Source organism: Frigoribacterium sp. 2355 (assembly GCF_054060695.1).
In genome coordinates this window covers 1-56,333 of the sequence record NZ_JBSSDL010000016.1, presented here as the reverse complement: position 1 = coordinate 56,333, position 56,333 = coordinate 1, and the positions used below count along the sequence as shown (strand labels likewise).

Annotated in this window: 51 protein-coding genes (1 of these 51 running past the window's edge); 30 read left to right on the top strand and 21 right to left on the bottom strand. The window is 72.3% G+C overall.

What is annotated here, in order from left to right; all coding sequences use genetic code 11:
- The 3 genes in view from ACVJ1F_RS14640 to ACVJ1F_RS14630 are tightly spaced (at most 56 nt apart) and all read left to right on the top strand, a layout consistent with a single transcriptional unit that may run on beyond the window.
- A protein-coding gene (locus ACVJ1F_RS14640; RefSeq protein WP_456887113.1) for a M4 family metallopeptidase crosses the window boundary here: on the top strand, positions 1–695 show its 3' portion. It extends 343 nt beyond the left edge of the window; the window shows 695 of its 1,038 coding nt (coding positions 344–1,038); its start codon lies off the left edge, out of view; its stop codon occupies positions 693–695.
- 56 nt (positions 696–751) lie between these two features.
- Positions 752–1,051 carry a protealysin inhibitor emfourin gene (locus ACVJ1F_RS14635; protein ID WP_056048144.1) on the top strand — a complete coding sequence of 100 codons (300 nt, stop codon included), beginning with the start codon at positions 752–754 and terminating at the stop codon, positions 1,049–1,051.
- A complete protein-coding gene (locus ACVJ1F_RS14630; protein WP_159826836.1) occupies positions 1,048–1,677 on the top strand; it encodes a hypothetical protein in 630 nt (209 codons plus the stop codon). Before ACVJ1F_RS14635 ends, ACVJ1F_RS14630 begins: the two co-directional genes overlap by 4 nt.
- Positions 1,678–1,811: 134 nt before the next feature.
- Here ACVJ1F_RS14630 and ACVJ1F_RS14625 read toward each other — a convergent pair whose 3' ends face one another.
- Entirely contained in the window at positions 1,812–2,780 is a 969-nt protein-coding gene (locus ACVJ1F_RS14625; protein WP_456887111.1) for a LacI family DNA-binding transcriptional regulator, read from the bottom strand.
- 178 nt (positions 2,781–2,958) lie between these two features.
- On the opposite strand from ACVJ1F_RS14625, the gene ACVJ1F_RS14620 reads away from it, so the two are divergent.
- The 5 genes from ACVJ1F_RS14620 to ACVJ1F_RS14600 all read left to right on the top strand — a co-directional run bounded on the left by ACVJ1F_RS14620 (position 2,959) and on the right by ACVJ1F_RS14600 (position 7,886).
- Positions 2,959–3,783: an ABC transporter permease gene (locus ACVJ1F_RS14620; RefSeq protein ID WP_456887109.1), complete on the top strand. Its 825-nt coding sequence runs from the start codon at positions 2,959–2,961 to the stop codon at positions 3,781–3,783.
- Positions 3,780–4,577: an ABC transporter permease gene (locus ACVJ1F_RS14615; RefSeq protein WP_233568518.1), complete on the top strand. Its 798-nt coding sequence runs from the start codon at positions 3,780–3,782 to the stop codon at positions 4,575–4,577. The genes ACVJ1F_RS14620 and ACVJ1F_RS14615 overlap by 4 nt, the downstream gene beginning before the upstream one ends.
- Positions 4,574–5,584, top strand: coding sequence for an ABC transporter ATP-binding protein (locus tag ACVJ1F_RS14610; RefSeq protein WP_456887107.1), 1,011 nt, complete (start codon positions 4,574–4,576; stop codon positions 5,582–5,584). Before ACVJ1F_RS14615 ends, ACVJ1F_RS14610 begins: the two co-directional genes overlap by 4 nt.
- 113 nt (positions 5,585–5,697) lie before the next feature.
- On the top strand, positions 5,698–6,768 hold the full coding sequence (locus ACVJ1F_RS14605; protein ID WP_456887105.1) for an extracellular solute-binding protein: 1,071 nt from the start codon (positions 5,698–5,700) through the stop codon (positions 6,766–6,768).
- Positions 6,765–7,886, top strand: coding sequence for an adenosine deaminase family protein (locus ACVJ1F_RS14600; protein WP_456887103.1), 1,122 nt, complete (start codon positions 6,765–6,767; stop codon positions 7,884–7,886). The genes ACVJ1F_RS14605 and ACVJ1F_RS14600 overlap by 4 nt, the downstream gene beginning before the upstream one ends.
- Positions 7,887–7,982: 96 nt before the next feature.
- Here ACVJ1F_RS14600 and ACVJ1F_RS14595 read toward each other — a convergent pair whose 3' ends face one another.
- The 3 genes from ACVJ1F_RS14595 to ACVJ1F_RS14585 all read right to left on the bottom strand — a co-directional run bounded on the left by ACVJ1F_RS14595 (position 7,983) and on the right by ACVJ1F_RS14585 (position 11,630).
- Positions 7,983–10,274, bottom strand: a complete 2,292-nt coding sequence (locus ACVJ1F_RS14595) for a HelD family protein (protein ID WP_456887118.1) — start codon at positions 10,272–10,274, stop codon at positions 7,983–7,985.
- A 148-nt stretch (positions 10,275–10,422) separates the two neighbouring features.
- Complete coding sequence (locus ACVJ1F_RS14590) at positions 10,423–11,256, bottom strand: aldo/keto reductase (protein WP_456887102.1); 834 nt, start codon at positions 11,254–11,256, stop codon at positions 10,423–10,425.
- Positions 11,256–11,630: an FKBP-type peptidyl-prolyl cis-trans isomerase gene (locus ACVJ1F_RS14585; protein WP_043596717.1), complete on the bottom strand. Its 375-nt coding sequence runs from the start codon at positions 11,628–11,630 to the stop codon at positions 11,256–11,258. The genes ACVJ1F_RS14590 and ACVJ1F_RS14585 overlap by 1 nt, the downstream gene beginning before the upstream one ends.
- A gap of 257 nt (positions 11,631–11,887) precedes the next feature.
- On the opposite strand from ACVJ1F_RS14585, the gene ACVJ1F_RS14580 reads away from it, so the two are divergent.
- A complete protein-coding gene (locus ACVJ1F_RS14580; protein ID WP_456887100.1) occupies positions 11,888–13,228 on the top strand; it encodes an MFS transporter in 1,341 nt (446 codons plus the stop codon).
- Between the two features lie 72 nt (positions 13,229–13,300).
- On the opposite strand, the gene ACVJ1F_RS14575 is transcribed toward ACVJ1F_RS14580, so the two are convergent.
- Complete coding sequence (locus ACVJ1F_RS14575; protein WP_456887099.1) at positions 13,301–14,668, bottom strand: PrsW family intramembrane metalloprotease; 1,368 nt, start codon at positions 14,666–14,668, stop codon at positions 13,301–13,303.
- Positions 14,669–14,752: 84 nt separating this feature from the next.
- Between ACVJ1F_RS14575 and ACVJ1F_RS14570 the strand changes: the two genes are divergently transcribed.
- Positions 14,753–15,886 (top strand): YihY/virulence factor BrkB family protein, encoded by a 1,134-nt coding sequence (locus tag ACVJ1F_RS14570; RefSeq protein WP_123571803.1) that lies wholly within the window; start codon positions 14,753–14,755, stop codon positions 15,884–15,886.
- A 64-nt stretch (positions 15,887–15,950) separates the two neighbouring features.
- On the opposite strand, the gene ACVJ1F_RS14565 is transcribed toward ACVJ1F_RS14570, so the two are convergent.
- The 4 genes from ACVJ1F_RS14565 to ACVJ1F_RS14550 form a co-directional block, all read right to left on the bottom strand.
- Positions 15,951–17,468 carry an aspartate ammonia-lyase gene (locus ACVJ1F_RS14565; protein WP_456887096.1) on the bottom strand — a complete coding sequence of 506 codons (1,518 nt, stop codon included), beginning with the start codon at positions 17,466–17,468 and terminating at the stop codon, positions 15,951–15,953.
- A gap of 163 nt (positions 17,469–17,631) precedes the next feature.
- Positions 17,632–17,841 (bottom strand): hypothetical protein, encoded by a 210-nt coding sequence (locus ACVJ1F_RS14560; RefSeq protein ID WP_056048161.1) that lies wholly within the window; start codon positions 17,839–17,841, stop codon positions 17,632–17,634.
- The gene (locus ACVJ1F_RS14555) at positions 17,841–19,121 is read right to left on the bottom strand and encodes an inorganic phosphate transporter (protein WP_082460534.1); all 1,281 of its coding nucleotides are present in this window, start codon (positions 19,119–19,121) and stop codon (positions 17,841–17,843) included. The genes ACVJ1F_RS14560 and ACVJ1F_RS14555 overlap by 1 nt, the downstream gene beginning before the upstream one ends.
- 109 nt (positions 19,122–19,230) lie before the next feature.
- Entirely contained in the window at positions 19,231–20,790 is a 1,560-nt protein-coding gene (locus tag ACVJ1F_RS14550; RefSeq protein WP_456887094.1) for a carboxylesterase/lipase family protein, read from the bottom strand.
- A 143-nt stretch (positions 20,791–20,933) separates the two neighbouring features.
- On the opposite strand from ACVJ1F_RS14550, the gene ACVJ1F_RS14545 reads away from it, so the two are divergent.
- The 3 genes from ACVJ1F_RS14545 to ACVJ1F_RS14535 all read left to right on the top strand — a co-directional run bounded on the left by ACVJ1F_RS14545 (position 20,934) and on the right by ACVJ1F_RS14535 (position 24,359).
- Complete coding sequence (locus tag ACVJ1F_RS14545; RefSeq protein ID WP_456887092.1) at positions 20,934–22,682, top strand: cation:proton antiporter; 1,749 nt, start codon at positions 20,934–20,936, stop codon at positions 22,680–22,682.
- 74 nt (positions 22,683–22,756) lie between these two features.
- Positions 22,757–24,106 carry an ABC transporter permease gene (locus tag ACVJ1F_RS14540; RefSeq protein ID WP_456887090.1) on the top strand — a complete coding sequence of 450 codons (1,350 nt, stop codon included), beginning with the start codon at positions 22,757–22,759 and terminating at the stop codon, positions 24,104–24,106.
- A 19-nt stretch (positions 24,107–24,125) separates the two neighbouring features.
- The gene (locus tag ACVJ1F_RS14535) at positions 24,126–24,359 is read left to right on the top strand and encodes a hypothetical protein (protein ID WP_056048171.1); all 234 of its coding nucleotides are present in this window, start codon (positions 24,126–24,128) and stop codon (positions 24,357–24,359) included.
- Between the two features lie 24 nt (positions 24,360–24,383).
- Here the strand turns inward: ACVJ1F_RS14535 and ACVJ1F_RS14530 are convergent, their stop codons facing one another.
- Positions 24,384–24,683, bottom strand: coding sequence for a hypothetical protein (locus ACVJ1F_RS14530; protein WP_456887088.1), 300 nt, complete (start codon positions 24,681–24,683; stop codon positions 24,384–24,386).
- A gap of 128 nt (positions 24,684–24,811) precedes the next feature.
- The gene (locus ACVJ1F_RS14525) at positions 24,812–25,309 is read right to left on the bottom strand and encodes an 8-oxo-dGTP diphosphatase (RefSeq protein ID WP_456887087.1); all 498 of its coding nucleotides are present in this window, start codon (positions 25,307–25,309) and stop codon (positions 24,812–24,814) included.
- A gap of 118 nt (positions 25,310–25,427) precedes the next feature.
- On the opposite strand from ACVJ1F_RS14525, the gene ACVJ1F_RS14520 reads away from it, so the two are divergent.
- The 5 genes from ACVJ1F_RS14520 to ACVJ1F_RS14500 all read left to right on the top strand — a co-directional run bounded on the left by ACVJ1F_RS14520 (position 25,428) and on the right by ACVJ1F_RS14500 (position 29,415).
- Complete coding sequence (locus tag ACVJ1F_RS14520) at positions 25,428–25,781, top strand: hypothetical protein (protein WP_456887085.1); 354 nt, start codon at positions 25,428–25,430, stop codon at positions 25,779–25,781.
- A gap of 49 nt (positions 25,782–25,830) precedes the next feature.
- The gene (locus ACVJ1F_RS14515; RefSeq protein WP_456887084.1) at positions 25,831–26,361 is read left to right on the top strand and encodes a hypothetical protein; all 531 of its coding nucleotides are present in this window, start codon (positions 25,831–25,833) and stop codon (positions 26,359–26,361) included.
- 95 nt (positions 26,362–26,456) lie between these two features.
- On the top strand, positions 26,457–26,741 hold the full coding sequence (locus ACVJ1F_RS14510; RefSeq protein ID WP_159826851.1) for a hypothetical protein: 285 nt from the start codon (positions 26,457–26,459) through the stop codon (positions 26,739–26,741).
- Between the two features lie 20 nt (positions 26,742–26,761).
- On the top strand, positions 26,762–28,870 hold the full coding sequence (locus ACVJ1F_RS14505; protein WP_456887082.1) for a S9 family peptidase: 2,109 nt from the start codon (positions 26,762–26,764) through the stop codon (positions 28,868–28,870).
- A gap of 5 nt (positions 28,871–28,875) precedes the next feature.
- Complete coding sequence (locus tag ACVJ1F_RS14500; RefSeq protein ID WP_456887081.1) at positions 28,876–29,415, top strand: DUF1697 domain-containing protein; 540 nt, start codon at positions 28,876–28,878, stop codon at positions 29,413–29,415.
- A 46-nt stretch (positions 29,416–29,461) separates the two neighbouring features.
- Here the strand turns inward: ACVJ1F_RS14500 and ACVJ1F_RS14495 are convergent, their stop codons facing one another.
- On the bottom strand, positions 29,462–31,072 hold the full coding sequence (locus tag ACVJ1F_RS14495) for a CYTH and CHAD domain-containing protein (RefSeq protein ID WP_456887080.1): 1,611 nt from the start codon (positions 31,070–31,072) through the stop codon (positions 29,462–29,464).
- A 74-nt stretch (positions 31,073–31,146) separates the two neighbouring features.
- Between ACVJ1F_RS14495 and ACVJ1F_RS14490 the strand changes: the two genes are divergently transcribed.
- On the top strand, positions 31,147–32,502 hold the full coding sequence (locus ACVJ1F_RS14490; RefSeq protein WP_456887078.1) for a maltokinase N-terminal cap-like domain-containing protein: 1,356 nt from the start codon (positions 31,147–31,149) through the stop codon (positions 32,500–32,502).
- Positions 32,503–32,595: 93 nt separating this feature from the next.
- Here the strand turns inward: ACVJ1F_RS14490 and ACVJ1F_RS14485 are convergent, their stop codons facing one another.
- A complete protein-coding gene (locus tag ACVJ1F_RS14485) occupies positions 32,596–34,353 on the bottom strand; it encodes a pyruvate dehydrogenase (protein ID WP_456887076.1) in 1,758 nt (585 codons plus the stop codon).
- A gap of 83 nt (positions 34,354–34,436) precedes the next feature.
- On the opposite strand from ACVJ1F_RS14485, the gene ACVJ1F_RS14480 reads away from it, so the two are divergent.
- Positions 34,437–34,709: a mycoredoxin gene (locus ACVJ1F_RS14480; RefSeq protein ID WP_056048200.1), complete on the top strand. Its 273-nt coding sequence runs from the start codon at positions 34,437–34,439 to the stop codon at positions 34,707–34,709.
- Positions 34,710–34,716: 7 nt separating this feature from the next.
- Complete coding sequence (locus ACVJ1F_RS14475; protein WP_456887073.1) at positions 34,717–35,754, top strand: NAD-dependent epimerase/dehydratase family protein; 1,038 nt, start codon at positions 34,717–34,719, stop codon at positions 35,752–35,754.
- 307 nt (positions 35,755–36,061) lie between these two features.
- Here ACVJ1F_RS14475 and ACVJ1F_RS14470 read toward each other — a convergent pair whose 3' ends face one another.
- The gene (locus ACVJ1F_RS14470) at positions 36,062–36,457 is read right to left on the bottom strand and encodes a VOC family protein (protein WP_056048202.1); all 396 of its coding nucleotides are present in this window, start codon (positions 36,455–36,457) and stop codon (positions 36,062–36,064) included.
- Between the two features lie 154 nt (positions 36,458–36,611).
- Here ACVJ1F_RS14470 and ACVJ1F_RS14465 point away from each other — a divergent pair, with 154 nt between their 5' ends.
- Complete coding sequence (locus tag ACVJ1F_RS14465) at positions 36,612–37,565, top strand: hypothetical protein (RefSeq protein WP_456887072.1); 954 nt, start codon at positions 36,612–36,614, stop codon at positions 37,563–37,565.
- A gap of 72 nt (positions 37,566–37,637) precedes the next feature.
- On the opposite strand, the gene ACVJ1F_RS14460 is transcribed toward ACVJ1F_RS14465, so the two are convergent.
- The 3 genes from ACVJ1F_RS14460 to ACVJ1F_RS14450 form a co-directional block, all read right to left on the bottom strand.
- On the bottom strand, positions 37,638–39,770 hold the full coding sequence (locus ACVJ1F_RS14460) for a DEAD/DEAH box helicase (protein ID WP_056048208.1): 2,133 nt from the start codon (positions 39,768–39,770) through the stop codon (positions 37,638–37,640).
- Between the two features lie 380 nt (positions 39,771–40,150).
- On the bottom strand, positions 40,151–41,623 hold the full coding sequence (locus ACVJ1F_RS14455; RefSeq protein WP_456887070.1) for an FAD-dependent oxidoreductase: 1,473 nt from the start codon (positions 41,621–41,623) through the stop codon (positions 40,151–40,153).
- Positions 41,624–41,749: 126 nt separating this feature from the next.
- Positions 41,750–42,946 carry a phosphotransferase family protein gene (locus tag ACVJ1F_RS14450; protein ID WP_456887068.1) on the bottom strand — a complete coding sequence of 399 codons (1,197 nt, stop codon included), beginning with the start codon at positions 42,944–42,946 and terminating at the stop codon, positions 41,750–41,752.
- A gap of 119 nt (positions 42,947–43,065) precedes the next feature.
- Between ACVJ1F_RS14450 and ACVJ1F_RS14445 the strand changes: the two genes are divergently transcribed.
- A complete protein-coding gene (locus ACVJ1F_RS14445) occupies positions 43,066–44,142 on the top strand; it encodes an FUSC family protein (protein ID WP_456887066.1) in 1,077 nt (358 codons plus the stop codon).
- Between the two features lie 9 nt (positions 44,143–44,151).
- Positions 44,152–45,108 carry an alpha/beta fold hydrolase gene (locus ACVJ1F_RS14440; protein WP_456887064.1) on the top strand — a complete coding sequence of 319 codons (957 nt, stop codon included), beginning with the start codon at positions 44,152–44,154 and terminating at the stop codon, positions 45,106–45,108.
- On the opposite strand, the gene ACVJ1F_RS14435 is transcribed toward ACVJ1F_RS14440, so the two are convergent.
- On the bottom strand, positions 45,105–45,845 hold the full coding sequence (locus ACVJ1F_RS14435) for an esterase/lipase family protein (RefSeq protein WP_159826866.1): 741 nt from the start codon (positions 45,843–45,845) through the stop codon (positions 45,105–45,107). The two genes, ACVJ1F_RS14440 and ACVJ1F_RS14435, sit on opposite strands and share 4 nt — an antisense overlap.
- Before the next feature lie 19 nt (positions 45,846–45,864).
- Complete coding sequence (locus ACVJ1F_RS14430) at positions 45,865–46,239, bottom strand: hypothetical protein (protein WP_056048233.1); 375 nt, start codon at positions 46,237–46,239, stop codon at positions 45,865–45,867.
- A gap of 330 nt (positions 46,240–46,569) precedes the next feature.
- Here ACVJ1F_RS14430 and ACVJ1F_RS14425 point away from each other — a divergent pair, with 330 nt between their 5' ends.
- Positions 46,570–47,109: a Dps family protein gene (locus tag ACVJ1F_RS14425; RefSeq protein WP_082460542.1), complete on the top strand. Its 540-nt coding sequence runs from the start codon at positions 46,570–46,572 to the stop codon at positions 47,107–47,109.
- A gap of 85 nt (positions 47,110–47,194) precedes the next feature.
- The gene (locus ACVJ1F_RS14420) at positions 47,195–48,376 is read left to right on the top strand and encodes an NAD(P)/FAD-dependent oxidoreductase (RefSeq protein WP_456887061.1); all 1,182 of its coding nucleotides are present in this window, start codon (positions 47,195–47,197) and stop codon (positions 48,374–48,376) included.
- Between the two features lie 126 nt (positions 48,377–48,502).
- On the opposite strand, the gene ACVJ1F_RS14415 is transcribed toward ACVJ1F_RS14420, so the two are convergent.
- The gene (locus tag ACVJ1F_RS14415; protein ID WP_456887059.1) at positions 48,503–49,375 is read right to left on the bottom strand and encodes an SMP-30/gluconolactonase/LRE family protein; all 873 of its coding nucleotides are present in this window, start codon (positions 49,373–49,375) and stop codon (positions 48,503–48,505) included.
- A gap of 231 nt (positions 49,376–49,606) precedes the next feature.
- On the opposite strand from ACVJ1F_RS14415, the gene ACVJ1F_RS14410 reads away from it, so the two are divergent.
- Genes ACVJ1F_RS14410 through ACVJ1F_RS14400 form a run of 3 tightly spaced genes read left to right on the top strand, consistent with a single transcriptional unit; the run spans position 49,607 to position 54,142 of the window.
- Positions 49,607–51,427, top strand: coding sequence for a glycoside hydrolase family 15 protein (locus ACVJ1F_RS14410; protein ID WP_456887117.1), 1,821 nt, complete (start codon positions 49,607–49,609; stop codon positions 51,425–51,427).
- Entirely contained in the window at positions 51,427–53,823 is a 2,397-nt protein-coding gene (locus tag ACVJ1F_RS14405; RefSeq protein WP_456887057.1) for a phosphoketolase family protein, read from the top strand. Before ACVJ1F_RS14410 ends, ACVJ1F_RS14405 begins: the two co-directional genes overlap by 1 nt.
- A 40-nt stretch (positions 53,824–53,863) precedes the next feature.
- Positions 53,864–54,142 (top strand): DUF7218 family protein, encoded by a 279-nt coding sequence (locus ACVJ1F_RS14400; RefSeq protein WP_456887055.1) that lies wholly within the window; start codon positions 53,864–53,866, stop codon positions 54,140–54,142.
- Positions 54,143–54,151: 9 nt separating this feature from the next.
- On the opposite strand, the gene ku is transcribed toward ACVJ1F_RS14400, so the two are convergent.
- Positions 54,152–55,141, bottom strand: a complete 990-nt coding sequence (gene ku / locus ACVJ1F_RS14395) for a non-homologous end joining protein Ku (protein WP_456887053.1) — start codon at positions 55,139–55,141, stop codon at positions 54,152–54,154.
- 93 nt (positions 55,142–55,234) lie between these two features.
- On the opposite strand from ku, the gene ACVJ1F_RS14390 reads away from it, so the two are divergent.
- Positions 55,235–56,122 carry an SDR family oxidoreductase gene (locus tag ACVJ1F_RS14390; protein ID WP_456887051.1) on the top strand — a complete coding sequence of 296 codons (888 nt, stop codon included), beginning with the start codon at positions 55,235–55,237 and terminating at the stop codon, positions 56,120–56,122.
- Positions 56,123–56,333 lie beyond the last annotated feature (211 nt).

The following is a 56,333-nucleotide window of genomic DNA, read 5'->3' as shown; positions in this document are numbered from 1 at the left end:
CCGGGCTGCCGCTCGACGCGACCGTCCACTACGGCCAGGACTACGACAACGCCTTCTGGAACGGCGAGCGGATGGTGTTCGGCGACGGCGACGGCGAAGTCTTCGGGCGCTTCACGGCCTCGGTCAGCGTCATCGGGCACGAGCTCACCCACGGCGTCACGCAGTACACCGCGAACCTCACCTACCAGGGGCAGTCGGGTGCGCTCAACGAGTCGGTCAGCGACGTGTTCGGGGCGCTCGTCGAGCAGCACCTGTTCGGGCAGACCGCCGACGACGCGACCTGGCTCATCGGCGAAGGGCTCTTCACCGCCGAGGTGCAGGGGCGGGCGCTGCGGTCGATGAAGGCCCCGGGCACCGCGTACGACGACGACGTCCTCGGGAAGGACCCCCAACCCGCCCACCTGGACGACTACGTCGAGACCACCGACGACAACGGCGGGGTGCACCTCAACTCGGGCATCCCCAACCGGGCCTTCTACCTCGTCGCCGAGGCACTCGGTGGCGAGGCCTGGTTGCGGGCGGGGCAGATCTGGTACGACACGCTGACCGGCGGCACGCTGTCGACCGAGGCGACCTTCGCGCAGTTCGCGGCGGCCACCGTCGAGGCGGCGACCACACGGTACGGAGCGGACTCCGACGAGACCCGCGCGACGTCGGCCGGGTGGGAGGGCGTCGGGGTCACCCCGGCCAGCTGACGCCGGCCGGCACGAGACCCTGCTGCCCCGGACACGGCCGGGGTAGCATCGCGCCCATGAAGGTCACCGTGTCGCGCTCCGGTGGCTTCGCCGGTCTCACCCGCAGTTGGACGGTCGACGTCGACTCCGAGCCCGACACCGAGTCGTGGCTCGTCCTCATCGACCAGGTGCCCTGGTCGCAGGCCCCGGCCGCCGCGCAGGCCGTGCAGCCCGATCGCTTCGTCTGGGTCATCACGGCCGAGACCCGGCCCACCCGCAAGGCCAAACTGCCCGAGCAGCAGGTCACGGGGCCGTGGCGCGAGCTCGTGGACCGCGTCCGCAGCACCTCCGAGGCCGAGGCCGGTCCGACCCGATGAGCGACCGCACGCGCCGACCTCGTCGGCGTCTCTCGGGCGAGGTGCTCGCGGGGCTGCTCGCCCTCGTCGTCCTCGTGGCGGGCGGGGTCGGGGTGGCCGTGGTGCAGAGCGGCAACCCGCTGAACGTCCGAGGGGCCGTCACCGCGCCTCCGTGGGGTCGACCCGCCACCGACCGGCTCGAGACCCGGGCCGCCGCCGCCGGTCTCGAGAACGTCTGGGGCCAGGACCTCGCCATGCACGTGCACACGCACCTCTCGATCACCGTCGACGGGCAGGCGGTGACCGTGCCCGGCGACATCGGGCACGACTCGGACGCTAAGTTCGCCGCCGAGATCCACACGCACGACACGAGCGGCATCGTGCACGTCGAGTCCCCCACCCGCGAGACCTTCGTGCTGGGCCAACTGTTCAGCGAGTGGGACGTCGCCCTCGACGGACGCGGGGTCGGGTCGCTCGGGCACGACGACGGGCTCGAACTGCACACCTTCGTCGGCGGCAGCCCCTACACGTCCGACCCGGCCGGCATCCCGCTGCGGGACTTCGAACGCATCGACCTCGTGCTCGCGCCGATCGGCGAGACCGTCACCGCGCCTCCGGCCTTCGCCTGGCCCGCCGACTACCGCTGAGGCGCCTCCCGCTGAGGCGCCCGACACCCGACGCCCGACGCCTGACGCCCGACGCCCGGCGCCCACCGCCGAGCCTCCCCCGGCCCGGCCGCCTCCCGCCGAGCCGCGTCGGGCTTCGCAGCCCGTCGTCGAGGTCAGGGCCAGCGGACCGGCACCGGGAGGCGCGTGGAGGTCGGCTCGGACGGCCCACCCGGTGCCAGCAGCTCGAGCAGGCGCCCGGCCGCGACCCGCCCCAGGTGCTCGCCGTCGACGTCGATCGCCGGGACGCCGACCAGACCGAGGGCGTCGACGACCATGCGTTCCGAGCTGACCGTCACGGAGCGGTCGCGGTGCTCGTCGGCCCGGAGGACGAACATCAGGCCGAGCCCGATGGCCGTCGCGTAGGGCACGACGGCCGTCGCCCCGGAGGCGAGGACGTGGTCGCTCGCCCGGACGCCGGCTTCGAAGGTCGACGGGTAGGGACCCAGCACCGTCAGCTCGGCCCGGCCGGCCGCCGCGTCGACCACCGCGGCCGTGCGCTGGGTGTTCTGCCACGAGCCGTCGGGCCCGCCGAGGTAGACGACACGCTCGTGCCCCTCGACGACGAAGCGCGACACGAGCGAGCCGAAGGCGGCCGCCGTGTCGGCGACGACCGACGACACCCCGGCCACCTCGCGGTCGACGAGCACGGTCGGCTTGTGGCCGGTCGCGGCCCGCACGACGTCGTCGGCCCCGCGAGGGGCGACGACGATGAACCCGTCGACCTGGTGCGACAGCCGCTCGAACGCCGCCAGCTCGCCCGCCTCGGCCAGCGGGTGGACGGCGACCGTCAGCTGGAGGTCGGCCTCGCCCGCCGCGGCCTGGGCCCCGGCGATGATCGGCGTGAAGAACGCGTTGTCGAGGGTCGGCACGACGAGCGCGACCACGCCCGTGCGCCCCCTCGCCAGTTGGCGGGCCGCCCGGTTGGGCACGAAGCCGAGCTTCTCGGCGGCGGCGAGCACGCGTCCGGCCGTGTCGGGCGACACCAGCTCGGGGCGGCTGAGGACGCGAGAGGCGGTGGCCTTCGACACGCCCGCCAGCGTCGCCACGTCCGCCAGCGTCGCGAGCCGCCCTGCCCCAGTCATGCCCACCACCCTAGGGCCTCCGTGAAACCGGTCCCGCGCGGCGGTCCGACGCTTGTAACAAGGTGTTTACACGGCGGGGCCGACGCAGGCGACCAGCGCCCTTAGGGTCGATGTAACCGGTTTCACCCGAGGTGGGGTCGGCATCCCCCCAGAGGCCACACCGATCGGAGGACAACCCGTGACGTCCCGCAAACCCGCGCTGCTCCTGCTGCTGCCGGGCCTCGCGTTCCTGCTGATCGGCTTCGCGGTGCCGTCGCTCGCGATGCTCTTCGCCCCACCCGGCGTGACCGCCGGCGAGATCGTCGGCCGCCTCGGCCAGATGCTCACCGACCCGTTCGACCTGCGCATCATCGGTCGGACCGTGGGGCTCGGCCTGGTCGTCACGGTGATCTGCGTGGCCCTCGGCTTCCCCATCGCCTACTTGCTCGCCCGCTCGACCTCGCGCTGGTCGGGCGTCCTGCTCGCCCTGGCGATCTTCCCGCTGCTGCTCAGCAACGTCGTCCGCACCTTCGGGTGGCTCGTGGTGCTCGGCAAGAACGGTGCCATCGGTCAACTGCTCACGACGCTCGGCCTGGTCAACGAGGCCCCGCAACTCCTCTACACCGAGTTGGCGATCGTGCTGGGTCTGACCCAGTTGTTCCTGCCGCTCGCGATCATCTCGTGCTACTCGGCCGTGGCCCAGGTCGACCCGGGCCTCGACGACGCCGCCCGCGGACTCGGCGCGAGCCGCACGCGAACCTTCTGGAGCATCGTCGTGCCCCTCTCTCTGCCCGGCGTCGTCGTCGCGGCCACCCTCGTCTTCGCGGGCTCGGTCACCGCCTACACGACCCCGTACCTGCTCGGCGGCTCGGGCCAACGCATGCTCGCCACCCAGCTCTTCTCGTACTCGAGCGTGACGATCGACTGGGCCGGGGCCTCGGCCACCGCCCTGATCATGACCGTGTTGGTCTTCGTCGTCTCCGGCCTCTCGTCGCTCGTCGCCCGGAAGGGAGCCACCTCGTGACCACCCGCCGCCCGGTCGCCGGCACGCTCGCCGTCGCGGGCTACGTCGTGATGATCGTCCCGATCCTCTTCGTCGTCGCCACCGCGTTCACGAGTGAACGCACCCTGCGCTTCCCGCCCCAGGGGTTCTCGCTGCGCTGGTTCGAGGCCGCCTTCGGCTACGACCCGTTCACCCAGGCCCTGGTCTCGAGCCTCCAGCTGGCCCTGATCGCCACCGTGCTCGCCCTGCTCGTCGGCATCCCCGCGACCCTGGCGATCCATCGCGGCAGGCTGCCGGGCAAGGGCCTCGTCGAGGCGCTGTTCCTGTCGCCCCTGATCGTGCCCGAGCTCGTGGTGGGGCTCGCGCTCTACCAGCAGCTCGTCATCGGGTTCCGGCTCGACGCCTTCCCCGTGCTGTTGATCGGGCACACCGTGTTGATGCTGCCCTACGCGGTCCGCGTGACCGGCGCCTCCCTGGCCCTGGCCGACCCCGCCCTCGAGGAGGCCGCCCGCGGTCTCGGCGCGTCTCCCCTGCGGGCCTTCGTCACGGTGACCCTGCCCCTGCTGCGGCCCGGCATCTTCTCGGCGGCGCTGCTCAGCTTCGTCACCTCGTTCAACAACGTGCCCCTGTCGTTGCTGCTGCAGAGCCGCGACTTCCGCACCCTGCCCGTCACGATGCTCGACTACGTGCAGCAGAGCTACGACCCCATGGTCGCGGCGATGGCCACGCTGATCCTCGCGGGCACCGTCGTCATCGCCGTCATCGCCGAACGCACCGTCGGCTTCGCCAAGATCTTCGGAGGCATCAACAGATGAGCACCGCAGCAGAATTCGTCGCCGTCAGCCAGGTCTTCGGCGACTTCACCGCCGTCGACTCGATCGACCTGTCGATCGCCGAGGGCAAGCTCACGACGCTGCTCGGCCCGAGCGGCTGTGGCAAGACGACGAGCCTGCGCATGCTCGCCGGCTACGCCGCCCCGACGTCGGGGACGATCCGCATCGCCGGCGTCGACAGCACGCGCACCCCACCCGAGAAGCGCGACCTGGGCATGGTGTTCCAGTCCTACGCACTGTTCCCGCACCTGAGCGTCGCCGACAACGTCGGCTACGGACTGAAGCTGCGCGGCGTCGACACCGCCGAGCGCCGCCGTCGCGTCATGGAGACCCTCGACCTGGTCGGCCTGGCCCACCTCGCCGGCAGCAAGCCGAAGAAGCTCTCGGGCGGCCAGCAACAGCGCGTCGCGCTGGCCCGCGCCATCGCCATCCGGCCGAAGCTGTTGCTGCTCGACGAACCCCTGTCGAACCTCGACGCGCGCCTGCGCGTCCAGATGCGCGCCGAGATCCGCCGCATCCAGGGCGAGACGGGCCTCACCGTCGTGTTGGTCACGCACGACCAGGACGAAGCGCTCGAGATGAGCGACGACATGATCCTCATGCGGGCCGGCCGGATCATGCAGCAGGGCTCGCCCCAGCACGTGTTCCCGAACCCGGCGAACCGCTTCGTCGCCGACTTCCTCGGCTACGAGAACTTCGTCACGGCGGCCGACGGCACGCTGCTCGCGATCCGCCCAGAGCACCTCGGGGTCGTCCCCGAGCCCCCCGCAGGAGGCGCGGTGCCCGACGGCCTGCAGCTCGCCGGGGTCGTCACCGACGTCGCGTACCGCGGGGTCGACCTGCTCGTCACCGTGCAGGCCGTCGACGCCGCCGGTGCGGAGGTGCGCCTGCTGTCGGACGTCCGCAGCACGGGCTCCGAGACGGTCGCGATCGGCGACCGGGTGACCGTCACGGCGCCGGCGTCGCGACTCGTGGCCCTCGCCGACTGACCCGCCCGGTGCGCGGAGCCGCGCGCGCCTCCTCGGGTCTTCCCTCCACCATCCCACCCACCCGCGTTCCACACCGCCCGGTCTCGCCGAGACCGCCCCGAAAGGACACGACCATGACCTCCACCCTCCGCACCCGCCTGGCGATCGTCGCCGGCGTCGCCGTGACGACCCTCGTGCTCGCCGGCTGCTCCGCCGACGGCGGCGGCGAGCCCGACGCCGACACGATCACCGTGAGCACCTTCCCGTTCGGCGTCGAGGAGTTCCAGGAAGCCGTCATCGACCCGTTCACCGAGAAGACCGGCATCGAGGTGGTCGTCGACACCGGATCGAACTCCGACCGCCTGTCCCAGCTGCAGGTCGCGGGCGGGCAGCCCGACGTGGACGTCATGCTGATCTCGGACTACTACGCGGCCCTCGGCCAGGAGGACGACCTCTTCCAGCAGGTGGACGCCTCGGCCGTGCCGTCGCTCGACGAGATCGCCGACTTCGCGAAGGAGGACTCGTACCTCGGCCCGGCCTACAGCTACCAGCTCAACGGGACGATGTACTCGACCGACGAACTGACCGCCGACGAGGCCGCGCAGTGGAGCCTGTACGGCGAAGAGGAGCTCTCGGGCAAGGTCGCCCTGCCGGACATCTCGGTGACGGCCGGCCAGCTGATGGTCTCGGGCGTCGCGGAGGAGTACGGCGACGGACCCTACGACATCGACGCGGCCCTCGACCGGCTCGGTGAGTGGGCCCCCGGCGTGCTGCAGTTCTACAGCTCCTCCACCGAGGTGACCAACCTGCTGACGCAGGGCGAGATCGTCGCCGCGGACTCCCTGAGCGGCTTCGCGACCGACCTCGTCGAGTCCGGCGAACCGATCGCCTGGACGGCCCCCGCGACGGGCCGCTACATGGCCACCAACCGCGCGATGATCCCGACCGGCGCCGAGAACGTCGACGGTGCGAACCAGTTCATCGACTACCTGCTCTCGGTCGAGGCGCAGACCTCGTCCGCCGAGATCGTCGGCGACCTGCCGGTCGCCCCGGGCGCCACGGTGCCCGACACGATCGAGGCCGTCGTGGGCGACATCGCCGCCGACCCGGTCGCGGCGGGCTATTCGACCCTCGATCCGACCGAACTCGTCCCCACCCGCTCGGACTGGGTCGACCGCTTCGCCCGCGAGGTGACCTCGCGGTGACGGACACCACCCTGCCCCCGGCCTACCTGGAGCGCATGCCCAAGGTCGACCTGCACTGCCACCTGATCGGGACGGTCCGCGCGAGCACCTTCGCCGAGTTGGCGCGCCGCGAGGGTCTCGACCTGCCCGACGAGCCCGAGCGGATCTTCGCCGACATCAACTCGCTCCCGCCCGACCCGGCTCTCTACCGCGACACGCGCATCCCCGTGCCGCAGGGGCGCAGCGTCGACGAGCCGGAGGTGTCGTACTCGCTGTTCCAGGCCTCGAACTGGGTCGTCGAGGTGCTCCGCGACGCGGACGACCTCACCCGGATCGTCTACGAGGCCTTCGAGGACGCGCACCACGCGAGTGCGACGCGGCATCTCGAGCTGTTCTTCGACGCCGTCCCGCCGCACCTCGCGTCGCTCGGCTACACCGGCTCGGTGGAGGCCTACGCCGAGGGCATCCGGCTCGCCGAGCGCGACTTCGGCATGACCGGGCGCATGATCCAGGGCATCGACCGCAGCAGGAGCGGCGAGCACGCCCTCGAGCTCGTCCGTCAGGTGGTGGACCACCCGCACGAGTACGTGGCCGGGATCGGTCTCGACAACCTCGAGACGAGCGGGCCACCCGAGCGCTTCGTCGACGCCTACCGACTCGCGGGCGAGGCCGGGCTGGGCCGGACGGCCCACTCGTCCGAGCACTCCCCCACGGCGGTCAACACGATCACGTGCCTCGACCAGCTCGGCTGCGACCGCATCGACCACGGGTACTACGTGCTCGAGGACGACGAGGTCGTCGCGCGCGTGCGCGACGAGCAGGTGGCGTTCACCGTCGTGTCGACGACCTCGCGACGGTCGTGGCGTCCCTGGCGCCGCGCCTCCATCGAGGCCATGCTCGAGGCGGGCCTGAACGTCGTGCCGGCCTCCGACGACCCGGGCATGTTCCCGACGACCCTCGCCGCCGAGTACCGCATCGTGCACGAACAGATCGGGGCCACCGCCGACCAGGTGCGCTCGATGGCCTCCGCTGGCGTCGACGCCAGCTGGCTGCCCGCCGTCGAGAAAGACGCCCTGAGAGCACGCGTCGACCGGGAGTTGGCGGCCCTCGACGACGAGTTCGGGGTGGCCGGGGCCTGACCGGGTCAGGGGCCGAGCCGGCGCGGGGGCCGGGCCGGCACAGGCCGAGCCGGCCGGCCCCGGCGCGCCCCGACCCGGCCTGCGAGACGACCCGGCCTACGAGACGACCGTGAGGCGTTGCGTGGGCCGGGTCATCGCCACGTAGAGACTGGCGTTGCCGCGTCGGCTCGCCAGTCGGACGCGCTCGGGGTCGACCACGACGACCGAGTCGAACTCGAGACCCTTCGACGTCGCCGGACTCAGCACCGAGATCGGCTTGGTCAACGACGCCGTGCCGGCGGCCACGAGACCGTCGAACTCGGCCGACAGGGCCTCGACGAGGGTCGAGACGGCCTGCTCGGGGGCGATCACCGCGAGCGTGCCCTCGGAGTCGATCGCCCGGTCGGCCCGGACGGCGTCGACGGTGGCACGGACGAAGTCGTCCTTCGAGGAGGCGCCGGTCACCTCGCGGACCGGCCATTCGCTCGAGCGCACCGATCGGCTCGGGGTGATCTGCAGACCGCTCGCCGTCGCGACGCCCTCGGCGTAGGTGACGATCTGCGCCGGCGTGCGGTAGTTGACGGTCAGTTCTTCGAGCCGCCACGGAGCCGACGTGCCCTGGGCGCCTCCGCCGCGACGACGGCCGAGCAGGGCCTGGAGGGCGCGGTCCCACGAGGTCGCCGACGCCGGGCTCGACGCCTGGGCGATGTCGCCGACGACGGTGAACGACCGCAGCGGGCAGCGCCGGGAGAGCAGTCGCCACTGCATGGGCGAGAGTTCTTGCGCCTCGTCGACCACCACGTGGCCGAACGCCCAGGCACGGTCGCCCGCGGCCCGCTCGGCCGTGGTCATCGACGCCGCCCGCTCGGCGAAGCCGCCGGCGATCTGTTCGGCACTGACCATGCCCTCGACGCCCATGTTCTCGATCGCCCGCTCGGCGTTCTCGATGTCGCGCTTGCGCTGGGCCTTGCGGGCCAGGCGCTCGGGGTCGACACCGGTCTGGAACTCGCCGAGCAGCTCGGCGGCCTCGTCGAGCAGCGGCACGTCGGACACCGTGAAGCCCGCTCCGCGTTCGCGGCGCAACAGGGCGCGCTGCTCGGGCGTCCAGCGCGGGGTGATCGACGCGAGCCAGTTCGGCCGGGCGAAGAGGTCCTCGACGAGCTTCTCCGCACTGAGCGGCAGCCAGGCCGTGTTGAGCAGCACGCGCACGTCGTAGGACTGCCGGATGTCTTCCCGGAGGACGGCCTCGTCGGACTCGTCGACCGTCGTGCCGTGCTCGCGCATCTGGTCGACCAGCTGACGCGTCAGGGCCGAGAGGGCCGCCTTGTTGAAGGTGACCCGGGCCACGTTGTGGGGCTTGCCGCGCTCCTGGGCCTTGCGCATGGCCTCGCCGACGAGCTCCGGTCGCACCACGAGTCGTTCGCCGTTGATGTCGATGGTCGTCGGCTCGGCCGGGCGGACCTGCCGCGACCGGACGGCGCGACGCATGAGCTCGGCCATCTCGGCCGACCCCTTGAGGGCGGCGACGTCGGGCGCGTCGTCGGTCTGGGCCTCGACGCCCGGGTACAGGCCGCCGAGGCTCGACAGGACGACGCCGCTCTCGCCGAGGGACGGGAGCACCTGTTCGATGTAGCGCAGGAACGACCGCGACGGCCCGACGACGAGCACGCCCGAACCCTTGAGCCGGTCGCGGTGCGAGTAGAGCAGGTACGCGGCCCGGTGCAGCGCGACGGCCGTCTTGCCCGTGCCGGGGCCGCCCTGGACGACGAGCACGCCGTCGAGCTGAGAGCGGATGATCCGGTCCTGCTCGCCCTGGATGGTGGCGACGATGTCGGTCATGCGGCCGGTGCGCTGGGCGGTCAGGGCGGCCATGAGCGCCCCCTCGCCCTGCAGCTGCACGTCGTCGCGATCGAGCAGGTCGGGGTCGAAGACCTCGTCCTCGAGTCGGGTGACCGTGCGGCCGTCGAGGGTCAGGTGACGACGGGCCCGGGCGCCCATGGGCGTCGCGGCCGTCGCCTGGTAGAACGCGCTGGCCCCGGGGACGCGCCAGTCGAGCAGGATCGGGTGGTGGGCCTCGTCGCGCAGGCCGATGCGGCCGATGTAGCGGTAGCGCCCGCCCTCGCCCGGTTCGGCCGGGCGGTCGACGTCGCCGGTCTGGCCGAGCAGGTCGGGCGTCTCGAGCTCGAGGCGACCGAACGCGAGCCGTTCGTCGACCGAGCCGAGCTGGACGATGGTGTCTTCGTACAGGCGCGCGTAGGCGTCGCGCTCGCTGCGGCTCTGGTGGTTGCCGCCGACGGTCTCGCGGCGGGTCCGTTCGAGACGGACGCGGGCGTCGGCCTTAAGCTCGTCGAGGCGTTCGTAGAGGGTGCCCACATAGGCGCGTTCGCGGTCGATCTCGGATGACAACAGGTGTTCGTACCCTTCGGGAAAAGTCGGCACGCCAGTCTAGCTTCCGACCACCGACGGCGAGGCCCGGGAATCCGTCCCGGGACGCAGGAGGCGCGCTCGTCCTCGGGGGACGAGCGCGCCTCCTGGGGTGGCCGCGGTGGAGCCGGGCCTAGAACTCCTCGTGGGTCAGCGGGTCGCCGTCCCACAGCCGGCCCCGCTCGAGGCCGCTGATCGACTCGACCTCGTCGGGCGTGAGCTCGAAGTCGAAGACGTCGAGGTTCTCGCGCTGACGACCGGCGTCGGCCGACTTCGGGACGGGGACCGCGCCGAGCTGGACGTGCCAGCGCAGGACGACCTGCGTGGGCGTCTTGCCGTGGGCCCGCGCGATGTCGGTGACCCGCGCCTCCGTGAGGAGTTCGCTCTGCTTCGCGAGCGGGCTCCAGCTCTCGGTGACGATGCCCATGCTCTCGTGCACGGCACGCAGCTCGGCCTGGGGGAAGTACGGGTGGAGCTCGATCTGGTTGACCGCGGGCACCACGCCCGTCTCGTCGGCGACGCGCTGCAGGTGCTCGGCCGTGAAGTTCGAGACGCCGACCGAGCCGACGAGGCCGTCTTCCTGCAACCGGACGAAGGCCTTGAACGCCTCGACGTACTTGTCGATGCGCGGGAGGGGCCAGTGGATCAGGTAGAGGTCGACGAATTCGAGGCCGAGGTTCGCCCGGCTCTCGTCGAAGCTCGCCAGGGCCTCGTCGAACCCGTGGTGTCGGCCGGGCAGCTTGGTCGTGACGACCAGGTCGTCACGGGCCACGTCGGTCGCGCGGATCGCCGCCCCGACGGCCGCCTCGTTGCCGTAGTTCAGCGCCGTGTCGAGCAGACGGTAGCCCGACGAGATCGCCTGGACGACCTGCGCCGTGCCCTCGTCGCCGTTCAGCCCGTAGGTGCCGAGGCCGAGCTGGGGCAGCGTGCGCCCGTCGTTGAGGCCGACCGAGGGGGCGACCGTCATCAGCTGACGCCGAGCAGGTCGATGACGAAGATCAGCGTCTTGCCCGAGAGCGGGTGCCCGCCGCCGGCGGGGCCGTAGGCCAGGTGGGGCGGCACGACGAGCTCGCGGCGTCCGCCGACCTTCATGCCGGGGATGCCCTCCTGCCACCCGCGGACCAGGGCCTGCAGCGGGAAGTTGATGGCCTCGCCACGGCTCCAGGACGAGTCGAACTCCTCGCCGGAGTCGTGCTCGACGCCGAGGTAGTGGACGTTGACGGTCGAGCCGGACTGCGCCTCGGCTCCGTCACCGACGGTGATGTCGGTGATGGTCAGCTCGGTGGGGGCGGGGCCGGTCGGGGCGTCGATCTCGGGCTTGGTCTGGGGATCGTGAGTCATGCCGACCATCCAACCACCGACGGACCGAGGGGGCGGGTCGGCCACTCGCGTCCTCCCTGCGAGGCTCGAGGAGCCGACCCGACATCCGCACCGAGATGACGTCATCGATGCGAACACATGGACGCTACTCCGACGGTGACGGGACGCCAAATCGATCGGGCTCCGCCGCGGCCGGGGGCGGGGGCCCGGGCGGCGCCGGGAGCCGCACCGGCTGCCGCCGGCCTGCGGAAACCTGCACGATCGGCAAGAATGGCAGCTTGTCCGCCACCCCGCCTCCGCCTCCGCCGTCCGGCCCCGCCGCGCCCGCCCGTCGCCCGCTGTTCGTCGACGTCACCCCGCTGCGGACGAGCCCGGCCTTCGCCCGCCTCTTCGCGGGCAGCGCGATCAGTGGCATCGGGACGCAGCTCACGCTCGTCGCCGTCGGGCTCGAGATCTTCGAGATCACCCGGTCGACCTTCGCCGTCGCGCTCGTCGGCGTGGTCTCGCTCGTCCCGATGATCCTCGCCGGCCTCTACGGCGGCATGCTCGCCGACGCCTTCGACCGTCGGAAGGTCGCGTTGGTCGCCGCCGTCTTCGCCTGGCTCTCGACCGCGGCCATCGCGCTGCACGCGTACCTCGGGCTGCACGAGGTGTGGCTGCTCTACCTGTTGACCACGGTCAACGCCGTGGCGGGCACGATGATCGCCACCTCCCGCGCCTCGATCGTGCCGCGCCTCCTGCCCCGCGAGCTGCTGCCCGCCGCCTCCGCGCTGAGCGGCATCAGCATGGGTCTGATGCTCACCGTCGGGCCCGCCCTGGCCGGCGTGCTCGTGGCGGGCGTGGGGTTCCCGCTGACCTACACGGTCGACGTCGTGCTGTTCTCGACGGCGTTCCTCGGGATCGTCACCCTGCCCCCGATCCGCCCCGAGGGCGAGACCCAACGTCCGGGGCTCGAGTCGCTGCGCTTCGGCCTGGCGTTCCTGAAGCGGTCGCCGAACATCCGGACGACCTTCGTCATGGACATAGTCGCGATGACGTTCGGCATGCCCCGCGTCCTCTACCCGGTGGTCGGCACGCTCGTGATCGGAGGAGGCGCGGTGACGGTCGGCGTCCTCTCCGCCTCGTTCGCGGTGGGCGCCCTGCTGAGCAGCGTGTTCTCGGGACGCCTCGGCCACGTGCGCCGACAGGGTGTCGCCGTGCGGTGGGCGATCACCGCCTACGGTCTCTGCATCGCCGCCTTCGGCGTCGTGCTGCTCGTGACGCCGGCCCACGGCGGCGGCGTCACGGCCGGACTCGACCAGGCGAACCTGGCCGCCCTCGGCGGGGCCGCCCTCGCGCTGGCCGGAGCGGGTGCGAGCGACAACGTCAGCTCGATCTTCCGCTCGACCATCCTCCAGTCGGCCGCGCCGGACGCGATGCGGGGCCGCCTGCAGGGGATCTTCATCGTGGTGGTCACGGGCGGGCCGCGAGTCGGTGACCTGTTCGTCGGACTCGTCGCGGGCATCGCCGTCTTCTGGCCACCGCTGCTCGGCGGTCTGTTGGTCGTCGCCCTCGTCGCGCTCGTGGCCCGGCTGACGCCCGCGTTCGGACGTTACGACGCGGAGGCGCCGACGCCCTGACCCGCGGCGGCGGCCACGGTCGCCGCTGCCGCCGTCACCGCCGTCGCCGTCGCCGTCGCCGTCGCGAGCGCGTCACCACCCGGGGCCCGAGTGCGGCGGCCCGGTCACCTGCGACGGCCACCCCGGGTGCTGCGGGTACCCGACGAAGGCCGTCGGCGGTGCCTGCAGGGCGACGCGACTCGCGGTCAGCGCCTGCAGCAGCTCGGCCTCGTCGCGTTGGACGGCCTCGTCGAGCGCGCGGCGGCCCTTCACCAGCCGCTGGCGGGTTAAGGCGAGGCGCGTCGCGTTCGAGATGAAGACCTTCATGGCGGGTCGGATGCCCCGTGACGCGGCCCACGACCGCGCGCGGCGGCGACCGGCGCTCGACGAGAGCATGCCGACCTCGTCGGCGCTGAACCAGCCGACCGCGGCGTACTCCGCGAGCCGGTCGTGGGTGACCCTTCGCTCGTTGCGTCGCAGGAACACCACGAGCAACACCATGGCCACGAAGATCGGCACCTGCACGAGCAGGTAGTAGACGAAGAAGCCGTCGCCGACCACGAAGAGGGCACCGTTCCAGAGCGCGTGCAGTCCCGCCGCGGGGACGAGGCCGACGAAGAACCAGCCGATCGCGCCGTACGGGCCCGTCCGCCGTGCCGCGAGACCGAGGGCGAAGCCCGTGCAGGCCGTGTACATCACGTGGGCGAACGGCGACATCAGGGCCCGCACGAAGAAGACGTAGGCGAGGCCCTGGCTGCCCGTGGCCAGATCCTCCCCGACCTGCAGGGCGAAGTACTGGATGTTCTCGACGAAGGCGAAGCCCGCCGCGACCGTCGCCGCGTAGACGATGCCGTCGACCGGGCCGTCGAAGTGCCGTCGGAAGATCCACAGGACGAGCAGCACCCCGAGTCCCTTCGCACCCTCTTCGACGAGCGGGGCCTGGACCACCGCCCCGAGCACGTCCCCCAGCTCGCCGGACCTGACGCCGAGCACGGCCCGAGCCGTCTCGAGGGCGTAGTCGACGATCAGAGCGGTCCCCACCGCGACCGCAGCGCCCCAGAGGAACGCGAACAGCAGCGCCACCCGTGGCTCGGGCTCCCAGCGGTCGACCAACCAGATGCCGAGCAGCACGATCGTCAACGGGACGAAGGCGAGCAGGCTGCCGGCCAACAGCACCCCGGGCTGCACGAAGACCAGGAAGTACAGGCCGACGGCCAGGGCGAAGGTGCCGATCACGGTGAACCCGACGGCGAGCGCCACGGCACTGGCCACCCGGCGGCGAGGCGTCGGCTGGACGAAGACCGGCTGCACGGGGTACCAGACCGGCTCGGGGTTGACCGCTGGAGCATGCACCGACCAGCCCGGAGCGGCCCCCGGGGTGACGGAGGAGGGGTCGGCGTACGGCGTCAGCGGGCGGCCGTACGCGTCGTGTCCGACGCCGCGGGGATCGGACCAGGTCATCCCCCGACCCTACGGGCTGACGCCGGGGTCGGCGCAGCCTGCGGGCGGGCCGCGACGAGCCGGACGGCCCGGTAATCTCGCAGGATGGCCTCGACGCGTTCCCTGCCCGAGGACCCGTCGCTGGTCCGGTACGTGGTGATGCGGGTCTGGCACGATTTCCTGCGCCATCGCACCATCGACGCGGCCGGGTCGCTCACCTTCTTCTCGATGCTCGCCCTGGTGCCCGGCGCGCTCGCCCTCGTCTCGGGGGTCGCGCTGTTCGTCGACGACGGAGACGCCGTGGACGAGATCCTCTCCGTGGCCCGGTACGTCCTCACCCCGGACGCGATCGACACCCTGCGCTGGCCGCTCGAACAGATGCTCAGCCTGTCGAACCCCGGCGTCGCGTTCGGCATCGGCCTCTGGCTCACGCTGTGGTCGCTGTCGGCCTACACGACGGCGTTCGGCCGGGCCATGAACACCGCCTACGAGGTCGAGGAGGGGCGCCGCATCTGGAAGTTCCGCGGCCACATGATGATCGTCACGCTCGTCCTGATGGTGTCGTTCGCCGTCATCGCCGTCATCCTGCTGGTGACGCCCACGTTGAGCGACGCGGTGGCCGCACGGTTCGGCATCGGCCGCCCCTGGACCGACCTCTACGACGTCGTCAAGTGGCCGGTGCTCGTCGCCCTGGCCGTGCTGTCGGTCGCGATGCTCTACTTCTTCACGCCCAACGTGCGGCCTCCGCGCCTGCGCTGGGTGTCGTACGGGGCCATGGTCGCCCTCGGCGGCTGGGCGCTCGCCACGGTCGGCTTCGCGGTCTACGTCGCGACGGTGTCGAACTACGACCGCTTCTACGGCTGGGTGGGCGGCGTCGTGGTCGTGTTGCTCTACGCGTACATCAGCAACTTCGTGCTCGTCATCGGCGGTGAGCTCGACAGCGAGATCCTGCGGATGCGCCAGCTCCGTCGCGGGGTGCAGGCCGAAGAGGTCATCCCCCTGCCGCTCCGCGACACGGCGCGCAACCACATCCTGGCTCGCAACCTCGCCTGGGACGTCCGGGTGGGCCGGGCGATCCGCGAGCGTGCCCTGCGCGAGAACGGCGGCGTGCTCGAACCCGACGAACTCCGGCGCGTCCACCTCCGCGGTGATCGAGACCGGCCGGCCGACGAACGGCCGCAGGCCGCTCAGCGCGCCGACCAGGTCGACCCGACCACCCACGCCCCCTCGACGTCGTAGAGGCCGCGCCTCGAGGAGGCGCGGTGCCGGTCGACCGGCACCGCGCCTCCTCGACGTGGTCGCGTCAGCCGGCGGTCTCGTCGCCCGGGTTGCGGGCGCCCGTCGTGTTGGCCGCCCGGGCCACCGCCGCGGCGGGGTCCTCGACGTCGATGATCGTGATGGCGCTCGTGATCGGCGCGAGCCCCGAGAGTCGGGCGGGCGAGAGCACCTTGCGCACCTGCTCGTCGGTCATGAGGCCCGCCGCGACGACGAGCGGCGCGATCGCCGCGTTGGTCGTCAGCGCCGTGTGGGCGATGGCCGCCGCCGCCGTGTAGCCGATGTAGGGCGTGAGCGCCGTGACGCTGCCGACGTTCGTCTCGACCTGCTGGGTGAGGCGGGCGCGGTTCGCCTCGATCCCGTCGACGCAGTTGATCCGCAGGGTCTGGCAGGCGTAGGTCATCCACTGCAGGCTCTGCATGACCGAATGGGTGATCACGGGCTCGAACGCGTTGAGCTGGAGCTGCCCGGCCTCGGCGGCCATCGTGACCGTCACGTCGGCCCCGGCCACCGAGAACGCGACCTGGTTGACCACCTCGGGGATCACCGGGTTCACCTTGCCCGGCATGATCGAGGACCCCGCCTGGCGCGGCGGCAGCGTGATCTCGCTGATGCCGGCCTGCGGGCCGGACGACAGCAGCCGCAGGTCGTTGCAGATCTTCGACAGCTTGATCGCGCTGCGCTTGAGGGCGCCGCTCAGCGTCATGAAGACGCCGGTGTCGCTCGTCGCCTCGATGAGGTCGGGGGCGGTGACGAGGTCCATGCCCGAGAGCGTGCTGAGGTGTCGCCGGACGGCGTCGGCGTAGAGCGGGTCCGCCGTGATGCCCGTGCCGATGGCCGTGGCGCCGAGGTTGATCTCGCCGAGCAGCGGCACGACGTCGCGCAGACGCTGGACGTCCTCGGCCAGGGTGTGCGCGAAGCCCGTGAACTCCTGCCCGAGGGTCATGGGCACGGCGTCCTGCAGCTGGGTGCGGCCGACCTTGAGCACGTCGTGGAACTCGGCGCCCTTGGCGGCGAACGAGTCGGCGAGCAGGTCGAGCTCGACCAGGAGGCGGCGCAGGGTGAGCACCATCGCGATCTTGATCGAGGTGGGGTAGGTGTCGTTGGTGCTCTGGCTGCGGTTGACGTCGTCGATCGGGTGCAGGTGGCGGTACTCGCCCTTGGCGTGGCCGAGCAGCTCGAGGGCGCGGTTGGCGATGACCTCGTTGCTGTTCATGTTGGTCGACGTGCCGGCGCCGCCCTGGATGACCCCGACGGCGAACTGGTCGTGCAGCGCGCCCCCGCGGATCTCTTCACAGGCGCGTTCGATGGCCTCGGCCTTGACCGGGTCGAGCACGCCGATCTCGACGTTGGCGCGGGCCGCCGCCTGCTTCACGAGGGCGAGGGCCGTGACGAGGTCGGGATAGACCGAGATCGGCCGCTGCGAGATCGGGAAGTTCTCGAGCGCCCGGGCGGTGTGGATGCCCCAGTAGACGTCGGCGGGCACCTCTCGGCTGCCCAACGAATCGGTCTCGGTGCGGGTCGGTGCTGCTGTCTCGGTCGTCACGTGTGGTGAGCCTCCGTCGTCAGTCGGGGCCCGGTCGTCGTCGACCGGACGCTTCCGTCGAGCCTACCGGCGGGACCGCGGACGGGTCGTTCCCGGGGAGGCGCGGGGCGGCCGCCCGAGAGGGTCCCGCCCTGGGGACGAGACGAGCCGGGGTGGCCGGGGGTCAGCGGTGGAAGCCCGGGACGATGAGGTAGATGCCGTACAGCACGCCGAGGGCGCAGACGACGAAGCAGGCGTACCCCGCGGCGGTGCGGACGGGCGTGCGGCCCTCGACGGTCAGCAGGCGCAGGCCCAGCGAGTAGAGCGAGACGAGGGCGGCCGCGGAGAAGAGCGCGACGAGCGCGACCACGAGGAAGGCGGACCAGTCGATCATCAGCGCACCTCGTCGTCGGTCGGGACCGGACCCCGGGGGGCGGAGACGGGCTCGGGTGGGTCGTCCATCCGGACGAACGGGGCCTCGACCCCGGACGCGGGCGTGTCGACGCGGCCCTTGCGGACCGCTCGTCGGGCACGGCGACGCGAGAGCACCGAGGTGGCGGCGACGTCGACCTCGATGGCCGAGCCCTGGTCGTGCGGCCGGCGGCGGGAGATGACGAAGATCCCCGCGATGACGACGGCACCGACGGCGGCGTCGATCACGAGCCCCGCGACGCCGAGCGTGGCGATCAGGGCCGCGACGGCGCCGACCGCCGCCGAGGCGGGCAACGTGATGAACCAGGCGACGACGATCTTGCCGGCGGTGCCCCATTGGATCTTCGAGCCGCGGCGTCCGAGGCCGGCACCGATGATCGATCCGCTCGCGACCTGCGTCGTCGACAGCGCGAAGCCCAGGTGGCTGGAGGCCAGCACGGTCGCGGTCGTCGACGCCTCGGCGGAGAAGCCCTGGGTGGGCTTGACCTCGGTCAGACCGCCGCCCATGGTCTGGATGATGCGCCAGCCGCCGGTGTAGGTGCCCAGGGCGATGGCGAACGCGCAGACGACGACCACCCAGAACGGCGGGCCGGAGTCGGGCGTGAGCAGCCCGCCCGCGATCAACGTGAGCGTGATGACGCCCATGGTCTTCTGCGCGTCGTTCGTGCCGTGCGCGAGGGCGACCAGCGACGACGTGAAGATCTGGCCGTAGCGGAACCCGCCGCGCTCGCTCTTGTCGTCGCGGCGTCGGGTGATCGTGTAGGCGAGCCGCGTGGCGGTGTACCCCACGACGCCGGCGATCAACGGCGCGAGCAGGGCGGGCAGCACGACCTTCGACAGCACGACGCCGAAGTCCACCGACCCCATGCCGGCACCGACGATCGCCGCACCGATCAACCCGCCGAACAAGGCGTGCGAGGAGCTCGAGGGCAACCCCCGCAACCACGTGAACATGTTCCAGACGACGGCGCCGATGAGGCCCGCGAAGATCATCTCGGGGGTGATCTGCACCCCGCCGTCCCCTTCGCGGATGATGCCGCCGGAGACGGTCTTCGCGACCTCGGTACTGAGGAAGGCGCCGACGAGGTTGAGGATCGCGGCCACCGTGACGGCGACCTTGGGCTTCATCGCGCCGGTCGCGATCGGGGTCGCCATGGCGTTGGCCGTGTCGTGGAACCCGTTCGTGAAGTCGAAGAAGAGAGCCAGCGCGATGACCAGGACGACGATGAGTGTGATGTCCACCGGCCTGAGTGTCACAGGTGGGTGGACGCGGGTCAACTCGGTGGTGACCTGCGGGGTACATCCCGGTGAACGGCGGGTGACGCGGACCCTCGCGCGGCCGGGGCGCGGCTCACACGTGCGGGACGAAGTCCTGCCAGGCCCGGCGCCGTTCGCCCCGCGGATCGTGCTCGACGCGGTCGCGGGCGTCGATGATGAGGGTGCGTCGGCGGTACGGGTCGTAGGTCGGCCAGTCGGCGACCGCCCCGGTGCGGACGAACTCGAGCCAGCGGGAACGCGTCCGCGCCGCCGTGCGCAGGAACGCCCGACGGCCGCCCAGGAGGCTCATCGCCCACCCGAACGCGGAGCCCATCCGGTCGTAGATCGCCCAGAGTTCGAGACCGTGGAACGCGTCGACCCCGACCGTGCGGAGGATGCGCGTCGTGGCGTCGAAACGGTAGAACCGGACCGGCTGGTGGACCGCGTGCCGCTCGGCCACCTTGACGCTCGGGAACCAGAACGCGTAGTCACCGCCGAAGTCGAGGGCGGCCGGGCGGGCGGGCAGCCCCGGGTAATGCTTCTTGATCGCCTTCCGGGCCTTCTTCTCGGTCGCGGCGAAGATGGCCCGGATGCGGGGCTTCGTCGTGGCGAGGATGTCGCGGCGGCCGGTGAACACCGACCCCTCGCGATCGTTCGTGCCGATGATCAGCGGCACCGGGTGGGCCCGGCCCGCCTTGAAGGCATCGAGCGGGCGTTCGGGCAGGAAGTCGCCGTCGATGACCGGACTGAAGCAGATCGTCCCCGGATCCTCGTCCGGGGTGCGCAACTGCAACCGGCTGGCGGCCCGGACGATCGCCGTCGTCGGTGCCTCGGCGAGCATCGTCGCCGCGTCGTCGACGCTCGTGGCCTCGAGGTCGTCGTCGCGCAGGTCGTGGGCGAGCAGCTCGAGGAACTCGCCCGCCCAGCGCCGCGTCACGTCCGGCGGGTAGATGGCGTTCGGCGGTGCGCTCTGGGCGACGACCCCCCGGAAGAGGCCGCGAGCGCGCGGCACCGTCATGAGGGTCGTCACGGCGTTGCCGCCGGAGCTCTCGCCCGACACGGTGACCCGGCCGGGGTCGCCGCCGAACGCGGCGACGTTGTCGCGGACCCACTCGAGGGCGGCGACCTGGTCGCGCAGCCCGAGGTTCGAGTCGAACGGGCGGTCCTCGGTCGCCCAGTGGCTGAAGTCCAGGTAGCCGAAGGCACCCAGCCGGTAGTTCAGGCTCACGTAGACGATGCCGCCCTCATGGACGAGCGTCTCGCCCTGTCTCGGGAACTCTCGCGACGACCCCACGCTGTACGCGCCTCCGTGGACGAACACGAGGACGGGCAGCCCGTCGCCCGGTGCCGTGCCCTCCGGTGCGACCACGTTGACCGTCAGGCAGTCCTCGCTGAGCGGGGTGGTGGCGTCGACGCCCACGAACTGCACGCGGTCCTGGGGGGCCGCGGGTCCGAACCGGCCGGCGTCGCGGACGCCCGTCCACGCCGCCGGCGCCTCCGGGGCCCGGAAACGGAGGCGCCCCACGGGTGGTGCGGCGAAGGGGATGCCGCGCCAGGCGAGCACGCCGCGCTCCCGCACGCCGCGGACCTCGCCCGAGCGGGTGGTGCGGACGAGGTCGGGGGCCGGGACGGTCGCCCGGGGCTGTGCGGTCACGGAGCGATGCTACGGGTGGTCGGACGGTCGACCGGGGCCGTTCACCCGACGTTCTCCTAGGGGGTGCCTGGGAGGATGGTCGGGACTTTGCAGTCGATGCACATCGCACGGCTGCCCCGACGACTGGACGGAGCCCGGCTCACATGGAACTCGGCGAGCTGCTGATCATCTTGACCGGGTCGCTCGTCGTGACCGCCTTCGCCCGCTGGCGGGGCCTGCCCGCCCCCCTGCTGACGGTGGGCGTCGCCCTGCTCGTGTCGTTGATCCCCGGCGTGCCCGACATCGAGATCGACTCCGAGGTCATCCTGACCGTGGTCCTGCCGCCGCTGCTCTACTCGGCCGCCCTCGACGTCTCGCTGCTGAACTTCCGGGAGAGCCGCGTGCAGATCGCTCGGCTGGGGGTCGGTGCCGTGATCGTGACGGCCTTCGCCGTCGGGGGCGTCGCCTACGTGATGATCCCCGACATGACCCTTCCGGCCGCCCTCCTCGTCGGGGCGGTGGTCGCGCCTCCCGACGCCGTGTCGGCGGCCGCCATCGGCCGGAAGCTCGGCCTGCCGCGCAAGGTGATGACCGTGCTGTCGGGCGAGAGCCTGATCAACGACGCCGCGTCGCTCACCCTGGTCAAGGTGTTCCTGGCGATCGTGGGCGGTGCCAGCCTCACGCTCTGGGACGACCTCGGCATCTTCGGCCTCGCGATCGGCGTCGGCGTCGCGGTCGGCCTGGTCCTCGGCTTCGTCGCCCACCGCGTGCGCGTGCGGATCGACGACCCCGTGGTCGAGAACGTCATCGGCCTGCTGCTGCCGTTCATCGCGTACATCGCCGCGGAGGAGCTGAGCGGCTCCGGCGTGCTGGCGGTCGTGGCCGCGGGCCTCTACGTCGGCTTCAACTCGCCTCGCACGGGCTACGCGACCCGGCTGCAGGAGCGCCCGTTCTGGTCGGCCGCCGACGTCCTGCTCGAGGGGTTCGTGTTCGCCCTGATCGGCCTCCAGCTGCGTGCCGTCGTGCTCGACGTCAGCGAGAGCGAGCGTGGCCTCGGACAGAGCGTCGGCGTCGCCCTCGCCGTCCTCGCCGTGGTCGTCCTCGTGCGCCCGGTCTTCGTGTTCGGCACGTACCACGCGGCCCGTGCCGGCCGGTACCTCTTCCTCTCGACGGTGCTGCGGAAGCTCCGCCGGGTGCCCGTGCTCCGCCGGTTGCGGCGGGCGCCGGCTCTGCGGACGGTGCGCTACCACCCGCAACCCCGCATGGACTGGCGACAGCTGAGCGTCATCTCGTGGACCGGCATGCGGGGCGTGGTGACCCTCGCCGCCGCCGTGTCGATCCCGGCCGTCACCGAGTCGAGCATCCCCGTGCCGGCGCGCGACACCATGTTCCTCATCGCGTTCATCGTCACGGTCGGCACCCTGCTGCTGCAGGGGCTCACGCTGCCGGTCGTCATCAGGGTGCTCGGCGTCCGGGACGACACGCAGCGCGACCGTGACCTCGCCGCCGAGCTGGCGGTCTTCGCGACGAGCACGGAAGAGACCATGGCCTACGTCGCGGAACGGCGTGCCGACTGGGAGAAGCGCTGGGGGCCCGAGCTCACCGAACGCGCCGTCCTGCTCGCGACGACGCGGCTGCTGCGCCAGAACGAGGCGCTGCAGCGCACGGCCGTCGACGACGCCGACGAACGGGACGTCTCGGGGGCGACGGCCGCCCAGCGCGCCCGCCGTCGAGAGGCACCCCAGGCGCTCGGCTCGATCCGACGCGAGCTGCTCGCCAAACGCCGCGAGGTGGTGCTGCGCGAGCGCGACGCCGGGGCCCTCGACGAGGAGGTCATGAGGCGCGTGCTGCTCGGGCTCGACGCCGAGGAGCTCGCCATGGACACCTCGGCCTTCACGAGCACGAGGTCGTGACGCGCCCGCGGCGTATCGTGAGCGGCACCGGCGACGAGACGAGAAGACGACCGAGAGCAGGAGGGCGCGGCACCGTGGCGACCACGACGAACCAGACGACCACGGACGACGCGGGCGGGCCGCCCAAGCCCGAGCTCGGACGGTACCGTCGCTGGTACTCGACGCTCCACCCGTCGCTGCAGCTGATCGGCCTGCAGCTCTGGCTGCCGCTGTTCTTCATCGTGGGCTTCTGCCTCTGCTACATCGCGGCCTTCCACGCCCCGCACCCGCACGACGTCCCCGTCGCGGTCGTCGGGTCCTCGTCGGCCGCCGCCGACCTGCAGACGGGCCTCGACGACGCCCGGCCCGGCGTGATCGACGTCCGCGCCTACGGCTCCGCCGACGAGGCCGAGGAGGCGGTGCTCGCCGGACGCGTCGCCGTGGCCTACGACCCGGCCGAGACCACGATCTACACCGCGAGCGCCCACCAGTACCAGGTCGCCGCCCTCATCCCGGCGACGATCACCCCCGTGCTCGAGGCCCAGGGGATCACGCCCACCGTCACGGACCTGGCACCGTTGCCCGCGAACGACGAGTACGGCACCGTGTCGATGTACCTCATGCTCTCGTGGTGCATCGGCGGCTACATGGTGGCGATGTTCATCGGGCTGATGGGCGCCCCGCTCCGCCACCGCACCCGGATGACGGTGATCGGCGTCGGCGGCGGCGTGATCTCGCTCGTGACGAACGTCCTCGCCGGGCCGGTGATCGGGGCCGTCGACGGGCACTTCGTGCCGCTCTTCTTCATCGCCTGGGCCTGGATCATCGCGATCGGCCTCGCGGTCAACGGCATCAGCTACTTCGTCGGACGGTTCGTCGCCCTACCCGCGATGATCGTGTTCGTCTTCCTGTCCATGCCGTCCTCGGGCGCCGCCTACCCCGCATGGTTCATGCCCCAACCGTTCGCGTGGCTCAACGCCGTCGTGGTCGGGAGCGGCATCACCGAGATGCTCAAGCGCGTGCTCTACGGCGTGGGCCCCGGTTACGGCCGCGGCGTGACGATGATGCTCTGCTACGCCGCACTCGGCATCGTGCTGATGCTCGTCGGCAAGCGCTGGTGGGAGAGCCGCCGCATCGCCCGCATCGTGTCCGGCCGCACGACGATGTTCGCCGACGCCCAGAACGCGAACCGCGAGTTCCTCGTCGCCGAGCGCGACGAGGTGCTCGCCCGACACGGCCTCGTGGCGACGGACACGGGCACGATCAACACGATCCCGGCGGACGAACGCGACGACCTCGGTGACCCCGGTGAGCGGGGCGACATGTTCCTCGGTGCACCCGGCGGACTCGAGAACGACGAGCTCGCGACGCGACCCGTGCGCGTCGTCCCGAGCGACCGCATGGGGTCAGGGCACCCCGGGCGTGAGGACGGCGTCGCGCGCTGAGGCGGTACCCTCGACGCTCGTGACCACGACCACCCTGCACCGCCTGCTCGTCGCCCTCGCCGTCCTGCTGCTCGTCGCGGCCGGCGCTCTCTACGTCCTCTCGGTGACGCTGGCACCACAGGGCGGTCCCGACGTGGCGGCGCGCTTCGTCGGCTACGCCTGGTTCGCGGTCGTCGGTGCCGTGCTCACCGGCGTCGTCGACTTCTTCGTACGCGCGGGTCTGTCGCGCACCGGGACCCGACGCGGACGCTGACCCCGCCCGGACGGGGTGTCGGCCTCAGACGAGTCGCGCCTCGGCGCTCGAGGCACGTCGCTCGGCCAGCTCGATCGCCGCGAGGCGTTCGATGCGCTGCCACCGCGCGGCCGTGGCGGCCATGCCCGCGACGAGGGCGACCACGCCGAGGCTCGAGAGCGCCAGCAGGACGCCGCCGAAGGCGGCCCCCACCACGACGACGACGAGGCCGAGGGCCCAGGCCACCGCGGGCAGCCAGAGCGGCAGCGACAGCTGGCGCGGCGCCACCGCGGTGCGGGCCGGGCTCCGGAGCGTGGTCGTGGTCAGGCCGTCGTAGCTGGTCATGTCGCTCCCCGTGAGATCCGTCCGACGGCGGGGATCTCCCCGTGATCCGTCTCGGAACCGACCCTAGGTGGAGCACGGGCGCCACCGCGCCCCCCTCTGCGAGGGCCAGGCGTCCGGGCCGGAACGCCTCAGGGGCCGGCGTGTTCCCCCGGCAGGGGCGCGTCGGAGGCCACCGTCGCGAGGTCGGCCGCGAAGACGAACGTCCGGGCGACCCGTCCCCCGACGAGCACACCGGGCAGCCAGTACGACGCGTCGTCCCACATCTCGTCCAGGGGCAGCTCGTCGAGGTCGAACCACCGTGGGACCAGCTCGTCGCTCTCGGCGGGGTCGCCGCGCCACGCGGTGACGACGAAGACCGTCGACCGCTGGCTCCAGCTCTCACGGTGCGGGAAGAGGTAGAGCAGGTCGCCCCTCCGGTCGAGGTCCGACGCGAGCACCTCGACGCCGCTCTCTTCCGCGATCTCGCGGACCACCGCCTCCTGCACGCCCTCGCCCGGCTCGAGCTTGCCCCCGAGGCCGACCCAGTGCCCCGTGCCGAGTCCGCGCTTCTTGCGTCCCAGCAGGACCTGCCGACGCCCCTCGTGCTCCCGCAACAGGTAGGCGACGCAGACGCGGTAGACCGGCATGCCGGAAGGCTACCGGCTGTCGTCCCGCCCACAGGGCGGACGGCAGGAGGGCGGACGGCAGGAGGCGCGGGCCGCGTCCCCGGGAACCGCTCGACGGCTCGCGCGTAGGCTCGTCGGCATGTCCGAAGCACGATCGAGCGGGAGGCGACGCCCCGGGCCCGAGTTCCGCGGCGCCGGCCGGAGCCTCGAGGTGCTGCGCGCCGAGGCCCACGACGAGCTCTCCGCCCTGATCGAACTGCGCTGCCGCAACGGCGAGGACCCCTGGGACGTCATCCCCGGGCTCCCCACCGTCGACGAGCAGGTCGTCATCTCGCTGCGGGCCGACGCCCTGGGCGCCGACGGCGTGCCGACCGCGACGGGGCTCGGTCTCGCCGACGAGCTCGGCTACCTGCGCACCATCGCGTTGTGGCACCCCGAGCTGTCACGGGCCGTCTGGTCGCTCATGGGGCGGCTCGACGACGCCTCTCGCTGACCGCGCCTCGCCCGACCCGGCTGTCGGTGGTCCGCCGTAGCGTGGCCCCATGAGCTGGTGGGACGTCGTGACCGTGACCGTGGGTGCCTTCGTGGGTGCCGGGGCGGCGTTCGCGTCGAACCTGCTCGTGCGGCTGATCGAGTCGCGTCGGCGCGAGGCGTCGGCCCTCAACGAGCTGATCACCGAGATCCACTTCCGGCGCGTGCTGCGCCGGGTGGCACCGAGGCTCAGCCCCAACCCCCACGCCCTCGACCCCGTCTACGAGCAGGCGCGTCATTCGATCTCGGCCCTGCGGGGCGAGATCCGGCGGGCGCGACGGGCGCTCCGTCCCCGTTCGTCGGCCCTGCCCGTGCTCAACGAGATGACGCTGGCGTGCAACACCTTCCTCGACGACAGCGACGACGCCCCCGAGCGCTACCGCCTGCACCTCATGCAGCTGCACGCGCGCCTCAACGCCTCGGTGAGGCGGCTGCGCTCCGACCGCCGGTCCATCTCCGACCTCGAACCCGGCGAGGCGCACCTCGGCGCCACCGTCCAGGGGTTGAGCGCGCCGACCACGGTCCTGCCCGTCGACGACTGACCGCCGCCGGGTCGGACGCCGACCCGCGTCAGGGCCGGCCGACGACCGACGGCCTGGCCGGACGTCACCGAGGAGGCGCGGGTACCGTCCCCCGCATGAGCGACCGCGACCAGACCCCGGCCCCCGACACCACCCCCCGCGACGACGCGTCCGGCGCGAGCGAGACGGTCGACCCGGCCGGACACGACGTCGACGCGACGTACACGGTCCCCGGGACGCACTCCGAGTCGGCCGCCGAGAAGGCCGGCACCCCCGAGCAGGCGATCGACGAGGCCCGCGAGGGCGAGGCGCCCGACCCGGCCGACGTCCACGTCGCCTCGGACGAGTACCCCGAGGTGCCGGCCTTCAACGGCATCACGGCCAGCGACCGCTCCGTCTGAGCCGCCGTTAGGCTCGGGTGATGGCCTCCGTTCCCGCTCCCCGTGCCCCCCAGAAGCCCGTCACCCGGTCGCACCACGGCCACGACTTCGTCGACGACTACGAGTGGCTCCGTGCCAAGGACGACCCCGAGGTCGTGGCGCACCTCGAGGCCGAGAACGCGCACACCGAGGCCGAGACGGCCCACCTCGCCGTTCTGCGGCAGACGGTCTTCGACGAGATCAAGGGCCGGGTGCAAGAGACCGACCTGGGCGTCCCGGTCCGTGAGGGCTCGTGGTGGTACTACTCGCGCACGGCCGAGGGGCAGCAGTACGGCATCCACTGCCGCGCTCCGATCGCCGGGCCCGACGACTGGACTCCCCCGTCGATCGAGGCGGGCGAGGCCGCCGAGGGCGAGCAGGTGCTGCTCGACGGCAACGCCGAGGCGGAGGGGCACGACTTCTTCTCGATCGGCAGCTTCGACGTCTCGCCCGACGGCACCCTGCTCGCCTACGCGGTCGACGTCGAGGGCGACGAGCGCTACACGCTGCGCATCCGCGACCTGGCGACCGGCCGCGACCTCGACGACGTGGTCACCGGCACGGCCGCCGGCGCCCTGTTCGACGCCACCGGCCGGTACGTCTTCTACCCCACCGTCGACGAGTCCTGGCGGCCCGACACCATCTGGCGTCACGAGGTCGGGCAGCCCGGCGACGACGTCACGGTGTTCACCGAGACCGACGACCGCTACTGGATCGGGGTGGGCCTCACGCGCAGCCGCCAGTACCTCGTCGTCGACGTCGGGTCGAAGATCACGAGCGAGACCTGGCTGCTCGACGCGGCCGACCCGACCGGCGAGTTCCGGGTCGTCTGGCCGCGGCGCGAGGGCGTCGAGTACGACGTCGAGCACGCGATCGTCGCGGGCAGCGACCGCCTGCTCATCGTCCACAACGACGGCGCCGAGAACTTCGAGCTCGTCGACGTGCCGGCCGACGACCCCACCTCGACGACCGACCGCCGCGTGATCGTCGAGCACCGCGCCTCCGTCCGGCTCGAGTCCGTCGACGCGTTCTCCGGCCACCTCGTGGTCGAGTACCGCCGCGACGCGCTGCCGCGCTTCGCGGTCGTGCCGCTCGGTCCCGACGGCTACGGCGAGGTCTCCGAGGTCGGCTTCGACGAGCCGCTGTTCGCCGCCGGCGCGGGCGCCAACCCGGAGTTCCACCAGCCGACCGTCCGCTTCGGGTACACCTCGTTCGTCACGCCGTCGACGGTCTACGACCTCGACGTCCGCACGGGCGAGCGTCACCTCCTCAAGCGTCAGAACGTGCTCGGCGGCTACGACCCGGCCGACTACGACCAGGCCCGCGAGTGGGCCACGGCGACCGACGGCACCCGCGTGCCCGTCTCGCTCGTCTGGCGCCGTGACGCCGTCCCCGCCGAGGGGCCCTCGCCCGTGCACCTCTACGGCTACGGCTCGTACGAGCACAGCATCGATCCGGGCTTCAGCGTCGCCCGCCTGTCGCTGCTCGACCGCGGAGTCGTCTTCGCGGTCGCCCACGTCCGCGGCGGCGGCGAGCTGGGACGCTCCTGGTACGAGGACGGCAAGACGCTCACCAAGAAGAACACCTTCACCGACTTCGTCGCCGTCGCCGACCACCTGATCGCCGAGGGTCGCACGACCCCCGAGCTGATGGTGGCCGAGGGCGGCAGCGCGGGCGGCCTGCTGATGGGCGCGGTGGCGAACATCGCCCCCGACCGGTTCGCCGGCATCGTCGCGGCCGTCCCGTTCGTCGACGCCCTGACGAGCATCCTCGACCCCGACCTGCCGCTCACCGTGATCGAGTGGGACGAGTGGGGCGACCCCCTGCACGACGCCGAGGTCTACGAGTACATGCGCGGTTACAGCCCGTACGAGAACGTGCGCGACGACGTGACCTACCCGCGCATCCTCGCCGTGACCTCGATCAACGACACCCGGGTGCTCTACGTCGAACCCGCCAAGTGGGTGGCGCGGCTGCGCGAGGTCGACGCCCCGGTGCTGCTGAAGACCGAGATGTCGGCCGGGCACGGCGGCGTCAGCGGACGGTACGAGTCCTGGCGCGAGCGGGCGTTCGAGATCGCGTGGATCCTCGACGTCCTCGGGCGGGCCTGACGAGCGTGGACCACGTCGCGCTGCTGCGGGGCGTCAACGTCGGCACGGCCAAACGGGTGGCCATGACCGACCTGCGGCGCGTGGCCGCCGACCTCGGCTTCGAGCGCCCCGAGACGCTGCTCAACAGCGGCAACCTGGTGTTCGGGGCGTCGTCGCGGCTCGGTGCCGACGACGCCGCCGGGCTCCGGGCGGCGATCGCCCGGGCCACCGGCGTCGACGCCGACCTGGTGCTGCTCGACGCCGAGCGCTTCACGCGGCTGGCCGGGGCGAACCCCCTCCGACGCGAGGAGCGCGAGCCGAAGCTGCTGTCGGTCGCGTTCGCCGAGGTGCCGGGCGCGCTCGACGGGGTGGCGCCTCCCGACGTCGACCTGGGCGACGAAGAGATCGTGGTCTCGCCCGACGCCGTCCGCCAGTGGCTGCCGGCAGGCGTGCTCGCCTCGCGGGTGCCGGCCGCCTGGTGGCGGGGGCTGCCGACTCCGGTCACGGCCCGGAACGACGCGACCGTGCGCAAGCTCGAGGCGCTGCTCGCCCGCCGCTCCGCCTGACCCCTTCCGCGCCCGAGGTCCGACGTCAGAGGTCGGCGTCCCGACGTCAGAGGTCGGCGGCGGCGCGGCGGAAGCGGCGGAGGGCGTCGTCGGCACGGGCGGACTCGAGGGTGGCCAGCACGCCGTAGCCGAAGGCGTCCTCGCCCGACCGGTTCGCGAGCGTCGCGACCTCGCGCATCGTCCGCACCGCCGCGAGGGCATCGCGGTGCTCGCCGAGGGCGTCCTGGACGGCCTCGGCCCGGCGGGCCCGGCCGCGACCCGATCCGCTGCGGGCCCGGTCGGCCTCGAGGGCGTACCGCAGTCGTCGGGCGGCCTTCCGCGCGTCGTGCAGGACCGGGAGCGCGTCCACGGCGCCTGCGCGGTCCGTCGCGTCCACGGCCGCCAGCCCCGCCCGGACGGCCCGCCTCGTCCGCTTCCGCTCGGCCCGCAGCCGCGCGGCCGAGAGGTCGGCGGCCGGGTCGGCCGCGTGGTCCCCCGTCGCCGGGGCCGCCACGAGCGCGTCGACCGCGTCCAGCAGGTCGAACCAGGCGCCCGAGTCGAGCAGGCGACGCACGTCACCGACGGCCTCGTCGAGTCGTTCGCCGAGCCGGGCGTCGATCCGCCCCGTGACCTGGGCGGCCACGAAGCCCTCCGGAGCCGAGGAGGCGCGGGTCGCCACCCGGCCTCGCGCCACCTCGACGTCCCGAGCGGCACCCGAGACGTGGCCGACGTGGCGGGCACCCGCCACGACGGCTGCGGCGAGCGCGGGGTCGAGGACGCCGTCCCACACGGTCAGCAGGGCGCGCAGACGACGGGTCGTGGTCCGCAGCCGATGGACCGCATCCGGCCGGCCGTCGCGCACGGCGGCGTCCACCGCGAGCAGGTCGTCACGCAGACCCGCGGCGACGGTCGCGACGAAGGCCGCCGCCGACTTCTTCTTCGGGGCCGGGGTGGCCGGGGCAGGCACGACCGTCGAGGCGGCCCCGCCGGTGCCGTCGCCCGACGCTGCCGGCACAGCGAATTCCGAACCCAGCCCTCGGGCCAGCTTCGACTTCGACGACGAGAGCGACGCGCCGGCCGCCTCCAGCCGCTCCGCGACCGAGTCGAGCAGCCGCTCGCCCTCGTCGCCGTCGACGCCCGGCGCGAGCTCGACCTCCCACTCACGCCAGGTGCGCAGCACGCCCGTGTCGGGGTTCGACGCCCGCACGACGTCGTCGGCGAGTTCGGCCAGCTCGCGGTCCGAGCCGTCGAGCAGGCGGGTCACGGTGCGCGTCGTCTCGAGTCGGAGCACGGGGTGCACCGGCCGGCCCCGCAGCCGCGCCTCGACCAGCCGGCGCAGCGCGTCCGGCACGGGCTCGCCGGGGTCGCCGAGCGGCCAGTGGACCTCGCGGCGCCCGGTCGTGCCGGCCGACGGCGGCAGCTTGAGGTGCCATCCGGCGTCGCCACCGCCCTCGCGCCTCCTCAGGGTGGTCCGGGCCCCGAGCAGCGTGTGGTCGACGGTGTCCCAGTAGGTCGCGGCGAGCTCGACGGGGTCGTCGTGCCCCACGCCGTCGACGACGAGCGCCTCGGCGGCGCCGCCCCCCACCCCGACCAGGTCGGGCACCCCGGCGGTCTCGTGGACGTCGTACTTGCGCTCGATCTCGGTCTGTTCGGTGCGGTGCGGTAATGCGGGGCTCATGCCTCCGTTCTAGTCGGGAGGCCTGGTGGCCGGCCCTCCGGACCCCGCGGGGCGGCCCGGCGTAGGGTCGTCGCATGAGCGATGTGGCACCGATTCTTGCCGGATGGATGGCGCGTCAGCGCTGGTACGCGACCAAGGGACGAACGCCCGCCCTGCGGGTGATCGGATCGTTCGAGGCCGAGGTGGACGACGCCCTCACCATGACGCTGCTGATCATCGACGAGGCGGCGGACGTCCCCGTCCTCTACCAGGTGCCCCTCGTCAGCCGCGCGACCCCCCTGCCCGGCGGCGACGCGGCCTTCATCGGCTCGGCCGACGGACGCTACCTCTACGACGGTCCCCACGACCCGGCCTACGCCCGTGGGTTGCTGCGCACCATGTCCGCCGAGGCGCACGTGGCGGGTGCCGACGTCACGGTCGACGGCACGCGCATCGTCGACCCCGGGCAGGTGCGTCGCTCGCGCGTGCTCTCGGGCGAGCAGTCGAACACCTCGATCGTCTACGACGTCGAGGGCGGCCCCGTCGACCAGGTCATCGCGAAGGTCTTCCGGGTGCTGCACCACGGCGACAACCCGGACGTCACCACCCAGGCCGCCCTGACCCGGGGCGGGTCGACGCACGTCCCCTCGTCGTTCGGCTCGTTGCGCGCGACCTGGCCCGACGTCGGGCGCGAGGGCGGGACGGCCACCGGCCACCTCGCCTTCTCGCAGGAGTTCCTCCCCGGCCTCGAGGACGCCTGGCGCGTGGCCCTGACGGCGGCGGCCGACGGTACCGACTTCACCGCCGAGGCCCACGCGCTCGGCGTCGCCGTCGCCGAGGTGCACGCGACCCTCGCCGCCGACCTGGGCACGGTCCCCGCGGGCGACGACGAGATCGCCGGGGCCCTGACGAGCATGCGTCGACGCATCACGACCGCGTCGCGCGAGGTGCCGCAGATCGCCGAGCACGCCGCCGCGATCGGAGCCGTCTACGACGCGGCCGAGCACCTGCACTGGCCCGACCTGCAGCGCATCCACGGCGACCTCCACCTCGGTCAGGCCCTGCTCTCGCCCGAACGCGGCTGGATGCTCATCGACTTCGAGGGCGAGCCCCTGCGGCCGATGCCCGAACGCTCACGCCCCGACCTGCCGATCCGCGACATCGCGGGCATGCTGCGGTCGTTCGACTACGTGGCCGGTTCGCTGGCGCAGGAGGCCGTCCCGGTGGACGCCGCGGCCTGGGCGCACGACGCCCGCCGCGCGTTCGTCGACGGGTACGTCGCCTCGTCCGGCGTCGACGTCCGGGCCGCCCGCGCCCTGCTCGACGCGTTCGAGATCGACAAGGCCGTGTACGAGGCGATCTACGAGAGCCGCAACCGGCCGGACTGGATCGACATCCCGCTCGCGGCCGTCGCCCGGCTCGCCGCACGCAGCGCCCCCGCCGCCGGCTGAGCCGGACGAGCAGGGTCGCGAGGCGTCCCCCGCGTGGTGCACCGCGCCTCCTGACCCCTCGACAGCGAGGGGGCAGGAGGCGCGGCGTCGACCTCAGGGACGCGGCACGTTGCGCAGGTTCGACCGCGCCATGGCCACGGCCTCGCCCGCGCCGCCGTTCATGACGATCTTCGACATGGCGAGCGAGAAGCCCTTCACCTGGGCGCCCGTGATCGTCGGGGGCAGCGAGAGCGCCTTCGGGTCGGTCGCGATGTCGACGAGCGCCGGACCGTCGTGTTCGAAGGCTGCCTCGTAGGCCGCCCGGAGGTCGCGGGGGTCGTCGACGTGGACGGCGTGGATGCCGATGGCGCGCGCCACCGCGGCGTAGTCCGTGTAGGGGACGTCGACGCCGAAGTCGGGGAACCCGTCGACGAGCATCTCGAGCTTGACGAGGCCGAGCGTCGAGTTGTTGAACACGACGATCTTCACCGGCAGCTGGTACATCTGCGCCGTGACGAGTTCGCCCATCAACATGGACAGCCCGCCGTCGCCCGAGATCGAGACGACCTGGCGATCGGGGTAGGCCATCTGCGCACCGAGGGCGTGCGGCAGGGCGTTGGCCATCGAGCCGTGCAGGTACGAGCCGAAGATGCGCCGGCGCGGGGTCGGGGTGACGTAGCGCGCGGCCCAGACGTTTCCCATGCCCGTGTCGGCCGTGAAGATGGCGTTGTCGGCCGCGACCTCGTCGAGCAGCGAGGCCGCGTACTCGGGGTGGATCGGCCGCATCTTCTCGACGTTCTTCGTGTAGGCCCCGACCGCACCGGTCATCAGCTTCTCGTGCTTCTTGAGGGTCTTCTCGAGGAACCTGCGGTTCTTCTTGCGTGTCACGAGCGGCATGAGCGCCCGGAGGGTCGGGGCGATCGCCCCGTGGACGGGCATCTGCACGTCGGCGCGACGACCGATCACGGCGGCGTCGACGTCGACCTGGGCGATGGTGACCTTCGAGGCGTCCGGCAGGAACTGCGGGTACGGGAAGTCGGTGCCGAGCAGCACGAGCAGGTCGGCGTCGTGGATGCCGGCGTGGGCGGCACCGTAGCCGAGCAGGCCGGTCATGCCGACGTCGAACGGGTTGTCGTACTGGATGACGTCCTTGCCCCGCAGGCTGTGCCCGATCGGGGCACCGACGAGGTCGGCCAGGGCGATGATCTCGTCGTGCGACCCACGACCGCCCTCGCCGACGAAGAACGCGACGGTGTCGGCCTGGTTCACGGCATCGGCCAGGGCCTGCACGTCGTGCCGGTCGGGCACGAGTTCGGGCGGGCGGACGCTGACGTAGGCGGGCACCTTGCCGCCCGCGTCGAGTTCGGCGATGTCGCCCGGCAGCGTGATCACGCTGACGCCCTCGCCCGCCAGGGTGTGCCGGATCGCGCTGGCGACGACCATCGGCGACTGCTCGGCCGTCGAGATCATCTCGCTGTACCCCGAGCACTCGACGAAGAGGCGGTCGGGGTGGGTCTCCTGGAAGTAGTCCGAACCGATCATCGTGCTCGGGATGTGGCTGGCGATGGCCAGGACCTTGGCACGGCTGCGGTTGGCGTCGTAGAGCCCGTTGATGAGGTGCAGGTTGCCCGGGCCGCACGACCCGGCGCAGACGGCGAGCTCGCCGCTCATCTGGGCGTCGCCCGAGGCCATGAACGCCGCGGCCTCCTCGTTGCGGACGTGGATCCAGTCGATCCCGCCCTTCGCCGAGCCGCCCGTGCGACGCACGGCGTCGACGATCGGGTTCAGGCTGTCGCCGACGATGCCGTAGATCCGGCGGACGCCGGCGGTGACGAGCTGGGCGATGATCTGGTCGGCGACCGTGTCTGCCATGGTGTTCCCTTCGTGGTGCGTGCTGGTACGCCTCCCAGACAACTCCCCCGGCGCTCACCGCCGACCGGGCTTAACCTGGGGTCATGAGCGACATCGCGAGCACGTACGTCCCCGAGTCCGGCACCATCACCATGTTCAGCACCTCGTGGTGCGGCTACTGCGCCCGCCTCAAGCAGCAACTCGGCAAGCAGGGCATCGCCTTCACCGAGGTCAACATCGAAGAGGTCCCCGGCACGGCCGAGATCGTCGAGAAGGCCAACGGCGGCAACCAGACCGTGCCGACGATCGTCTACCCCGACGGCTCGACGGCCACGAACCCCTCGCTCGCCGACGTCCAGGCCAAGCTCGGCCTCTGACGCCGTCGTGGGTCCGACCGGCACGACCTCCTCGGCACGTCGCCCCCTGCGGCTGCTGATCCTCGGCGGCACCGCCTGGCTCGGTCGGACGATCGTCGAGGCCGCCCTTGCCGGCGGCCACGACGTCACGTGTCTCGCCCGCGGGTCGTCCGGCGACGTCCCCGAGGGCGCGGCGTTCGTCCGGGCCGACCGCCGCACGCCCGGGGCGTACGACCCCGTGCTCGAGGGTGGACGACGCTGGGACGCGGTCGTCGACCTGAGCCGCGACGCGTCGCACGTGCGTGACGCCGTCTCGGTGCTCGAACCGGCCGGCGCCTCCTTCGTCTTCGTCTCGAGCGTCAGCGTCTACGCCGACACCGCGACCACCGGGGCGGACGAGACGGCGGCCCTCGTCGACGCCGACGAGTCGGACTACGGCGGGTCGAAGGTCGCGGGCGAGCGCGCCGTCGTCGAGGCGTTCGGCGCCGACCGGTCGCTGCTCGTCCGGGCGGGCCTCATCGGCGGACCGGGCGACCACACGGGCCGCACGGGCTGGTGGCCGCTGCGCTTCGCCCTGGCCGCAGCGTCAACGGAGTCCGACCCCGTTCTCGTGCCCGACGTGCCCGGCCTCGACGTGCAGCCGGTCGACGTCCGGGACCTGGCGAGCTGGATCGTCGCGTCCGTCGAGCGAGGTCTCTCGGGGACGTTCGACGCGGTGGGCGACCGTCACCCGCTGACGGACCACCTCGCCGCGGCCCGCCGGGTCGCCGGGCACACGGGCGAGGTCGTGCCCGTCGACGAGGACTGGCTCGACGCACACGGGGTCGGGCCGTGGGCGGGGCCCCGGTCGATGCCCCTCTGGGTGCCCGTCGCCACGCATGCGGGCTTCGGCGCTCGGTCAGGAGGCGCGGGCCGGGCCGCCGGGCTCGTGCCGCGCCCCGTGGACGAGACGATGCGCGACGTCCTCGCGTGGGAACTCTCGCGTCCCGGCCCGGCGGGCCCCCACGGCGCGGGGCTCGAGCCCGACGACGAACGCGAGCTGCTCACCGCCGCCCGCGACCGCTGAGGCCGACCCGCGCTCTGCCGCTCTTTACCGGTCTCTGCAAGCCGCGCCCCGCGCCTCGCGCACCGCCCGCCCGCCGCACCCGCCATGCAGTGCACCGCGTTTCGTGCAGCACGCCCCCTCTAGTCGCGGTGCGGTGAACGAGTCGCGGTGCGATGCCGGCAGGCGGCCCGGTCCGGCGCGTCCTGGGTAAAAGGCCCCCGCGCCTCCGCACCCCGTTTCGTGCGCCACACACCGTCTAGTCGCGGTGCGGTGAACGAAACGCGGTGCGGTGAACGAATCGCGGTGCGATGCCGGCAGGCGGCCCGGGTCAGCTCTGTGCGGGCGGGGCGAAGAACTCGATCTGGTTGCCGTCGGGGTCCTTGATCATCAGGGCGTGGCCGAAGTCCGCGTCCTGCAGGTCGGACTCGATGCCGACCGACGTGGCGTGCTCCTGCCAGGCGACGACGCCGTCGCGGTCGGTCACGGCCAGGCCGATGTGGTCGAGCCCGGGGACGGTCGGGTCGAAGGCCGCGCTCGATCCCCCGGTGTAAGCCGTCACCCCGAGGATCTGCCCGTTGCCGACGGAGAAGATGCGGCGGTCGAGGCCGTCGAGTTCGATGCGGCCGACGGGGCCGGCGCCGAGCAGCTTCTCGTAGAAGGCGAGGCTCGTGTCGAGGTCGGAGACGGTGATGGCGACGTGGGCGTAGCCGGAGAGTTCGGGCATGGGGTGCTCCTTCGGTGGTCGGGTGTTCTCCGACCCACCGAACTCGCCTCGACTGAGAACGGCCTCTCGTCCCGCGCCCCGCCGTCCCCCGCATCCCTCCACAGGGTGGCGAGATCCGATCCCGGAGTCCGCTCGCGCCCGAGACGATCGACGCGTGACCACCCACGAACGAGACCTTCGTTCCCTCCTCATCCGCTCGCGGTTCGACGATCCGTCGGAACGCCGAGCCCACGCGCGTGGCGAACTCGTGCGTGTCGCGCCCGGACGCTACGTCGAGTCGGCGGCCTGGCGGGGCCTGCGCCGCGAGGAACGCCACGCCGTCCGAACGGCGGCCGCGGTCGGCCGGATGCGTGACGCGGTCGTCGTCTCCCACACCTCGGCGGCCGCGGTGTGGGGCATGCCGGTGCTCGGCCCGCCGCTCGCCCGCGTCTCGACGACCGACCCGGCGCGCGCCCGGACCCACACGGGTGCGCACGTGACCAGACATGCGGCACCGCTGCTCTCGGACGAGATCACCCCTCATCGGGGTCTCCTCGTGACCACGCCGGCTCGGACGGCCGTGGACGTCGCTCTGAGCGGGACACGCAGCCAGGCCGTGGCCGTCCTCGACCACTGCCTGCGACGTCGGTTGTGCACGCTGGCCGAGTACCAGGCGTGCCTGCTGGGACGAGACCGTGTCCGGGGCTCGACCCGCGCCTCCTGGGTCGCCGAGTTCGCCAGCCCCCTGGCCGGTTCCGCCGGTGAATCGGTCTACCGGGTCGCCCTGGACGGTCTCGGATTCCCCGCACCCCGTCTCCAGGAACAGCACGTCGACGACGAGGGGCTCATCGGGTTCACCGATCCCGGGTGGGAGGCCTACGGCGTGTACGACGAGTTCGACGGCTTCGTGAAGTACCTCGACCGCGAGATGCGGCACGGGCTGACGGCGGAGGAGATCGTGATCCTCGAGAAGGTCCGTGAAGACCGGCTGAGGGGGCTGCCCTACGTGAATCGAGTGACACGAACCGTCTGGCGCGATCTCGCGCGTCCGCAGCGGATCGTCACACGGCTCGAGCGAGCCGGCCTCCCGCGCGTCCACACCGCGAATCGTGCACGGCACCGTGACTAGTCGGGGTGCCGTGCACGAAACGCGGTGCGTCGAGGTGCGGCGGTGTGTCGCGGTGCGGGGGGTGAGGGCGGGTCAGGCTTCGAGGGCCTCGGTGAGCAGGGCGACGAGGGCCGAGAGCTGCACGTCGACGGAGTCGACGACCTCGGAGTCGTCACCGTCGAGTGCCCGGGCGGCGAGGCCGGCCTTGCTGTCGATCAGCTCGGCGATCTTCGTGTCGATCGTCTGCGCCGCGATGACGCGCCACGCCGTGACCGGCTCGGCCTGGCCGATGCGGTGCACGCGGTCGATGGCCTGCGTCTGCTCGGCGTCCGTCCACGACAACTCGGCCAGCACGACGTTCGAGGCGACCTGCAGGTTGAGCCCGACGCCGGCCGCGGTCAGCGAACAGACGACGACCTCGACCTCGGGGTCGTTCACGAAGGCGTCGATCTGGCGCTGACGGACGGCCGGGGTCTGGTCGCCGCGGATCGAGGAGTACTTGATGCCCCGCTTGGCGAAGGTGGCCTCGGCGACGTCCATGACGTCGATGTGCTTGGCGAAGAACACCACCTTGCCGACGTTGCGGGCGAGCTGGGCGGTGTAGTCGGCGGCCAGGCCGGCCTTGGCCTGACCGATGCGGCGCACCATGCTGAAGACGTTCTCACCCGTGCTCGACGCGCTGGCGTCCTCAAGCTCCCACTTGGCGACCTGGCGGACGAGGTCGTGGTCGATGCCTTCCACGCGGACGCCGGACGTGCGGGTGGTGAGCGCGGTGCGGTACTTCTGCACCATGCGGCGGGCCAGCTCGCGTTCGGCGTCGCGGATGGAACGGCCCACCTCGTCGTCGAGCTCGACCGGCAGGTCGGCGATGCGACGGGCGGGGATGTCGGAGGCGACGTCGACCTTCTTGCGACGGACGATGCCGAGGTCGATCACGATCTCGCGCGCCGACGAGAAGAACCCGGGATCGGCGGGGGTCAGGCCGACCTCTTCGAGGCGCTCCATCAACTCTGCGGCGGGCTTCTTGTCGCCGATCCAGCCGAGGAACTCCCAGATGGCGCGGAAGTCCTCGATGTCGTTGATCAACGGGGTGCCGGTCAGCGCCATGAGCAGCGGGTGCGCGGTGCGCGACCGGATGCGCTGGGCGAGCTGCAGCACGTGCCGCGACCGCTGCGATTCTTTGTTCTTGATGAAGTGGGCCTCGTCGACGATCATGCCCTTGAAGCCGAGCTCGCCGAGCCAGCCGACGTGACGGTCGAGCACCTCGTAGTTGACGATGACCACGTCGGCGAAGGCGTCGAGCTTCTCGCCGTCGCCGTGGATGACGGTCGCCGTGCGCGTCGGCGTCCACAGCTGGACCTCGCGGGCCCAGTTCGTCTTGACGACGTTCGGCACGACCACGAGCAGCGGGTACGCCGCGGCCGCCTGGGCGGCGAGCAGGGCCTGGGCGGTCTTGCCGAGGCCGGGCTCGTCGGCGAGCAGGTAGGTGCGGTGGCCCTGGCGGGCGGACTCGACGAGCTGTGCCTGGTGGTGCATCAGGGTGGCGCCCGCGGGGGCGTCGACCGTGGTCGGCTCGGGCAGCGGCATGCAGGCCGAGCCTCCCCCGGCGCCGTACTCGAAGGACTTGAACAGGGGGCCGAAGAGCTCCCAGTTCGCGAGCCGGCGCGGGTGCGCCTCGCGGGCGACCTCGGCGAGCGCGAAGTCGGGTGGCAGGAACGGGTTCGCCAGCTGCCGCGAGATGACCGACTGCGGGACGACCTGTCGCTCGGAGGTCGGCGCGACCGGCGCCGCCTCGGTGACGATGATCTGCTGCTCGGGCTCGAGCTCGAGCCCGGCCGACATCTGCATGTCGCGCTTGAGCGTCTTGGCGGCCTCGCTGACCGTGGCCGCGTCGCCCAGCAGGGTGATCAGCGACGTGTCGCGGGCGGCGGTCTTGGCCAGTATCTGGGCGACGCCGTCGAGGCGCTTCATCTGCTCGGCGCGCTCGGACTCGCTGATGGCCTTGTCGACCTTGACCCGGGCGCGTTCCTCGCGCATGAGCAGGGCGATGACCTGGAACTTGGTGCGGCTCGAGGGCTTCACCTGGCCGCGTTGCGCGGCGGCCTCGACCTCGCGCACCGCACGGGCGAGGACGGGGATCAGCCCGTCGTTGTCGACCTCGCGGCGACGGTTCGGACGCTGGGCGGTGCGGGTACCACCCGATTGACGCTGGCCTGGTCGAGCCAAGGCTCCTCCTCGTGGTCGACGCGGGACGTCGACGGTGCTGTGCCGCCGTGTCGGCGGAGGGTGCTGCGCGGGACGCCGAGAGGCTCGGCGACCCGGACGGACGACGACCGAGAGGGTCGCGCCGGATGCGTGCGGGGCGGGGTGCCGCGCGATGGACAGCTGTACCGGCTTCGCGACGGGCGACCTTCGTGGCGGGCAGTCCGACGACGGCACGTGCCCCGAAGCCCCGTCACGCCGAGGTGTCGACTCGCACCGGAGGAGGCGCGGACCGGAGAACACCCGGGCGGTGAAGCTGGGGACAGTTTACGCGTACGACGCGCCGGTACGCCACCAGCGCCTCCTCGTGTCTCGGGGCCCGGTGGCGACGGGCCGGCGGCGCGTCAGCCGCGACGACGCAGGCCGCGGGTCGCCGGTCCCTCGAGCACGCTGCCGTCGGCGGCGAACCGCGACCCGTGCAGCGGGCAGTCCCACGACCGTTCGGAGTCGTTCCAGGTGACGATGCCGACGAGGTGCGGGCAGATCGCCGAGACGGTGCACACCTCGCCGTCGACGGTCGAGCGCGCGACGGGGGCGAAGCCGCCCGAGCGGCCCACCTCGCCCTGGCCCTCGGCGGGGGCGACGGCGACCAGACGGCGGGTCATCGCCCCGGCCCAGCCCTTGGCCGCCCACCACGCGTCGGCCGCGTTGATGCCGATCCCCGACGCGATGGCGATCGGCGTCGTGACCCGCCCGTGCAGCGTGGTCATCCAGGGCTGCGGGTCGCCGAGCACGTCCGACACGAGGGTCATCGCGGCCTGGACCGCGTTCGTCAGCCCCCAGTGCTCGTAGCCGGTCGCGAGGTAGATCCGGCCCCGACCGCGCGGCAGCCAGCCGACGAACGGCACGTGGTGCGGCGTGCCGTAGTCCTGACCGCTCCACGAGTGGGTCGGCCGCGCACCCGGCCAGTGGCGCGTCGTCCACTCGGCGAGGTCGTCGACCATCGCGATCGTCGAGGAGGCGCGACCCACCGGGTGCCGGTTGCCGCCGGTCACGAGGCGGTCGCCCACCGCGGAGAACGACCGGGTGGGACCGTCGACCGCCTGGTACATGCCGTCCGGCAGGTCGTCGACGCCCTCGAAGGCCAGGCCGTAGGAGCGCTCGCTGCGGAGCTTGGCGAAGTAGAGGCCGCGGTCGAGCACGGGGCTGCCCGTCGTGACGTGCACGCGGCGGCCGCGGACGTCGGGACCGTCGCTGTGGGTCACCGTCGGGTTCGTCGCGTCGACGCCGGTGACGCGCACCCCCTCGACGACGACGCCGCCGAGCGCCCGGACGTCCGCCACGAGCGCGACGATCGCCTGCACGGGGTCGAACTGCGCCTGGTCGGGCAACCGGAGTCCGCCGGTCGTGCCGAACGGGAGGTCGAGGCCGAACTCCTTGACGACGGGGAGGCCGGCCTTCCTCGCGACGAGGTACTCGTCGTCGACCGTGGCGATCCCGGCCCGGGTCGTCGCGTAGCTGAACGCGTCCCGGCGCTCGACCTCGATGCCGGCCTCGTCGAGGTAGTCGACCATCCAGTCGAAGCCCGCCCGGTTGGCCGCGACGTAGGCGTCGACGACGCTCTGGTAGGTGTTCGTGCGGATGCGCTGGAGCTGCCTGCCCTGCAGCAGCGACATCGACGCGGACCCGCTGCCGCTCGCGACGCTGCCGACCGTGCGCGCCTCCAGGACGGCGACCCGGTGACCGCGACGCGCGAACAGCAAGGCGGTGACGAGTCCGGTCAGGCCACCGCCGACGATCACGTCGTCGTAGACGGTCTCGGGGTCGATCCTGTCGGTGGTGACGTCGGGAGCGGCGTCGAGCCAGGGTGACGGCATGGGGGCCTCCGGGTACGCGGGTGGGTGCTGCGCGCCACGGTAGGCCCGTCGGACCGTCCGTGGGTGCGCGGCGGACCCGTCCGTGGGTGGGCGGCGGAGGGACCGGCGGTCAGGCGGGGCGGGCGGTCAGGCGGGGCGGGCGAGGGTGCCCGCGGCGGCACCGATCAGCTGGACGGCCTTGCGGCGGCCCGTGTCGGTGCCGAGCGTGGCCTGTCCGCCGGCGTGGGCGAGCAGCTGCGACGCGACGCCCGGCGCGAGCCGGTCGGCCAGGCCGGGCAGGCGTTCGACCCAGGCGCGCGTCACGTCGTCGGCGAGGCGTTCGCAGGCCCGGGCCTCGGCCTCGTCGCCGTTGCCCCGGTGCCACTGTCCCGTCACGACCAGATGGGCGACGAGGGCCGCCGCGTCACGCGCCGGGTGCCCGAGCCCCGCGGTGTCGACGTCGAGCAGACCGGTGACCCGCCACGGCTCGGACGGGTGCACGAAGAGCTGCTCGAGGTGCAGGTCGCCGTGGATCACGGCGAGGGCGTCCGAGGCGGAGGAGGCGCGGCGCCGGTCGATCTCGTCGTAGAGGCCGTCGATCTCGGTCGCCCGGTCGGGCAGCGCGGCGCGCAGCGTCGAGCGGTGCCAGGCTCCGTGGTCGAGGGCGTCGGACTGCGCCCGCGCCACCACGTCGACGCGGGCGATGCGCGTGCCGAGGTCGACCATCTGCTCGACGAACCGCGGGTCGTCGACGAGCTCGACGACGCGCTGCCCGGCCGGCACCCCCGGGACGCGTTCGAGGACGAGCAGGCCGTCCGCCCGCGAGGCGAGCACGGCGGGCACCGGCAGCCCCTGCGCCCGGAACGCCTCGTGCAGGGCGACGATCGGTGCCACCCGGTCGGGGCGGACCACCTTGAGGAAGACGGTGGTCTCGGCGGCGTCGAGTCGGATGACGGCGCGCTTGCCGGGTCGGTACGCCGCGACGCTCAGCCGTGGTTCGGTGACGACGACGCCGAGGGCCGCGAGCGCGTCGGCCACCCGGTCGGGATACGTGGCCCCGGCGAGCGCCGGCAGCATCGGGTCGGCCGGGTAGGCCCAGACGGCGAGCGGCTGACCGGTGGTCGGGTCGCGGGTGAGCACCGAGGACGCGTCGGCGGCCCGGGTGTCGGTGTCGATGAAGGTCAGCACGGTCGAGGTCGCGCCGACCGGGTCGACCGTGTCGACCTCGTAGCCGTAGAGGAACCCGGCGCCCGAGGGCTCGACCGAGTGGGGTCGGAAGGCGACGACGGTCAGCCCCGAGTTCGCGAACGCGGCGGGGAGCACCTCGGCGGAGTTGGGCCACACGAGGACGCAGTCAACCAGCAGGCGGACCGATCGGTGGGGAGGCGCGGGCGGGGTGACCGTTTCGTGACCTGTCGCGACGTCGCGACGCGGGCGGCGCCTCCCCGTCTACCCTGGAGGGCGTGAAGGTCGTCTCGCGCATCCGGCAGACGAAGCGCACGCCCCTGCTCCAGGTGGTGAAGACGAGCGTCGCGGTGATGGCGGCCTGGTTCGCCTCGGTGGCCCTGTTGCAACAGCCCCTGCCGATCTTCGCCGCGATCGCGGCCCTGCTCGTGGTGCTGCCGAGCGTCAACCAGTCGTTCGTGCGCGGCCTCGAGCGCAGCGTCGGCGTCATCGCCGGCGTGCTCATCGCCTTCGCGGCCGGCCAGCTGTTCGGCGACGCGACCTGGATCGTGCTGGCGATCGTCGTGGTGAGCCTGCTCGTGGCCTGGGCCTTCCGGCTCACGCCGAGCTCGGCGAACCAGGTGCCGATCTCCGCGATGCTCGTGTTGGCGATCGGCGCCCAGACCCCCGACTACGCGCTCGACCGGGTGCTCGAGACGATCATCGGTGCGGCCATCGCGCTCGCGATCAACGCGTTGATCGTGCCTCCCGTCGCCCTCGCCCCCGCGCACCTCGCCGTCGGACGGCTCGCGCGCGACATCGCGTCCGTGCTCGACGAGACCGCCGCCGTGCTCGACGAACCGGTCGACGGGTCGCGGCTCGCCACGGGCCTGACCAGGGCCCGCGAGCTCAGGGTGGCCCAGGCCCGTGCGGTCGACGCGGTCACCGCGGGCGAGGAGAGCCTCCAGCTCAACCCCCGTGCGAGCCGCAACCGCAGCGTCCTCGAGGCCGACGCGGCGCTGCTGCGGCGCCTCACCGTGCTCGTCAACCGGGTGGTGGGCATGGTGCGGTCGGTCCACGACAACTACGACCCCGGGCTGTCCGACGACCCCGTGGTGCAGAGCATCGCAGAAGACCTCCGACGAGCCGCCCACGACGTGCGCCTGCTGGCGCGGACCACCGAGGAGGCGCTGCCGGCCCGGCGCGCCTCCCGCCTCCCCGACGCCACCGGCGGTCCCGCGACGGGCACCGGGCACGACGACGGCCCGGCGCTCACGTCGCCGGTGAGCGTGCTGCGCCCCGACCCGGACAACTGGGTGCTGGTCGGGTCGCTGCTCGAGGACCTGCGCCGCGTGCGCGAGGAGATCATCGGGTAGCATCCGACGATGCGACGGGGCCGGGCGACAGGGGTGGCCGACCCGACCCTCGACCGCTACGCCCCGTTCGCGCTGGTCACCGAGCCCGGTGCCCTCGGGCTCACCCGCTCGACGATCGAGACGGCCCCCGGCCGGACGGTCGTGCACCACGCGGCGGCGTCGGCCGACCGGTCCTCACGCCGCCGGGCGACCGTCCTGCTGCACGGGGCGGCCGGTTCGTGGACGACGTGGACCCCCTTGCTGCAGGCCGCCCGCGAGGTGGACGCGGTCGTCTCCCGCCCGGTGCTGATCGACCTGCCCGGGTGGGGCGCCTCGCCCGAGCCGGACCCGGGCCTCGACGTCGAGTCGGCCGCCGCCGTGGTGGTCGAGGTCGCCGAGGCACTGGGCGTCACCGAGTTCGACCTCGTCGGTCACTCGATGGGCGCGTTCGTCGCCCTGCACCTGGCCGCCGTCCGACCCGACCTGGTGCTCAGCGTCTCGGTCGTGTCGGCCACGTCCTTCTCGGCGATCGACGCCGTGACGCACCCGGTGCGGGGCCTCGTGCGGTTGCCGGCCTTCACGCTGCTGCGTGCGGCGTTCGGGGTGCTGCCCCGCGCCTCCGCGTCCCTCTTGCGCGGCGCGGCCCGCATCGGACTGCTGCGAGCGCTGTCGTCGCCCGTGTTCCGCCACGTCGACCGCGTCCCGCGCTCGGTGCTCGAGGCGTTCGTGGCCGAGCTCAGGCCCCGGGGCTTCCTGGCGGCCTCGAGGTCGGGGCAGGGGTACGACGCGACCCGGTGGCGAGGCATCGACTGCGACGTCGCCGCCGTCAGCGGAGCCGACGACGTCTTCGCCCGGTCGTCCGACCTCGACCGCCTGGCCGGCGTCGTGCGGCACGCCCGGACGACCCTGCTCGCCGACTGCGGGCACTTCGCCCACGTCGAACGGCCCCACGAGACCTTGCGGGCGCTCGGCTGGGTGGAGGGCTAGGACGCCTCGGCCGACGCCGCCGAGCCCGCCCCGGCCTCGACCTCGCGCACGATCATCGCGACGCACCGCGCGTGGCCCAGCGGCCGGAAGTGGCCGTCGACCGGGAACTCGAGGTTGACGGCCCCCGGCAGCACGCTGCCCTCGGTGACGTGGGCGTCGAACCGCGACGCCATCGACGTGATGGTCCCGTTCGCCTCACGCTGTCCCGCGAGCCGCAACAGGTCGGCGTCCCGGGGCGAGAAGGGCCTCAGCGCCCTGACCGGCAGCACCCTCGCCCAGCGCGACCCCGAGAAGGGACTGTTGACCGTCACCATGCGGGTGATGCGTCGCTCGGCGTCGGTCGAGACCATCATCGTCTTGCCGACGAGCCCGCCCTTGCTGTGGGCCAGCACGACGACGTCCCGCAGGTCGTGGGCGTCGAGGATGCGTTGGGCCACCTCGGCGGTCGCCGCGATCGGACGGCGGTTGTGGCCCATGCCGGGCACCACGACGATCGGGTGCCCCCGATCGTTCAGCCGGTCGGCCACGGGACGGAGGAAGCGCCAGGTCTCGTAGACGCCGGGCAGCAGCAGGACGGGCTCACGGTCGCCGTCACGGTAGCGACGCGGCACCACCCGGCCCGACCGCGGGACGAGGTGCACCCACCAGACGTACCGGTAGTCGAGCACGACCGTGCGGACGAAGCGCCAGAGGCCGACCCGGCGACGTCCGTGGCCACGCGACGGTGTGGAGCTCATGCCGCCACGGTAGGCGACGTCAGGCGGCGGTGCCCACCAGGGGCAGCTCGCCCCAGGGCTCGCCCTCCGGCCAGGCGATCGACTCGACTGCGGCCCGGGCCATCTCGAGCGTGACGTCCCAGCGGCCGCAGATCGACGCCCACGGCGGCGGGAACTCCGACGCGTCGTCGAGCAGCGCCAGGGCGAGTCGCCCGAGCCCCGCGCGGGCCGCCGCGCTCGCCGCGTCCGGCAGGGAGTCGGTCAGCCCGTGGACGACCCTCACCCGGTGGGCGAAGTCCATCTGCTCGATGTCGTCGAACGCCCCCCAGGCGCTCTCGATCTCTCGTCGCAGCCTCGTGATCTCGACCGCGTCGAAACCGTGACGGTCGGCGCGTCCGGGTACCGCTCGTGCCATGTCAGCCCCCCTCAGAGCATGGCCACGGATCGGGTACCCACGGCCGGGCGTCGGCTTCGGTGCCGATGCAGGCGAACATACCATCCAGTACGGTCCGGGCTCCAGCACCTTCGATCACGAGTGGATCACGGCGGCGAGCGACCCCCCTGGACCGGCTCGGGACGGCATGCGCCGGCGCCCCCTCGGGCCGACGCGCCCCGGCGTCCCCACCCGTCGTCGGTCGAGCTGTCCCCCGAAGGCTGAGCCGTCGCCCGGGCCCACGGTCTACCGTCCACGTCGCACCCACCGGTGCGACGACTCCGCACGAACCCACGACGAACGGGAGACATCATGTTCCAGGGATCCGACCAACTCCGCGACAACATGCAGAAGGTCCTCGTCGACCTCATCGAGCTGCACGTCCAGGGCAAGCAGGCGCACTGGAACCTGCTCGGCTCGAACTTCCGCGACCTCCACCTGCAGCTCGACGAGATCGTCGACGCGGCCCGCGAGTTCAGCGACGAGGTGGCCGAGCGCATGCGCGCGGTCTACCTGATCCCCGACGGCCGTACCTCGACCGTCACCCGCGGCACGAGCCTGCCCGAGTTCCCCGCGGGCCCCGTCGAGACCACCGCGGTGGTCGACCTCATCGTCGACCGCATGTACGCCGTCACCGGCACGATGCGCACGGTCCACGACGACGTCGACGACGAGGACCCCACGACGGCCGACGTGCTGCACAGCATCCTCGAGCGCCTCGAGCAGCTCGCCTGGATGACCGGCGCCGAGAACCGCCACCCCGAGAAGGACGCCCGCCAGGACGACACGCGTCAGCGTGACGAGGACGCCGCGGCCGAGGGCCTCGACCGCGTCGGCGCCGTCGCCAACTGACCCGACCACCTCACGAGGGCACCGTCCGGGAGCGCGCCACCCGCGCCTCCCGGGCGGTGCCCTCTCTCGTCGAGAGGACGACCCCATGACCGAATCGTTCGACCACGTCATCGTGGGCGGCGGCATGACCGCCGACGCCGCCGCGAAGGCCATCCACGACACCACCCCGGACGCGTCGGTGCTGATCGTCAGCGCCGACGTCGACGCGCCGTACACGCGCCCGGCGCTGTCGAAGAAGCTCTGGACCGACCCCGACTACACCGAGGCCGACAACGCTCTCGGCACCGTCGCCGACTCGGGTGCCGAGATCCGGCTGCGCACGCTCGTCGAGTCGATCGACCGCGAGGCCCGCACCGTGACCACCGACCGCGGCGACGTGATCGGCTACGGGGCCCTGCTGCTCGCCACCGGAGGCAGCCCCGTCGCCCTCGACCTGCCGGACGACGACCGCGTCGTGTACTTCCGGACCGCCGAGGACTACCGCCGACTCCGCTCGCTCTCGGGCGGCGGCCGGCACGTCGTCGTCGTGGGCGGCAGCTACATCGGCACCGAGCTCGCCGCGGCCCTCGTGCAGAACGACACCCGCGTGACGCTGGTCTTCCCCGACGACGTGCTCGGCGGATCGGTGTTCCCCGCGTCCCTCGCCTCGTCGTTCGAGAAGAGATTCGAGGAGGCGCGGGTCGAGCTGGCCCGCGGACGTCGCGTCGAGAGCGGCACGGCCGACGACGCCGGCGTCCACCTCCAGCTCGACGACGGCTCGACCCTCGACGCCGACGCGGTCGTCGTGGGGCTCGGCATCTCGGTCGACGACCAGCTCGCGGCCGACGCGGGTCTGGCCGTGGACGACGGCATCGTGGTCGACGAGCACCTACGGACGAGCGACCCGAACGTGTTCGCCGCCGGCGACGTGGCCTCGTACCCGGACGCGATCCTCGGGCGCCGCCGCGTCGAGCACGTCGACAACGCGAAGTCGCAGGGCCCCGTCGTCGGTCGCAACATGACCGGCGCCGACGAGGTCTACGACCACACGCCCTACTACTACTCGAAGGTCTTCGACCTCTCGTACGAGGCCGTCGGCACGCTCGACGCGTCGCTCGAGACGATCGTCGACGACAAGGGCGAGGGCGAGGCCGTGGCGTACTACCTGGGTGACGACGGCGCGGTCGAGGGCGTGCTGCTCTGGAACGTCGAAGAGGCGCGTGACGCGGCCCGGGCCGTCATCGCGGCGGGCGTCGTGCCGCGCGACGAGCTCGTGGGGCGCATCTGAGGACGCGCCGTCGGCACGACGACGCCCGCCCGATCGGCTGATAGGGCGGGCGTCGTCGCGTCCGAGGGGCGTCGCAGGGGCGACGGGCCGGGCGTCCCCGGGGACCCGCCCGCACGGGCGGCGGTCTCAGCCGAACAGGAACGGCGGGCGAGCCGCCCGGTCGAGATCCAGCGCGAAGATGCCGCCGCTCAGCGGGAACTCCTCGAGCTGTTCGTCGCTCAGCCCCTCGCGGGCCGACAGCACGAACAGCGTCCGCAGGTCGTCACCACCGAAGCCGATGCCGGTGACGTTCGGCACCGGGAGCGTGATCTCGTCGACGAGACCACCGTCGACGTCCAGGTGCACCACCTTGCCCTCGCCGTAGACGGCACCCCAGAACTCGCCGCGCTCGTCGCGGGCCAGGCCGTCGTGGGCGCCCTGCGACGAGAACGGGACGAGCTCGCCCAGGGTGCCGTCGGCATCCCACGAGGCTCGGTAGATCGTGTCGTCGCCGGTGTCGGTGAGGTAGATCTCGCTGCCGTCGTCGTTCCACTCGAACCCGTTGGTCGTGGCGAAGTCGTCGCGGAGCTGCGTGAGCGTGCCGTCCGGGGCCACGCGGTAGAGGCCGGCCACGGGGCTGCCCTCGGGGTCGGTCGCACCGACGACGAAGGCACCGAACGGGTCGCACTTGCCCTCGTTGAGGCGCAGGCGCTCGTCGGCGTGGTCGACGGTCGCGATCGTCCGCTGCTCGGTCCCGTCGTCCCTCATGACGACGACGGTGTCGTCGAGGGCCGCGATCAGGCCACCGCCGCGCCGACGCTGGAAGCTCGGCAGGGGCGGGTCGACGACGACGGTCGTGTCCCTCGTGCCGTCGGCCGAGGTGCGGTGCAGGAGGCCGTTCGTGATGTCGGTCCAGACCAGCTCGTGGGCGTCGACGTCCCAGACGGGACTCTCGCCGAGCGTGGCCTTCGCGTCGAAGAAGAGGCGGGGTTCGGACGTGGTTCCGGTCGGAGATGCCATCGTCCCGGTCTACCCGCGCCGCCTGCCCGTCGGCTCGACCCCAGGGGTACGACGGTCACGCCCGGCACACAGAACACTGCGAGGAACGGTCACGAGGAGGCGCGGCGGGCCACCGTAGGACGGGTGACGGACACCCTCGAGACCACCGACGACATCCAGGCCGACCACTTCGGCGCGACGACGGCCGCCGCCGGCGAATGGCACCGCCCCGACCCCCGGGACGACGGCTACGTGCCGCTGCGCTCCTACGGCGCCATCGGCGACGGCCGGACCGTCGCCCTCATCGCCCGCGACGGCCAGATCGACTGGCTCCCGATGCCCGACATGGACAGCGATCCGGTGTTCTCCGGCATCGTCGACGCCGGCAAGGGCGGCCGCATCGAGCTGCGTCCCGTCGACGACGACTTCGAGGTGCAACGCGAGTACGTCGAGAACACGAACGTCCTCGTCACCCGTTTCCGCACCTCCACGGGCGTCGTCGAGATCACGGACGCCCTCGTCACGGGCATCGCCGGTCGGCTGCCGTGGGCGGAGCTCGCCCGCCGCATCGAGGGCGTCACGGGGTCGGTCGACATGCGCTGGGCGGTGGTCCCGGGCAACACGTTCGGCACCCACCCGATCCGCCGGGTCGACACGTTGCACGGCCCGGTCCTGCGGGCGGCCGACATCAACCTGGCGCTCGTCGGCTTCGACCACGGCCGCCTCGACCCGGTGGAGCCGGGCGACGGCGAGGCCCACGGCGGCCCGCACCGGTTCTGGGGCGAGTTCACCACGCACGAGGGATCGCGCTCGCTGATCTGCCTCTGCGGCGTCGAGGACGAGCCCCTGCACCTGCCCGACCCCCACGTGGTCGACCAGGGCATCGACCGCACGGTGCGCAACTGGCAGACCTGGTCGGACGAGTTCAACTGGGACGGGCCGTGGTCCGACGCCGTGCAACGCAGCGCCCTGGCGCTCAAGCTGCTGATCTTCAGCCCGACCGGCGCGATCGCGGCCGCCGCCACGGCGGCGCTGCCCGAGAACTTCACCGGCGACAAGAACTGGGACTACCGCTTCGCCTGGGTGCGCGACCTGGCCTACACGGTGAACGCGCTCGTCCGCTTCGGCCTGCGGGAAGAGACGCAGGCGGCCGTCTCGTGGTTGCTGTCGGCCCTCAAGGCCAACGGCCGGACGATGCACATCTTCCTCAACCTCGACGGCTCGGTGCCGGACGGCACGCACGAGACCGGCTCCGAGGGCTGGCGAGGCATCGGCCCGGTCTACAAGGGCAACCCGGCGGGCGAGCAGCTGCAGCTCGGCACCTACGCCGACATCCTGGCGATCATGAGCCAGTACGCCGCGGACGGCAACATCCTCGACGAGTCCACCGGCGACCTGCTCGCCGGGTTCGCCGACGACGCCTGCCGTCGTTGGCAGGAGAAGGACTCGGGCATGTGGGAGCTGCCCGACGAACAGCACTACGTGAGCAGCAAGATGGGCTGCTGGCAGGCCATCGACGCCGCCCTGCGCCTCACCGAGGTCGGGCAGATGCACCCCGACCCCGAGGACGTCGTCTTCTGGAAGAAGAACCGCGACCTGATCAAGGAGTGGATCGCCGAGCACGGCTGGAACGAAGAAGTCGGCTCGTACGTCATGTACCCCGGCAGCGCGAAGCTCGACGCCTCGGTGCTGCTGCACGCCCCCAGCGGCTTCGACCGCGGCGAGCGCATGTCGCGGACGATCGACGCCATCCGGCGCGAGCTGGGTGCGGGCCCCCTGGTCTTCCGCTACAGCGACGTCGCCGAAGAGGAAGGCACGTTCGTGGCCTGCGCCTTCTGGCTCGCCAGCGCCCTGGCCTGCGTGGGCCGTCAGGACGAAGCGGTCGAGCTGATGGACCAGCTCGTGCAGCAGCCCAACGACGTCGGCCTGCTGACCGAGATGATCAACGCCGACGACGGGCAGTTCCTCGGCAACGTGCCGCAGGGGCTCAGCCACCTCGCCCTCGTCAACGCGGCCATCACCATCGACGAGATGAGCCGAGAGGGCACGACCACCGATCGAGAGGACCAGTGATGACGAACCCCGTAGACCCGACACGACAGGCCTCGACCGACGAGTTGTCGCTCGTCGACGCGTGGTGGCGGGCGGCGAACTACCTGACCGTCGGGCAGATCTACCTGATGGACAACGCCCTGCTCACGCGGCCGATCGCGCGCGACGACGTCAAGCCGCGCCTCCTCGGGCACTGGGGCACGTCACCGGCGCTGAGTTTCGTCTACGCCCACCTCAACCGGGTGATCATGCGCGACGACCGTGACCTGCTCTACGTGTGCGGACCGGGTCACGGCGGCCCCGCCATGGTCGCCAACACCTACCTCGAAGGCACCTACAGCGAACTGTTCCCCGAGGTGTCGCAGGACGCCGCCGGGCTGCAGAAGCTCTTCACCCAGTTCTCGTTCCCGGGCGGCATCCCCTCCCACGCCGCCCCCGAGACCCCGGGGTCGATCAACGAGGGCGGCGAGCTCGGGTACTCGCTGAGCCACGCCTACGGGGCGGTGCTCGACGATCCCGACCTCGTCGCCGTCTGCGTGATCGGCGACGGAGAAGCCGAGACCGGGCCGCTGGCGACGAGTTGGCACGCGAACAAGCTGCTCGACGCCCGTCACGACGGGGCCGTGCTGCCCATCCTGAACCTCAACGGCTACAAGATCGCCAACCCGACGGTGCTCTCGCGCATCCCCGAGGGCGAACTGCTCGAGTTGATGCGAGGCTACGGGTACGAGCCGCTCGTCGTCGCGGGCGGTTTCGACGGCGAGGACCCGATGCGGGTGCACGAGCGCATGGCCGCCGCCCTCGACCACGCCTTCCTCCGCATCGACGAGCTGCAGCGGGAGGCCCGCGACGGCGACGGCACCGCACGCCCGCGGTGGCCCATGATCGTGCTGCGGACCCCCAAGGGGTGGACGGGCCCGAAGGTCGTCGACGGCCAGCGCGTCGAGGGCACCTGGCGTGCACACCAGGTGCCGCTCAGCGGGGTCCGCGAGGACGACGAGCACCGGGCGCAGCTCGACGACTGGATGCGGTCGTACGGCGCCGACGAGCTCTTCGACGAGACGGGTCGGCCGGTGGCCCGGCTCGACGGGCTCCGCCCCCGGGGCGCGAAGCGCATGAGCGCGATCCCGGCCTCCAACGGTGGTCTCGTGCGTCGTGACCTGCAACTCACCGACTACCGTGCGCACGCGGTCGAGACCTCCGACGATCGCCGCACCCAGGCCGAGGCCACGCGCGTCCTCGGCCGGTGGCTCGCCGAGATCGTGCGCGACAACCCGTCGACCTTCCGTCTCTTCGGGCCCGACGAGACGGTGTCCAACCGACTCGACCCGGTGTTCGACGTGACCGAGCGGGTGTGGGCGGCCGACATCTGGCCCGACGACGAGCACGTGGCCCGCAGCGGCCGCGTGATGGAGGTGCTGAGCGAGCACCTGCTGCAGGGACTCATGGAGGGCTACCTGCTGACCGGGCGCCACGGTCTGCTCAACACCTACGAGGCCTTCGTGCACATCGTGGACTCGATGTTCAACCAGCACGCGAAGTGGCTCGAGAGTGCCGACGAGATCGACTGGCGCGCGCCGATCTCGTCGTTCACCTACCTGTTGTCGTCGCACGTCTGGCGGCAGGACCACAACGGCTTCTCGCACCAGGACCCCGGGTTCCTCGACGTCGTCGTCAACAAGCAGGCGCACCTCGTGCGCATCTACCTGGCCCCCGACGCCAACACGCTGCTCGCCGTCGCCGACCACGCGTTCCGCACGACCGACACGGTCAACGTGATCGTCGCCGGCAAACAGGAATCCCCCGCCTGGCTGTCGCTGCCCGAGGCCGAGGATCACGTCCGACGCGGCGTCGGCATCTGGGAGTGGGCGGGCACCGAGGGGTCGCCCGTCGACGGGGTCGACCCCGACGTGGTGCTGGCCTGCGCGGGCGACGTGCCGACCCTCGAGACCGTGGCGGCCGCCGACCTGCTGCGTCAGGTGCTGCCGTCCCTGACCACGCGCGTCGTCAACGTGGTCGACCTGATGCGGCTGCAGGACGCGAGGGAGCACTCGCACGGCCTCACGGACGACGACTTCGACGCACTCTTCACGACCTCGAAGCCGATCGTCTTCGACTTCCACGGCTACCCGTCGCTCGTCCACCGGCTCACCTACCGCCGCACGAACCACGCGAACCTGCACGTGCACGGCTTCCAGGAGAAGGGCACCACCACGACGCCGTTCGACATGGCCATGCTCAACGACATCGACCGCTACCGGTTGGTGCTCGACGTGCTGCACCGCGTACCGGGCCTGGCCGACGAGCACCCCGAGCTGGTGGCGGACGTCGAGTCGCGGCGCGAGGCGGCCCGGGCGTACGCCTACGAGCACGGCGAGGACCACCCCGACGTCACCGGCTGGCAGTTCGGCGCCTAGGGGTGCGACAAGCCGCCGCGCCGGGCGTACGGTCGGGCGCATGACGCCGAAGGACGAGACTCCCCCGCAGCTGAAGAACCCCCACATGTACGAGGCACTCCGCGACGAGGGGGCGTCGAAGGAGAAGGCCGCGCGCATCTCGAACGCCGCCGCCCAGAAGGGCAACAGCGAGAAGAAGGTGGCCGCCAAGGGCGGGAAGTCCGGGTCGTACGACGACTGGACGGTGGAGGAGCTCAAGGGACGCGCGAAGGAACTCGGCGTGACCGGCTACTCCGACCTGAAGAAGGCCGACCTGATCGAGGCGCTCCGCGAACACTGACCGTCGCGGTCAGCCGGCCTTCTTCTTCGGGGCCGCCTTCTTGTCGGAGGCGGACGAGGCGGGCTTCTTCCTCGCCGCGGAACCCGCCCCTCCGGACGTCGACCGCGAGGACTCCTTCTTCGAGGACTCCTTCTTCGCAGGCGACTTCTTCGCGGGGGGTTTCGTCGACGACGACGCCGCGGCCTTCTTGGTCGGCTTGGGATGTCCGCCCGACCGGTTCTTCTCGACCGACCGACGCAGCGCCTCCATCAGGTCGATGACCTCGCCGCCCTCGTCGTCGTCCTCGGACTTCTCGCCGAAGGTGGCGTCCGTGTCGAGCGACTCGCCTTCCTCCAGCTTCGCGTCGATCAGCTGTCGCAACTGTTCCTGGTAGTCGTCGCTGAAGTCCGCGGGTTCAAAGTCGTCGCTCAACGAGTCCACGAGCGACGACGACATGTCGAGCTCCTTGTCGCTGACGCGCGTCTGCTTCTCGAGCGCCGGGAACCGTGCCTCGCGCACCTCGTCGTCCCAGAGCAGGGTCTGCAGCATCAGCACGTCGCCGCGGACGCGCAGGGCCGCGAGCCGGGTCTTCTGCCGCAGCGAGAAGTGGACGATGGCCGTGCGGTCGGTCTCCTCGAGGGTCCGGCGCAGCAGCACGTAGGCCTTGGGCGAGGTGCCGTCCGGCTCGAGGAAGTAACTGCGGTCGAGCATGATCGGGTCGACCTGGTCGCTCGGGACGAACTCGAGCACGTCGATCTCGCGCGAGCGCTCCTCGGGCAGCGACTTCAGGTCGTCACCCGTGATCACCACGGTGCGGTCGCCGTCGTCGTACGCCTTGTCGATGTGCTCGTAGTCGACGACCTTGCCGCAGATCTCGCACTTCCGCTGGTACCGGATGCGGCCACCGTCGGCGTCGTGCACCTGGTGCAGGGACACGTCGTGGTCCTCGGTGGCGCTGTACAACTTGACGGGGACGTTGACGAGCCCGAACGTGATCGCGCCCTTCCAGATCGATCGCATGACGCTCATCTTTCTCCGCGTGCGCTCCGAATGACCGCCGGTGGGGTACAGACCCCCGAGCGGCGGAGGCGCGGCGAGGGCACCGTGGACGTCATGAGCCAATACGACAAGAAGAACCCGGTCGACCTCTACCCCGCGCCGCCGTTCCCGAAGCAGGAGCAGTCGCTGCCGGGCGAGGCCTGGAAGATGGACCCCAAGCCCGACCACGGCGAGACCAGCTACGTCGGCAAGGAGCGCCTCACCGGCTTCCGCGGCGTCGTCACCGGCGCGGACTCGGGCATCGGTCGCGCCGCCGCGATCGCGCTCAGCCGCGAGGGCGCCGACCTCGTGCTCAGCTACCTTCCCAGCGAGCAGAAGGACGCCGAGGAGGTGCGCGACCTGCTCGAGGGCGAGGGGCGCAAGGCCGTCCTCGTCCCCGGCGACATCTCGGACGAGCAGTACTGCAAGGACCTCGTGCAGAAGGCCGTCGACGAGTTCGGCGGGCTCGACACCCTCGTCATGGTGGCCGGTCGGATGAAGAGCAACGACGACATCCTCACGCTCACCACCGAGGACATCGACTCGACCATCAAGACCAACGTCTACTCGCTGTTCTGGCTGGCCCAGGCTGCCATCCCCCACCTCGAGCCCGGTTCGTCGATCGTGACGACCGGCTCGGTGCAGGGCACGCAGCCGAGCCCGGACAAGATCGACTACGCGCTCACCAAGGGTGCGATCGGCGTCTTCACCTCGGGCCTCGCGCAGCAGCTCGCACCCAAGGGCATCCGCGTCAACCAGGTCTCCCCCGGCCCGGTCTGGACGCCCCTGCAGCCCGGCTCCGACGACGCCGAGACGGTGTCGGAGTTCGGCGGCCAGGCGCCGTTCGGTCGCCCCGGCCAGCCGGCCGAGCTCGCCGCCGCGTACGTGCACCTGGTGAGCCCGGAGTCGAGCTACACCTCGGGCGCGACCATCACGATCGCCGGAGCGATGCCCGCGGTCTGATCCGCGCCTCCTCGGCTCCGTCGTCCCGACGACGCCACGGCCCGTCGTCCCGCCCCGCGGGGAGGCGGGCCGTGGTCGATCCGGCGGGTCCCCGTCGTCGGCGGCGGGGGGGGGGGGCGCCCCGCCCCCCCCCCCCCCCCCCCCCCCCCGCCCCCCCCCACAAAACACCCCCCCCCCCCCCCCCCCCCCCCCCCCCCCCCCGGGGGCCCCC

What these genes read in the sequence shown, in the direction of transcription:
- ACVJ1F_RS14635 (WP_056048144.1), top strand. Translation starts at nt 752, where the DNA reads ATGAAGGTCACCGTGTCGCGCTCCGGTGGCTTCGCCGGTCTCACCCGC.
- ACVJ1F_RS14630 (WP_159826836.1), top strand. Translation starts at nt 1,048, where the DNA reads ATGAGCGACCGCACGCGCCGACCTCGTCGGCGTCTCTCGGGCGAGGTG.
- ACVJ1F_RS14625 (WP_456887111.1), bottom strand. Translation starts at nt 2,780, where the DNA reads ATGACTGGGGCAGGGCGGCTCGCGACGCTGGCGGACGTGGCGACGCTG.
- ACVJ1F_RS14610 (WP_456887107.1), top strand. Translation starts at nt 4,574, where the DNA reads ATGAGCACCGCAGCAGAATTCGTCGCCGTCAGCCAGGTCTTCGGCGAC.
- ACVJ1F_RS14605 (WP_456887105.1), top strand. Translation starts at nt 5,698, where the DNA reads ATGACCTCCACCCTCCGCACCCGCCTGGCGATCGTCGCCGGCGTCGCC.
- ACVJ1F_RS14590 (WP_456887102.1), bottom strand. Translation starts at nt 11,256, where the DNA reads ATGACGGTCGCCCCCTCGGTCGGCCTCAACGACGGGCGCACGCTGCCC.
- ACVJ1F_RS14585 (WP_043596717.1), bottom strand. Translation starts at nt 11,630, where the DNA reads ATGACTCACGATCCCCAGACCAAGCCCGAGATCGACGCCCCGACCGGC.
- ACVJ1F_RS14575 (WP_456887099.1), bottom strand. Translation starts at nt 14,668, where the DNA reads ATGACCTGGTCCGATCCCCGCGGCGTCGGACACGACGCGTACGGCCGC.
- ACVJ1F_RS14570 (WP_123571803.1), top strand. Translation starts at nt 14,753, where the DNA reads ATGGCCTCGACGCGTTCCCTGCCCGAGGACCCGTCGCTGGTCCGGTAC.
- ACVJ1F_RS14560 (WP_056048161.1), bottom strand. Translation starts at nt 17,841, where the DNA reads ATGATCGACTGGTCCGCCTTCCTCGTGGTCGCGCTCGTCGCGCTCTTC.
- ACVJ1F_RS14545 (WP_456887092.1), top strand. Translation starts at nt 20,934, where the DNA reads ATGGAACTCGGCGAGCTGCTGATCATCTTGACCGGGTCGCTCGTCGTG.
- ACVJ1F_RS14530 (WP_456887088.1), bottom strand. Translation starts at nt 24,683, where the DNA reads ATGACCAGCTACGACGGCCTGACCACGACCACGCTCCGGAGCCCGGCC.
- ACVJ1F_RS14525 (WP_456887087.1), bottom strand. Translation starts at nt 25,309, where the DNA reads ATGCCGGTCTACCGCGTCTGCGTCGCCTACCTGTTGCGGGAGCACGAG.
- ACVJ1F_RS14520 (WP_456887085.1), top strand. Translation starts at nt 25,428, where the DNA reads ATGTCCGAAGCACGATCGAGCGGGAGGCGACGCCCCGGGCCCGAGTTC.
- ACVJ1F_RS14515 (WP_456887084.1), top strand. Translation starts at nt 25,831, where the DNA reads ATGAGCTGGTGGGACGTCGTGACCGTGACCGTGGGTGCCTTCGTGGGT.
- ACVJ1F_RS14510 (WP_159826851.1), top strand. Translation starts at nt 26,457, where the DNA reads ATGAGCGACCGCGACCAGACCCCGGCCCCCGACACCACCCCCCGCGAC.
- ACVJ1F_RS14505 (WP_456887082.1), top strand. Translation starts at nt 26,762, where the DNA reads ATGGCCTCCGTTCCCGCTCCCCGTGCCCCCCAGAAGCCCGTCACCCGG.
- ACVJ1F_RS14495 (WP_456887080.1), bottom strand. Translation starts at nt 31,072, where the DNA reads ATGAGCCCCGCATTACCGCACCGCACCGAACAGACCGAGATCGAGCGC.
- ACVJ1F_RS14490 (WP_456887078.1), top strand. Translation starts at nt 31,147, where the DNA reads ATGAGCGATGTGGCACCGATTCTTGCCGGATGGATGGCGCGTCAGCGC.
- ACVJ1F_RS14485 (WP_456887076.1), bottom strand. Translation starts at nt 34,353, where the DNA reads ATGGCAGACACGGTCGCCGACCAGATCATCGCCCAGCTCGTCACCGCC.
- ACVJ1F_RS14480 (WP_056048200.1), top strand. Translation starts at nt 34,437, where the DNA reads ATGAGCGACATCGCGAGCACGTACGTCCCCGAGTCCGGCACCATCACC.
- ACVJ1F_RS14470 (WP_056048202.1), bottom strand. Translation starts at nt 36,457, where the DNA reads ATGCCCGAACTCTCCGGCTACGCCCACGTCGCCATCACCGTCTCCGAC.
- ACVJ1F_RS14455 (WP_456887070.1), bottom strand. Translation starts at nt 41,623, where the DNA reads ATGCCGTCACCCTGGCTCGACGCCGCTCCCGACGTCACCACCGACAGG.
- ACVJ1F_RS14440 (WP_456887064.1), top strand. Translation starts at nt 44,152, where the DNA reads ATGCGACGGGGCCGGGCGACAGGGGTGGCCGACCCGACCCTCGACCGC.
- ACVJ1F_RS14435 (WP_159826866.1), bottom strand. Translation starts at nt 45,845, where the DNA reads ATGAGCTCCACACCGTCGCGTGGCCACGGACGTCGCCGGGTCGGCCTC.
- ACVJ1F_RS14430 (WP_056048233.1), bottom strand. Translation starts at nt 46,239, where the DNA reads ATGGCACGAGCGGTACCCGGACGCGCCGACCGTCACGGTTTCGACGCG.
- ACVJ1F_RS14425 (WP_082460542.1), top strand. Translation starts at nt 46,570, where the DNA reads ATGTTCCAGGGATCCGACCAACTCCGCGACAACATGCAGAAGGTCCTC.
- ACVJ1F_RS14420 (WP_456887061.1), top strand. Translation starts at nt 47,195, where the DNA reads ATGACCGAATCGTTCGACCACGTCATCGTGGGCGGCGGCATGACCGCC.
- ACVJ1F_RS14415 (WP_456887059.1), bottom strand. Translation starts at nt 49,375, where the DNA reads ATGGCATCTCCGACCGGAACCACGTCCGAACCCCGCCTCTTCTTCGAC.
- ACVJ1F_RS14405 (WP_456887057.1), top strand. Translation starts at nt 51,427, where the DNA reads ATGACGAACCCCGTAGACCCGACACGACAGGCCTCGACCGACGAGTTG.
- ACVJ1F_RS14400 (WP_456887055.1), top strand. Translation starts at nt 53,864, where the DNA reads ATGACGCCGAAGGACGAGACTCCCCCGCAGCTGAAGAACCCCCACATG.
- ku (WP_456887053.1), bottom strand. Translation starts at nt 55,141, where the DNA reads ATGCGATCGATCTGGAAGGGCGCGATCACGTTCGGGCTCGTCAACGTC.
- ACVJ1F_RS14390 (WP_456887051.1), top strand. Translation starts at nt 55,235, where the DNA reads ATGAGCCAATACGACAAGAAGAACCCGGTCGACCTCTACCCCGCGCCG.